This window comes from Hymenobacter plasmatis, from assembly GCF_020711255.1.
In the GTDB taxonomy this organism is placed as follows: Bacteria; Bacteroidota; Bacteroidia; order Cytophagales; family Hymenobacteraceae; genus Hymenobacter.
Window position 1 is genome coordinate 1 of record NZ_JAJFAW010000036.1, and the last position, 42,096, is coordinate 42,096.

Here is a 42,096-nt window from a genome sequence, read left to right on the forward strand (position 1 = left end):
GTGCACGTGAGCCCGGGCCGCGGCCCGGCCCCGCTCGACGCGGCCCTGCTGGCCGTCGGGCGCACCGGCCTGTTCGGCCCGCTGACGGGCAGCGACGTGTACGAGGTGCTGGAGGAGGCGCCGGCCGCGGGCGTGCTGCGGGCCTGCGCCGAGCTCGGGGCCGAGCTGCTGGTCGTGCCGGCCCGGCCGCACACGCTGCTCGGCGGCGTGTTCCACCGCTCCGTCACGGCCGAGCTGCTCCGCCGCTGCCCCATCCCCGTCCTCGTCCTGCCCACCATGCCCTAAGCCGAGCGGCGTGCCTTCCGAAATGGCTCAATTAAGCCTCGATACCATTTTGCCCAGCCACGCGGCCGAATAGCCCGGGAGCAACCCGCTGCCGGGCTATTCGGCCGCGTGCTATTATGTGCTATTAATTATCCACTCAATCTTTATTGCTCTATTGTTATGAATCCTAATGAAATAACCACCACCACTGCGCCCTCGCTTGCCGAGCGCCTGGCGCAAGTGCTCAGCCATTCCGTCCGGACCGAAGCCGTGTATGGCAATCCCGTGGAGCGAAACGGCGTCACGGTCATTCCCGTGGCCCGGGCCTATTATGGCTTTGGCGGGGGCAGCGGCACCAATGCCAAATCCGAAGCCGGTACGGGCGGGGGCGGCGGCGCTACCATCAACCCCGTGGGTTATATTGAAATGAAAGACGGGCGCACGAATTTCCGGCCAATCCGCAGCTCGGTGGTGCCGCTGGTGGCCGTGAGCGGCCTGGTAGCTTACATGCTGATGCGCAGCATGCCGCGGATGCGGGCGAGGCGGCGGATTGATAACGCCAACTGGGTAGGCGATGTAAGCGAGTAACCGTTTGAAGCGCTGTTGGTTGAGCTGACTAGGTTTGGCCAGCAGCGCCTCGGGTTGTTTAGCTCAATTTCAGCCTCACAAATCCAGGGGGCCGGCCGGATGCCGGGTGCGGTTTTCGCGCTCAAATACCTTCATCAATACCAGGAAGTAGGAGAGGAGCAGGGGGCCGAGCACCAGCCCCATGATGCCAAAAATCTCCACGCCCAGCACCACGCCGGCCAGGGTCACCAGCGGGTGAATATCGCCGATGCGCTTGGCCAGTACCATGCGCAGGAGGTTGTCGATGTTCATGACGATGATGACGCCGACGAGCAGAATGCCCACGCCCTGGCTGATGGCGCCCTGCGTAAACTTGAACAGCGCGGCCGGCCCCCACACCAGCGGCGTGCCCAGCACCGGCACGAAGGCCATAAAAAAGGCCACCACGCCCCAAAAAACGGCATCGGGCACGCTGAAAATCCAGAGGGTGAGGCCGGTGAGCACTGCCTGCACCAGCGATATCACGGCTTGGCCGATTACGTTGGCGTTTACGTTGTTGCGCAGCGATTCGCCCAGCTCGTCCACCGTGCCGTCGCGGAAGGGCAGGTAGCGGCGCAGGCTCCGCAAAAACCGCTCTTCCTCCATGAACATGAAGTACAGGGTGAACAGCATCAGCCCAATTACCACCGTGAAGTCCAGCAGGCCGGTGGCCAGCACCGGCAGCTGCCGGCTGAGCCAGGCCACGCCCTGCTGCACGAGGCTGCGGATGCTTTGCTCGTTGGTGAAGGTGTAGCCCGTGCGGCGCTCGATGGCGTGCAGCAGGCCCATTATCTGGCTGGTATCCTGGGCGTAGTGCCGAACGCGGTTCACGAGCAGCAGCGTGAGCGCCGTGAAGGGCAGGATGATGACCACCAGCGCAAATGTGAGCAGGGCCAGCGTCACGAGCTGGCGGTTCCAGCCGCGGCGGTGCACCAGGGCCTCAAACCAAGGCCGCAGCACCACAAACAGAATGCCGGCCCCCAAAAAGCCCGTTACGTAGCCGCCCAGCCCAAACAGAATCAAGCCTGCCAGCCCCAGCAGGCACGAAAGCAGCAGCAGGTGCTGCTGCTGGGGCGAGTAAATGTTTTCGGACATATAGGGGGGCGAAAGGGCAGGAAAGGGGCTGGGGTGGCTACTGCTTAGCGGCTTGGGCTTGTTTGTCGGGAGTGGGCTGCTTTTCGGCGGCTTGCTGCTGCTTGGCTTGCTTCCTCTTTTGGCGGCGGAAGTAGCCGCGCAGCAAGAAGTTATGCTGCAGCGCCTCCATGCTCTGGCTGAAGCCGGCCGTGCCCTGGGCCACGTTTTCCACGCTTTGCTTGAGCTGCCGGCTCACCGTAGAATCGGTCAGCAGGGTATTGAGCGGGCCCTTGGGGTTGCTTACCTGCCGCTTCAGGCTGGCCACGGTGCTGGCCAGGGTGTCGGAGGTCTTGGCCAGCTGGCGGGTGGCGTGGTGCATCTGGCCGGCAAAGGCCGTGTCGGTGAACAGGTACCCCGCCGCGCCGCGCCCCTGCCGGACGCCCCGCGTCAGCAGCTGCACGTCACGGGCCGAGGCCTGCAACAGGTCGGTGGTGGCGGCCACGTGGCTCATGCTGTGGCTGAAATTCCGGGCCAGCTGCTCGTCCTCGAGCAGGCTCCAGAGGGCTTTGCTGCGGTTGAGCCGGCGGGTCATCGCGCGCAAATCTTTGGTGATGCCCACCAGGTTTTTATTCGACACGTTGAGCGTGCCCAGCATGGCGTCGATACCCAGCGGGGATTTGGTGCGCAGGATGTCGCCGGCCACTACGGGCGGGGCCGGTTCGGGCGAGGCGTTCAGGTTGATGATGGTGTTGCCCACCAGGCCGTCGGTGCCGATGGAAGCAATGGCGTTTTTCTTCACATAGGGGCGCACATCGCGGTTCAGGTCCATGGCCACGCGCACGGTGCTGTCGTTGAGAATGCGGATGCGGCGCACGGTGCCCACGTTGATGCCGGCCAGGCGCACGTTGTTGCCGGTGAGTAGGCCCGACACGTTGCGGAAGTCGGCCTGCACCTGCAGCGACGAGCTGAACAGATTCTGCTTGCGCCCGAGCAGAAAGAGCGTGATGACCAAGCAGGCCAGCCCAACCAGCACAAACAAGCCCAGGCGGATATTATTAGCGGTGGTGGATTCGGTCATGGCCAAGGAAAATGAGGGCGAGCAAAGCCGGCAGCCGGCATGGCTCAGGCAAAAAACTCGTGGATTTTGGGGTCGTCGCGCTGCTCCAGCTCGTCGTAGGTGCCCTCGGCGTAGCAGCGGCCGTCTACCAGCAGGGCCACCCGGTCGGCGGTGAGGCGCACGCAGTTCATGTCGTGCGAGATTATCAGCGAAGAGGTGTTGTACTTGTGCTGCACTTCCCGGATAAGCTGGTCGATTTCGCGGGCCGTAATGGGGTCGAGGCCGGTGGTGGGCTCGTCGTAGAGAATGATTTCGGGCCGCAGGATGAGCGTGCGGGCCAGCGCGATGCGCTTGCGCATGCCGCCTGAAAGCTCCACGGGCATCATATTGGCGGTGTTGGCCAGCCCCACGTCGTCGAGGGCCTGGCACACCAGCTTTTCTTCTTCTTCGGCGCTGTGCTCCAGCCAGTGCCGCCGCAGCGGAAACAGCAGGTTTTCGCGCACCGTCATCGAGTCGTAGAGCGCATTGCTTTGGAACAGAAAGCCCACCCGGGCCCGCAGCTGGTCCATGGCCACGTGGTCCAGCGAGGCCACGTCCTGGCCCAGCACCGTGATGGTGCCTTCATCGTAGGGCAGCAGCCCAATAATGCACTTGATGAGCACGGACTTGCCCGAGCCGGACTTGCCGAGCACCACCACGTTTTCGCCCCGGCCCAGCGTGAGCGAGAAGTCGCGCAGCACGTGGTTGTCGCCGAAGGATTTGCTCACGTGGTCCACCGTCATCACCACTTCGCCGGGCTTGCCGGGCGCGGGCGGGGCGGGAGCGGGCTGCAGGGTAGGTTCTGGGGTCATAACCTGGGCAGTTAATTCAGGCCGAGCAGGCCGGTGATTTGCACGGCCAGCAAGTCGAGTATGAAGATAACCAAGGATGAGACCACTACCGCAGAGTTGGCCGCCTGACCCACGCCCTCGGTGCCTTTTTCAGAGTTATAGCCTTTGTAGCAGCCAATTACGCCGATGGCGAAGCCAAAGAAGAAGGTTTTGATGACGGCCGGCACCACATCGCCAAAGGCCAGACCCGTGAGGATGTTGTTGGTGAACAAGGCCATGGTGGTCACGCCTTTGAGGTTGATGCCGAGGTAGGAGGCGAAGAGGGCAATGGCATCGGCCATCACGGTGAGCACCGGCAGCATGAGCGTGGTGGCAATTACGCGCGTGGCCACCAGGTACTTAAAGGGGTTGGTGCCCGATACCTCCATGGCGTCAATCTGCTCGGTTACGCGCATGGAGCCCAGCTCGGCTCCAATGCTGGAGCCGATTTTGCCCGCAAAAATCAGGGCCGTGATGATGGGCCCCATCTCCCGGATGATGGTGAGCCCCACCATGGTCGGAATCCAGGATTCGGCCCCAAACTGGGCCATGGTGGGCCGGCTTTGCAGCGTGAGCACCATGCCCATAATAAAGCCGGTGATGCCCACCAGCGGCAGCGACTGGTAGCCAATAATGTAGCATTGCCGCAGCAGCTCCTGGATTTCGTAGCGCGGCCGGAACCCTTCGCTGAAAAAGCGACCCGCAAAGCGCGTCATCGCGCCGGTTTCGTCAAGCAGAGCAGTGTTACTCATGGGAAGAAAAAGAACTTGGGGGCCGGGCAGCGGAACGCTAAGACGCCACCTGGCCCACGTATTGGGTGGTGGCCTCCGCTTCGGAGGCCGTTAATTCCTGGGTGGGCAGTAGCAGCATGGGCACCGGGCACTCGTGGGCCACGTGCGCAATCACGCCGCAGTTGAACACGCTGCACACAAACGTGCGGGGCCGGGCAAAGAGAATGACGAGGTCGGCCTGCAAATCCAGGGCGGCCTGCACGAGGCCCAAGCTGGGCGGCTCGCGCTTCACCTTGTAGGTAGTGTAGCTGAGGGCCGGCAACAGCTCGGTGTGGCGCACCGCCGCTTGGGCCCGCGCCTGGCCGTTGTCGTCGGGGCCATCAGGGCCGTCGGGCGGGGCAACGTGCACCACGCAGTAGGTGGCGGGCCAACTGCGCAGCAGCGGCCCCAGCGCCTGGGAAGCGGCATTGAGCCGGAAGCCTTCGCCGTCGGCCGCCACGGCTACCATGGCGGGCAGGCCGGGGTTCTGCGCGGCGCATTCGGGCACCAGCAGCACGGGCAGGCCGGAGTCGCGCAGTACCGGCAGGGCCTGGTCGAGCAGCAGGGCGTCGAGCAGGTCGTGCTCCTCGTACAGGGCCATCACCAGGAGCTGCGGCTGCCGCTCGCTTATGAGCTCCCCCAGCACGTCGTGCAGGCTGCCGCGGCAGGCCGAAGTGGTGGCCGGGACCGGCAGCGTGCGCGCCAGTTCGGCGAGGGCCGCGTCGGCTTCCAGCTTTTCTTGGGTGTAGAAGTCTTCCGGAATCACCACCATGCCCATCTCTGGCGTGAATACGGGCTCCTGCTCCAGGTACAGCAAATGGAGCTGGCCGCCCACCGGAGCAGCGAGCAGCGCGGCCAGGTGCGCGGCCCGGTGGGCGGCCGGCGACAAATCCGTGAGCACGATAAAAGTCGGTTTCATAACGTAGGCGGAAAAAGCAAGTACACCAAGGGGTGCGGCTGGAAATACGCTTATGATTGCCTAATTTAATCAATTGAGCAATAATGGTTTTGCTGATTTTGCGCTCCCCTAATGCGGTGGTCCAAATTGAGCTAAAAGTTGATTGTCGACGGAGGTGGCGCCGCCTTCGTAGGCACTCAGGGCGGCATTTTCGCGGTCCAGCTCGGTGGCCACGGTGCCGGTGAGGGTGGCTACGCCTTTTTCCACGCGCACCTCCACCTCCTGGGTGTGCAGGTGAGCCGACCAGTTGAGCTGCTGCTGAATGCGGTGCTCGATGTCGGCATCGGAAGGCGAGCCGAACGTGGCGGCCTCGCCGCTGGCAATCAGGCTGCCGTAGTGGTCGCGGTCGGTGGTGGCGGTGGAGAGAATGCCTAGGCGATTTTCAATGGCCACAATGCCTTCGATGTTGGAAGCCACTTCCTCGGCGTGCGTTTTCTCGAAATGCGAATCCACCTTGCCGCGCAGAATAACCCGGCGATTGATAACGGCGACTTCCAGCGGCGCCTGCTTCAGGTAAGGGTCGCGCAGGAATGCGTCCTTGATGCTTTGCTGCAGCTTGGGGTCTTCCACGTGGATGTTGGGCCGCACATGCAGGGCGTTGTGCACGTGCCGTACGCCCACCACGCCGCGGGCGTCGTTTTCGGCGGCCCGCCGGCCGGCCAGGCTGCTCACCAGGCCCGAAAGCGTGACCCGGCCGCCGCTCACCTTCACGTCCACCTTGTCGGCGTGCAGGCGCGGGTTGTAGCCCAGGCGGGTCTCGATGGCCTGCTGAATGTCTTCGTCGGGCTTGGCGGTGTACTTGTCCTGGTGCAGGTCGTGGCAGCTCGCGTCGTGCGCCACCGCCAGGTCCTTGGCCTCGACCCGCAAGGCGCCCGCCATCCAGGCCGTGGTAATGGCCCGCCGGCGCTCGGCCGCGCTGCCCACCTTGCCGCGCAGCTCCACCACGCCATTGTCCTGGGTGTTCACCTGAATCATGGCGTGCCAGATGCGGTGGTCCCAGGCCAGCAGGTGCTCAATGGCGGCCGTGAGCTCGGCAGCGGACTTGTCCGGGTGCCGCTCGCCAGATGGGTAGCTCAGCCGGTCTTCCACGTCGCACACGCCGCGCACGCCCTTGGCCACGCGCAGCACCTGCTGTTTTTCGGCCCAGGAGCGCACCTGGCCCAGCAGCATGACTTTGCCATCGCGCGCCGTGCAGCTGATTTCGGACTGGTGGGCGACGGCATTGCGCAGCAGGGCTTCCTCCACGTCGCGGCGCAGGGCGGCATCGGGCACGTCGCTGCCGCACACAGAGAGGGAGTTCGCCACGTCGCACACGCCACGCACGGTACTCGCAATTTCCTCGGCGCGCTCGCGCATGTGCATGCAGTCGACGTGGCCCGTGAGCATGACCGTGCCCTCGTGCGTGGCCACATCGATGAGGTGGGAGGCGACTCCCTGCTTGCTGGCCAGCAAAAATTCCACAGCGGCCGAAATGTCGCTGTCAGACAGGGCCTTTTCTGTTTCCAAGTGGGTTTCTTGCGAGTTCATTGCCTTGGGAATTGTCAGACAATTAGTTACGGCAGGGCCTTAAGGCCCACGCTTTACACCGACACCGCCTTTTGGCTCTCAGCGGGCTCTCGCTCCTGGGGCGGCGGGCCGGCCAGGGCCTGCTCGGCCGCCACCATGTTGGCCATGCCGTTGAGCAGGGCGTCGGCGGTGAAGGAGATGCTGCTGATGCCCTGCTCCACCAGGAAGCGGGCAAATTCCGGGTAGTCGCTCGGGGCCTGGCCGCACAGCCCAATGGGCCGGCCGCAGGCTCTGGCCGTGCTGATGACCTGCGCCAGCAGCCGCGTGACGGCCTCGTTGCGCTCGTCGAACAAGCCGCTCACGATGGCCGAGTCCCGGTCGAGCCCCAGGGTGAGCTGCGTGAGGTCGTTGGAGCCAATGGAGAAGCCATCGAACACCTCGGCAAACTCCTGGGCCAGGATGACGTTGCTGGGAATTTCGGCCATTACGTAGACTTCCAGTCCCTGCTCGCCGCGCTTCAGGCCAAACTCGTCCATCAGGGCCACCACCTGCTGGCCCTCGGCCACGGTGCGGCAGAAGGGCACCATCACCTTCACGTTGGTCAGGCCCATGCTCAGGCGCACGCGCTTCAGGGCCTCGCACTCCAGCCGGAAGCCCTCGCGGTACTGCGGGCTGTAGTAGCGGGAGGCCCCCCGGAAGCCCAGCATGGGGTTTTCCTCGTCGGGCTCAAACTGGCGCCCCCCAATCAGGTTGGCGTACTCGTTGGTTTTGAAGTCGCTCAGCCGCACTATCACCTCGCGCGGGTAAAAGGCCGCCGCCACAAACCCAATGGCCTGCGAGAGCTGGTCGATGAAGTACTCGGGCTTGGTGTCGTAGCGGGCGGTGAGCGCCGTGATGGTTTCGCGGGCTTTCTGGTCGGTGAGCTGGTCGAAGGCCACCAGCGCCATGGGGTGAATGCGGATGGCGTTGTTGATGACGAACTCCATGCGCATCAGCCCCACGCCCTGGCTGGGGTAGCGCGCCAGGTGCAGCGCCCGGTCGGGGTCGGCGAGGATGAGCAGGGGCTTGGTATGCGGCACGGCCACATGCTCCAGGTCGATGTCGGTCACCTTCCAGGGCAGCGCACCGTCGTAAATCTGACCTTCGTCGCCCTCGGCGCACGACACGGTGATGAGCTGCCCGTCCTGGATTTTTTCGGTGGCATCGAGCGTGCCCACCACGGCCGAGAGGCCCAGCTCCCGCGCCACAATGGCTGCGTGGCTGGTGCGCCCGCCCTTGTTGGTTACTATTACGGCGGCTTTGCGCAGCACCGTGTTCCAGTCGGGGCTGGTGATGTCGGTGACGAGGATGTCGCCCTGCTGCAGGCGGTGGCCGTCGGCGGGCGAGCCGAGGATGCGGGCCACGCCGGTGGCAATCTGGTTGCCCACGGCCTTGCCCTTGGCCAGCACCTTGCCTTTCTGGGTGAGGTGGTACTCGTGCAGGAGCAGGGTGCGGCGGCCGTGGTGAATGGTTTCGGGCCGGGCCTGCACGATGTACAGCTCGTTGTTCAGCCCGTCTTTGGCCCATTCGATGTCCATGGGCATGCCGTAGTGCTCCTCAATGCGCAGGCACCACAGCCCCAGCAGCTCGGCTTCGGCATTGGTGAGCACAAAGGTTTCGCGGCGCTCCTGCGGGGTGTCGGTATTCTTAATGCCCGCCACTTGGGTGTCAGACTGCGCATAGTGCATGGTCTTTGCCTTGTCGCCGAGCTTGCGGGTCACCAGCGCCCGTTTGCCTTGGCGCAGCGCGGGCTTGAAGAGGTAGAACTCGTCGGGGTTCACGGCACCTTGCACCACGTTTTCGCCCAGGCCCCAGCTGCCGGTCACGTATATCAGGTTCTCGTGTCCGGTTTCGGGCTCGATGGTGAAGGCCACGCCAGCCGAAGCCAGGTCCGAGCGTACCATTGTTTGCACGCCCACCGACAGGGCCACCTGCAAGTGGTTGAAGCCGTTCTGGATGCGGTACTTGATGGCCCGGTCGTTGAACAGCGACACCAGGCACTCCTGGCAGGCGTGCAGCACGGCCTCCGCGCCGCGCACGTTTAGGAAGGAGTCGTGCTGGCCGGCAAAGCTGGCGGTGGGCAGGTCCTCGGCCGTGGCGCTGCTGCGCACGGCCACCTGAATTTCGTGGGTGTATTCATGGCACAATTGCCAGTAGGCATCGGCCACTTCGTCGGCCACTACCTGGGGCAGGCTGGCGGCGCGCAGCATGGCCCGCGCCTGGGTGCCTACTTCGTGCAGATTGCTGAATTCCTGCTCGTCCACGGTGGCAAGCAGGGCCGTGAGGGGCTCGCGCAGGTGGTTTTCGTCCAAGAACAGCCAGTACGCGGCCGCCGTGGTGGCAAACCCATCGGGCACGTTGATGCCCTGCGCGCTCAAGCGGTTGAACAGCTCTCCCAGAGAGGCATTTTTTCCGCCAACCAGGGCCACCTTGTCATTGGACAGTTCGCGGAAGAATAGGGTGTAGGCTCCTCGTGACATGGCTGGATGAGTTAAGTTGGATTAGCGCCAATGCGCAAGCATCATTTGCGGGTTGAGCTGCATTATTGAGCTGGCATGATGAGCACGGGCAGGGCACTGTGCAGCAACACCTTGGCCGTGACACTCTGGTGGAAAAGCTGGCTCAGGAAGCTTCGGGGCCGGGCAATGAGCACCACCAGGTCGTAGTCGCCGGGCTGAACGGCGGCCAGAATGCCTTCGGCGGGGTTAGAATTCACCACCATGAGGCTTTGCATGGGCGGCAGGCCTTCGGCCAGGCCCGCGCGCCGCACCGACTCCAGCGCCAACGGGGCAAAATCCTCGCTGTTGGCTTCGGACTGCACATGTAGCACCGTGATTTCGGCCCTTAGGGTTTTGAACATGGCCTGGATGGGGCTGCTGAACTTGCCCAGGGCAAACGGCTCTCCGTCTTCGGCCAGCAACACCCGGCGGGGCGGGGCGGTGCTCACCACGCTGTGGGGCACCACCAGCATGGGGTAGGGAGCTATCCGCAGGATGTCGAGGCAGGTGGTGTGCACCAGCTCGTCGGGCTCGTCGGAATAGTCGGGCCGCCCGAGTACAATTAGGGTGGGGTGGTGGCGCGCGGCGGCGTCGGAGGCGGCCACGGCCACCCGGCCGTGGCCCACTTCGGCCACCACGGGCACCGCCAGGCCGCGGGTTACACTGTTGAGGGCTAGTCCAATGGCTTCCTTGCTCAGATTCGAGAGCCGGCCGGTGAACAGTTCCGGGTCGAGGATGGAATCGCGCCGCACATGCAATAGCACCAGGCGCGCACCCAGCGGCTCGGCTAAGTTGGTGGCGTAGTCGAGGGCGCGGTTGGCGGCCTGGAAAAAGTCCGTCAGGACCAGCAGCGAGGGAGTCATACGGGATGCCGTGAGGGTTTGCATGCAGCCGCAATTTCTACTACTCCGAGGCCAGCCCCCATGCGAAAAATCAAAGTTTCAATTGATTTCTATCATGCCGTTGGCTTCCCCAATTGGCCCACCTTTGCCACGCTGAAGGCCTTGGCAGTTCGCGGGCCATTGTTGCTTTTTTCCGCTCAGATTTCAGCCCAATTTCCATGCTGCCGCCCCATGTCCGCCGCACGGTGCGAAAGCCCCTACGCTACGGTTGCTGCCCAGCTCATATGTTGCGTTAACTATGGCATCATGAAGCGCTTACTTCATTATAATGTCTGAACGCCTGCTTTCCCCCACCTTCATCAGCAGCTGCTCCGGGCAGGAGTTTCCGGTGAGCGAGCGGGTGAGCGGCCGCACGCTGCGGCCGGCGTTGCTCCAGCTCATTCAGCAGGACAATCCCAAATTCACGGCGGATGGTTCGCTGGCGATGTCGGAGCTCAACCAGTACCGCCGCAAGTACATTCAGAGCTACCTGCTGCGCGAAGTGGGTGAGCTCAACGACCTCGAGCAAACCGTGCTCGACCACCTGCAGAACGACCACACCATCACCGATAAGCTCGAAGAAGAGCAGGTGCCCCTCACGCTGGGGCAGCGCCTGGCCGACCGTATAGCGGCCTTTGGCGGCAGCTGGACCTTTATCAGCATATTCTTTGGAGTGCTCCTGTTTTGGATTGTGTGCAACACCCTGGTGCTGGCCCACCGGGCGTTCGACCCTTACCCGTTCATTCTGCTCAACCTTATCCTCTCGTGCATTGCGGCCCTGCAGGCCCCGGTAATCATGATGAGCCAAAACCGGCAGGAAGACAAAGACCGCCAGCGGGCCAAGAAAGACTACATGATTAACCTGAAGTCGGAGCTGGAGATTCGCATGCTGCACGAAAAGCTGGACCACCTGATTATGCACCAGCAGCAGGACTTATTGGAAATCCAACGTATTCAGGTAGAAATGATGAACGACATCATGGCCCGGATTGAGAAAAACCGCATACCCGCCTAAAACACCCCCAATTTCCCTTTTCTATGCAGATTACTGTATTCAGCGCCTACGCTCACGAGCAACCTTACTTGACCCGCGCCGCGCAGGGCCAGCACGAGCTGCACTTCGTGGTCGCGCCGCTGGGCCTCGATACGGTGGCCCAAGCGCAAGGCAGCCAGGCCGTGGCCATCTTCGCCAACGACGATGCCTCGGCGCCGGTGCTCGAGCGCCTCGCGGCGATGGGGGTGCGCGGGGTGGCCGTGCGCGCCGCCGGCCACGACCAGGTAGACCTGGCCGCGGCCCACCGGCTGGGCCTGCGGGTGGCCAATGCCCCCGATTACTCGCCCTATGCCGTGGCCGAACACGCTGTAACGCTGATGCTGGCCCTCAACCGCCGGCTGCGGCAGGCCGACCAGCAGCTGCGGACCTACGACTTCCGGCTGAGCAACCTTGTGGGCTTCGACATGCACGGCAAAACGGTGGGAATCATCGGGTGCGGGCGCATTGGGGGCGTGTTGGCCCGCATTCTGCACGGCTTCGGCTGCCGCCCGCTGGCCTACGACGTCAAGACCAACGACGAGCTGCGCCAGCGCTACGACTTGAGCTATGTGCCGCTGGAACAGCTCTGTGCCGAATCCGACATCATCAGCGTGCATGCGCCCCTGAACGAGCACACCCGCCACCTCATCGATGCCGACTTGCTGGCGAAGATGAAGCCGGGCGCCATGCTCATCAACACCGGGCGGGGTGCCGTTATCGACACCGAGGCCACCCTGGCCGCGCTCCAATCGGGCCACCTGGGCTACCTGGGTATCGACGTGTACGAGCACGAAAAAGGGCTGTACTTCAATGACCACACGCTCTCGCCCAGGGCCGACCAGCTGTTTGCCGCCCTGCTTGCCCACCCCAATGCCCTCATTACCGGCCACCAGGCCTTCCTGACCCGGGAAGCACTGAGCAACATTGCCGACGCCACCATGGCTTCCGTCACGAGGTGGGAGCACAACGAGCCTTCCACCTGCGAGCTGGTGTAGGCCGTTGGCCCAGCTCAATCAGCTCAATTTTCTTTCTTTACTTCCCTTCTTTACCCATGCAAATCGATTCCGCCACTGCCACCATTTCCCCCGCTCGTACCACTGTAGCGGCCTCCATGCGCCGGTTTCAGGACTGGTTGTGCCAGCAGCTTGAAACCGCCGACGGTAGCGCCACTTTCACCGAAGATGCGTGGGCGCACGAAGGCGGCGGAGGCGGCCGCACCCGCGTCATCGCCAATGGCGCCGTGCTGGAGAAAGGCGGGGTGAACTTCTCGGCCGTGTGGGGCCGGATGAGCGAGGCCGCGGCCCGCCAGCTGCTCATGCCCGACCCCAGCTACTTTGCCACCGGCGTATCGGTGGTGCAGCACCCGCGCAGCCCCATGGTGCCCATCTCGCACATGAACATCCGCTACTTCGAAGCCGGCAACGGCGAGGCCTGGTTTGGCGGCGGGCTCGACCTGACCCCGATTTACGTGGATGAGGCGCAGGCGCGCTGGTTTCACGAGCAGATTCGGGCCGTGTGCGACGACCACAACCCCGCGTACTACGCCCGGTTTAAGGCCTGGGCCGACGAGTACTTTTACCTGCCCCACCGGCAGGAAACGCGCGGCGTGGGCGGCATCTTCTTCGACCGCCTCACGGTGGGGAAAGACGGCGACTTCGACGAGCTGCTGCCCTTTGTGCAGGCCGTGGGCGAGGTGTACGGCCGCACCTACACCGCCCTCATGCAGGAAAACCGCGACCGGCCCTACGCCGCCCGCGAAAAGCAGTGGCAGCAAGTGCGCCGCGGCCGCTACGCCGAGTTCAACCTGGCCATTGACCGCGGCACCCGCTTCGGCCTCGAAACCGGCGGCCGCACCGAATCCATCCTGATGAGCCTGCCGCCGCAAGCCGAATGGCACTACAACCTGGTGCCGGAAGCCGGCTCGCCGGAGGCCGCTACCCAGGCCTGGCTCCGCAAAGACGTAGCGTGGGCCGTGTAATTCAGCTCAATTTGTAGCCGCACCGGTCGGTGAACACCAAAAAAGCGCAGACTGTAAAGTCTGCGCTTTTTTGCTTCTAAGTACTCACGAACAATTAAGCGTTTAGAAAAAGGCCGTCATGCAGAGTGCAGCGAAGCATCTTTACCGCGCCTCTTGTCATGCTGAGCAGAGCGAAGCATCTTATTAGGTAAGCACGGTTCGTTCAGCCGTGATAAGATGCTTCCTTCGTCAGCATGACAGACGATTGGATTACTACTGAGGTAAAGATGCTTTGCTGCGCTCTGCATGACCGTTCGGTTACGTGTGCACGACAACGACTACTTAGCGAAAGGCTCGGAGTTATTGAGTCATCCTTCCAGCGCAAAAAGCTCCGTGAGCACGGCCACCAATTGGTCGGCTTCGCCGCGCTGGCAGGCGGCTTTGAGCTGTAGTACCGGCAGCTTCAGGAATTTCTGCGTCAGGGCTTTGGTCGCGTCGTCGAGGCGGCGGGATTCTTCGCCGCTGATGTTTTTGCCAAAGCGGCCCAGTTCCTGCTGCCGCATTTGCTCCAGCGAATTCTTGAGCTGCTGAATGGCCGGTGACACGCGCAGGTCGCGGCTCCAGCTGGCCAGGGTGTCGAGGCTTTCGGCAATGATGGCGCGCACCTGCGGCACTGCGGCCATGCGGCGGGCCAGGGCCTCGGAGGCTTTGCTCTGGATGGCATCAATGTTATACACCAGCACGCCGGGTACGCTTTCGGCTGCTTCCTCGATGCTGCGCGGCACCGATAAGTCGATGAAGAACTTCGGGCTCAGAATGGCCAGGCCCGATACCAGCTCGTGCGTGAAAAACGGGGTGGGCATATTCAGCGAGGAGATGACCACATCGGCCGCTTCCAGGCCGGTGGCCAGGTCGGCAAAGTCGAGCACTTGCAGGCCGCACTCGGCTGATATGGCCAGGGCAGTGGAGGCCGTGCGGTTGCAGACGGTGACTTCGGCGAAGTGCTTGCTTTTGGCAAAATGCCGGCAGATATCGGCCCCAATCTCGCCCAGGCCCACAATGAGCACCCGCGGCAGGGGCACGTCGGCAGTCAGCTCCTGCACCAGCTCCAGGGTGGCGTAGGAGGTAGAAGCGGCGCCGTCGCGGAAGGAGGTTTCCTGCTGCACGCGCTTGTTGGCGGCAAGCACCGTGTGCAGCAGCCGGTGCAGAAACGGCCCGGCAGCCTGCGCCTCTGCCGACCGCTGATAGGCCTTCTTCACTTGGTTGCTAATCTGCATGTCGCCCACTACCTGGGCATCGAGGCCAAGGGCCACTTCAAACAGGTGTTGCACGGCAGCCGGGGCCGAATTAAGCACCGTGAAATAGGCGGAGTAGCGAGCGGCATCGGCCACGCCAGTCACCTGCGCCAGGGCCCCGAGAATGGCCGTGCTTTCCTCATCCTCGGCCGAGTAGTACACCTCCGTGCGGTTGCAGGTGCTGAGCACCAGCACGTCCGTCAGAAAAAGCTCGTGCTGGAGCACGTTCAGCAGCTGGCCGCAAGCGGCCTCGTTGAGGGCCAGCAGCTCCCGAATGGCCACGGGAGCTTTCTTATAAGTAAGACTAACGGCCTTGAAGGGGTGGGTCATAAGAACAAGCAGGAGGCAGGCAGATGCAATCCGGCTGGGCACGTAGCGCAACGCGGGAAGCTCTGCAAAATCGGTGGGCTGAGGTAAGGTATTTACAGCCTCAAAATTCCGCCAGCGCACCAGCTCATCTCATGAGTAGCCTCAAGCGCCCGCTTGATTGTTATCATCCTTCCATGGTAATATCCGAACCGGCCATTATTGGACTGCTCCTCTGTTTGGCTCGAACCCTAGGTGCGGCAGTTTACCGGTTTATGGCCTTCATGGCGTTGTACACCACTTTTATCTCGTGCTGGCCTTTGTAGACGGCGGGTGGGCTCAGGTCAAGCTTCAGCAATTGATAAACCGCCATTTGGGCCGAGCGCACGGAGTATTCCACGGTGAACACGGCATCGTCGGGGATTTCGGTGAACTGGCCCATGAAGGCAAAGTTGGTCGAGCCTTCGGGCACCACCTGGGGCCGGTCGCCGGGCGCGCGGGTCAGGAAAGGGCTGGTGATGTAGGGCAGCATGCACGGAATGCAGTTGGCAGCCTCCACGATGGCCGGCAGCTGGGCCGAAAACTGCAGGTGGCTGACCAGCTCGGTGAGGATTTCCTCGCCGGTGCACTCGCTCATTTTCTTCTTCACGTAGTTGCCCACCCGGTCCGGGTACAGCCCAAAGCCCCAGAACACGGTGACGTCGGCCGGCTGGTTGAGGAAGTGGGGCTGGTAGGGTAGGGCCACCGACAGCATCCAGCTCGAATCGACGAGCGAAACCAGGGCCCCGGTTCCGGCCCGGTTGCCGGAGAATTGAGCCATCAAATCGAAGAACAGCGTGCCTTTGCTCGTTACCGTAAACGACTCCCAGGTAGATTCCTCGCTGCGCCCATCGAACACGTGGGGCCGCCCGAAATCTGGGTATTTGCGGGCCAGCTTGCGCCACAAGGCCCAGGAGCCGTCCACCTTGGCGGGGTTGAGCCGCGGGGCCGTCGTCATGGAGCCCAGCGTGGAGTTGGCGGCCATCGAGCCGTTGGTCATCAGCACCAGGTCGTGGGGCTGCACGGTCTGGGTTTCGGGCAGGTTGTGGCGAGTGTAGCGAATGGCAATGGCCGTTTTGGTGTCCACCAGCGGGTTAAATTCGATGTCCGTTACCTGGCAGCCCATGCGGAAGTCCACGCCCTGCCCGCGCAGCCAGGTCATCATGGGCAGCACCACCGAGTCATACTGGTTGTAGGGTGTGCGGTCGGCGCCGGCCAGGGTGCCCAGGCGCGGAAACTCGTGCAGGAAGCGCAGCAGGTAGCGCTTGAACTCGACGAGGCTGTGCCAGGGCTGGAAGGAAAACATGGTGGACCACATGTACCAGAAGTTGGTCCGGAAAAAGCCCGGCTTGAACCACTCGTTAATGCGCTTGGTGCCGAGCTGCTCTTCCGGCATGCCCATGAGCTCCACCAGCTCCACGCGGTCGGGCTCGGTGAAGCCCAGGCTGGTGGCATCGAGAATGTAGCCGCCGCTATTCACCAGACGGGCCTGGGCCGAGGACCGTATCTGCCGGTCAAATTCGGTGATGTCGTCGTAGGCCGACTTGCCCTTGTGCTCCAGCGAGGGAATGCTCGAAAGCACGTCGTAGGTGCAGAAATACGAAAAGTTGAGCATGCGGCCGCCGCGCAGCACGTAGCCTTTCTCGGCCTGCCCGGCGGCGTCGAGGCTGCCGCCCAGTACTTCTGATTCTTCGAAAATGTGGATGTTGGGGCCCGGCACTTTGCCGTCGCGAATGAGGAAGACGGCGGCCGCAAAGGAGGCAATGCCCCCGCCCACAAGGTAGGCCTGGATGGCACCCGGGGGAGTAAACTTGACCATGACTAAGGTGCAGAAAAGAGGAGGGTAGCGCCACCCGGCCCAGGCCTTGAAACCGGGCCCTAGGTGGCCGGCCGCAAGTTCAGGTGGTTGTTCACTTCGACGGCGCCGCAGGCGTGGGCTTCGGCGGCCGCCTGGCGGCGCTCAAGGGCCGAGTCGACGGTGCCGGTGAGCGTGACGCGGCCATCGTGCACGCTCACGCTGATGTCCTGGTCGTGCAGCTGCGCCGACCAGTAGAAGTGGGTGCGAATTCGGTCCTTCAGCACGTCGTCGGGCTCGAGATGGCCCAGCGACTCGGGCGCCGTTATCACGGTGTCGGATGGGAGCGGGGGCTCCGGCAAATCATCTTCACCGTCGTGGAGCACCACATGGTTCACCACCTCCGCCACGTGGTTTACGCCGGCCACTATTTCTGCTGCCCGCTCCTGCTCGAAGTGCGACCCCACGGTGCCGTAGAGGTCCACTTTGCCTTCGCTCACGGTCAGGGTGAAGGGGTAGCGGCTCAAGTAGACGTCGTTGGCCAGGGCCACCTGGGCGTGCTCCTGAATGATGGAATCGGGGGAGGGGTGCAGGTGCTGCACCTGCAGCAGGTTGTGCACGGTGCCCACGCCCACCACATTGGCGGCGTCCTGCCCCGCGGCGTCGCGGGCGCGCAGGTTGCCGATGGTGCCCAGCAGCGTGGCCACGCCATTGTGCACGTGCACTTCCAGCGGCTGCTCGTCCACGCGCGGGTCAAAGCGCAGCGCATCCAGGATGGCCTGCGTGACATCGGCATCGGCCTTGGGCTGGTTTTTCTCGCTGCGCAACTCTTTGTCCAGGGCCCAGCTCGCTACTTGCAGCTCACTGGCGTCTACTCGGGTTGCGCCAGCCACGTAGGCGGTGGCCACGGCCTGGTCGTGCTCGGCGGCGGTGCCCACCGTGCCGGAGAGGTGCACCTCGCCTTTGGTGGTGCGCACGTGCACCAGGTCGCTCTTCACGCGGATGTCCCATTCCAGCAGCTCCTGGATGAGGGCGGTGATGTCCTGGTCCGATTTCGGCAGGCTGGCCCCGCGCACGGTGAGGCGGTTGTTGAGCTGGCGCACGCCCGGCACGCCCTTGAGCACTTGCAGCACCAGCTGCTCTTCGGCCCAGGACTGCAGCGTGCCTTCCACCATCACCTGGCCGTCGTGGGTGTGGCAGCACACTTTGTAGCCGCGCGTGGCCGGGTCCTGCATCAGGGCAATTTCTACCCGGCACAGCAGCTCGGCGTTGGGCAAGTCGGCGGTGTGCACGCTGATTTCATTAATCACGCCCCGCACCCCGCGCACGGCTTTGGCCAAATCCTCGGCCCGCTGGCGCGAGAGCAGGCTGTCGGTGAGCCCGGTCAGTTCCACAATGCCTTCCCGGCAAGTGACTTCCAGCAGGTTGGCCTGCACGCCTTTCTTTAGCTTGAAAAGCCGCTCAACGGCCTGCATGATATCGCTGTCGGCCAGCCGTTCTTCCACAGCCAGGGGAGCAGGTTGCGTACGCATGGGAAGGGGGAAGTAAAGCGAGCAGATAGGGCCAGAAATACCGAGTGCCTGGCCGTGGCCCAAAGAGAAAGCCTGCTTGAGCCGAATAGGAATTTATCCTAGCTAAGCTGTTGACTGACAGGGTTATTTATCGTCTGTCAAATGAGCTTATTTACTACTTCAAAGGTGAGATTTTCGGGCTTTTCAATTAATGACACCAATCACACAGACGCTTGATTTCTGTCATGGCAGCAGAATCAACAAAAGCCCAACTTCGACTTTTCATTGCAGGTGCCAGGCGAACCACGCTTATCCAAAATGTTGGGCTAACTGCAGCACAAGCCCCTATTCAAATTTGCCATGGACCCCATGAATACCGTTACGGAGGTGTTAAACCATTTGAAAAGCAAAGGCTACACCGTCGATTTCAATCTCGCCGAAGGCTACCTGGTAGACCCGAACAACGACCTGCGGGTGCACCCCGATGATTTCGAAGTAGACCATCATTACCGCTTCGAAGGCATTTCGGACCCCGACGACGAAGCCATTGTGTATGCTATTTCCTCGCCCAAGCACGGCGTAAAGGGCACATTGGTGAATGGCTACGGAATTTACAGCGAGGAAACGGCCGATGCCATGGTCCGGACCTTGGCAGAAAAAGCCCAGCGAAGCGCCATGCAAAGCCGCGAAACCGCAACGGCCGAAAAGGTCAACGTTGCCACGCCGCAACGCCCCGAAGGCACGCGCTACCTGGATGCGCCCATGGTGACGATGGACCTGCTGGCCCTGCGCAAACAGATAAAGGAGGAGCCGGCCTGGCACACCAGCGACCGCAACTCCATTACGCTGCTCAAAAGCGAAGGCCTGCGCATCCTGCTCCTCGCCCTGCAGCCCGGCGCGCAGCTCAAGGAGCACACGGCCCCCGGCCCCATTTCCGTGCAGGTGGTGGAGGGGCACGTCACCTTCCACACCGAGCAGCAAACCGCCGAGCTAACCGAGGGCCAGATGGTGTCGCTGCACGCCGGCATTCCGCACAGCGTCACGGCCCGGGAAGAATCAGTTTTTCTGCTCACCATTGCGACGCCACTCGGCAAGAACCGGTAGTCGACACGCCTTTAAACTTCGCTCATTAGCTATGGAACTCACTGCCCCACAAGCCCGCGACAGTTTTTCCCGGTGGTTCTTCATGGCCACCCTGATTATCCTGGCTGCCTTGATGATTGGAATGGGCTAAATCAGCTCAACTTAGTAGCTGGTTATTTCCCCATCTGGCCATTCTGAGCCCGAAAAACAGGCTCTCCGTTTCGGGGTGATTTATCTATAACATCGCAGCGGCGGCTACGTGGTTTTGCGGTAGTTCAGGATGGCCCAGGTGTTGAGCACGACGGCGAAAATGGCCTCGTAACCCAATTGGCACGATACCTCCGCCAGGCCGCTGCCTTTCAGGATAATCAGGCGGACTACTTCGATGAAGTGGGTGAGGGGGATGAGGTTCGCCAGGACGCGGGCCCAGGCGGGCATGCTGTCGAGGGAGGTGAACAGGCCGCTCATCAAAGTGAAAATCATGATGAAAAAGAAGGCCACGAACATGGCCTGCAGCTGGTTCTCGCTGTACGTGGAAATCAAGAGGCCAAAGCCCAAAATCGCCACCAGATACACCGCGGCAAACAGGTAGAGCGTGCCCAGGCTGCCCACCGGCACGATGCCGTAGACCCCGCGGGCAATGAGCAGCCCGATGGTGAACACCAGCAGTCCCAGCAGCCAGAAGGGAATCATCTTGCCCAGGATGAACTGCCATTTTTTGATGGGCGACACGTTGAGCTGCTCGATGGTGCCGAGCTCCTTTTCCCGCACAATGTTCAGAGCCGAGAGGAATCCGCCCACCAGCGTGAGCAGCAGCACCAGGATGGCTGGCACCATAAACACGTAATAGCGCCCCAGCGGATTGTACCAGTTGATAGCGGCCACGTCGATAACACTTGTGCCGCGCGCCGGCCCGGGGCCAAGCCACTGCAGGCGCACGTCGCTGTTGTAGTCGGAAATGATGCGGGTGAGGTAGGCACCGCCCAGCGCGGCGCGGGTGCCATTGATGGCATCGACGGCCACGGCCACCTGCTGGGTGCCTTCGCGCACGAGGTTGCGCTCGAAGCCGCGCGGGATTTCCAGCACGATGTCGGCCTGGCTTTCTTCGATAAGGTGCAGGGCCTCCGGATAGGAGGGGCTGGCCCCCACCAGCCGGAAGTAGCCCGAGGACGTGATTTTGCGCGTCAGCTCGCGGGAGTAGCTGCTGTGGTCGTGGTCGACGAGGGCCAGGTTGATGTTCTTAACATCGTAGTTGGCAGCCTGGGGCAGGATGAGCAGCTGCACGGTGGGCATCAGGAAAATCAGGGCCAGGATGCTCCGGTCGCGGAACATCTGGCGGAACTCCTTGCGCAGCAGAAACAGCAGGATTCTCATGCCAGCCGGATGTTAAAGTTGCGCAGGCTGATGCCCAGCAGGGCCACCGACATGCCCAACAGAATGAGGGTTTCCCGCCACACAGCCCCAAAGCCCAGCCCCTTCAGCATCACGGCTTTCACCACGAGGTAGTACCAGTGCGAGGGCAGCAGGTTGGGGATGAGGCGCAGCGGGCCGGGCAGGTTCTCAAGGGGAAACATGAAGCCCGTGAACAGCAGCGTGGGCAGCATCATACCCATCATCGAGACCAGCATGGCCACTTGCTGCGAGGCCGTGACGTTGGAAATCAGCAGCCCCAGCGACAGGCAGGCGACGATAAATACCGTGCTCACGCCGTAGAGCAGCATCACGCTGCCGCGAATCTCCACGTCCAGCACAAACACCGACAGCAACAGAATCAGGGTGAAATCGAGCAGGGAAAGCACCAGGTAAGGCACGGCCTTGGCGATGAGCACCAGCAGCGGGCGGAAGGGCGACACCAGCAGAACTTCCATGGTGCCCCGCTCTTTTTCGCGCACAATGGACACGGACGTGAGCGTGGTGCAGACTATCATGAGCACCAGCGCCAGCACGCCCGGAATGAAATTCAGCGAGCCGTTCATTTCGGGGTTGTAGAGCAGGCGCGTTTCGGGCACAATCTGGAAGGGCAGAGCCCCGGCGGCCTGGTTGAGCTGGCGCTGGTAGTCGCCCACGATGGCCGTGAGGTAGGTGGTAATGGTAGAGGCCGTGTTGGGGTCGGAGCCATCGGCCACGATTTGCAGCTGGCCCCGCCCGGTGTGCCCCAGGTCGGCGCTGAAATTGGCCGGAAACACCAGCGCCGCCTTGATTTTGCCCTGCCGGAAAGCGGTTTCCATGGCGGCGTAGCTCAGCGGCGCCTGCTGCAGGTGGAAATAGCGGCTGGCCTGCAGCTTGCCGATAATGTGCTGCGTGGCCTGGTCGTGGGCAAAGTCTACCACGGCCAGGTTGATGTTCTTCACCTCGCTGCTCAGGGCAAAGCCGAAAAGCAGAATCTGCGCCGTGGGCAAGCCAAAGAGAATGAGCAAGGTGCGCCGGTCCCGGAAGACGTGGTAAAACTCCTTGCGAATGAAGACGAGCAGCTGTTTCATGGTTTTAATAAGGGCTTCCGGCTGAGCGTTGCTAGGCGATTCGTTTGGGATAGTGACTCAATCGTCTGTCATGCAGAGCGCAGCGAAGCATCTTATCAGGTTCGCACGACTCTTCCGGACGTGATAAGATGCTTCGCTGCGCTCTGCATGACAGATGGCGTGGTAGAGATGCTTCGACAAGCTCAGCATGACGTTCTTCTTTATTGTGACAAGCCCTATTCTCCCCGCTGCGCGCCGCGCGCCAATTGGTAAAACACGTCGTCCATGGAGTCGGTGTGGAACTGCTGCTTCAGGTTGGCGGGCGAGTCCAGCGCTTCCACGCGGCCGTCGACCATGATGCAGACGCGCGAGCAGTACTCGGCCTCGTCCATGTAGTGGGTGGTCACGAAAGCGGTGATGCCCCGGTCGGCCGCGGCGTAGATGAGCTCCCAAAACTGCCGGCGCGTGACGGGGTCCACGCCGCCGGTGGGCTCGTCGAGAAACACGATTTTGGGGTCGTGGAGGATGGCCACCGAGAAGGCCAGCTTCTGCTTCCAGCCCAACGGCAGGCCGCGGACCAGCTTTTTGGCTTCGCTTTGCAGGCCTAGCGTCGTCACCAGCTCCTCGCTTTTGGTGCGCAGCTGCTGGTTGGTAAGGCCGTAGATTCCGCCGAAAAACTCGATGTTTTCCAGCACCGTCAGGTCTTCGTAGAGCGAGAACTTCTGGCTCATGTAGCCGATGTTCTGCTTGATTTGCTCCTGCTGCCGGTACACGTCGAACCCGGCCACCGTGGCCTGGCCCGAAGTAGGGTAGGAGAGGCCGCAGAGCATGCGCATGGCCGTGGTTTTGCCCGCGCCGTTGGCCCCCAGAAAGCCGAATATTTCGCCCGGCGCGACCTCAAACGAAATCCTGTCCACAGCCCGGAAGCCGTCGAAATGCTTGCTCAGCTCGTGGGAGCTGATGGCCGGAGCGGGGTTAGTTTCCATGCGCAGCGGTGGAGTTGGCCGTCATCAGCTCAATAAACCGGTCTTCGATGGTGGGCGCAATGGGCTTTACCACAATGCCCGTATGCTGCCGGGCGCGGAGGTAGTCGCGCAGCGCCGCATCGTTATTGGGCTGATTTTGCCGGAAAGCCACGTGCACAAACTCCCCAAAGGCGTAGCTGCTGAGCACCGGCGTGTAGGCCCGCAGGTCGTGGAGCAGGGAGTGCACCGCATCGGTTTTCACGGCGAAAAGCGGGTGTGGGTAAGCCCGGACGATGTTGTCTGGCGTGTCGATGGACAGGATTTTGCCGCCCTGCAGCAGCGCAATCCGCTCGCAAAGGGTGGCTTCGTCCATGTAAGGCGTCGAAACCAGGATGGTGATGCCCTGCTGCCGGAGCTGCCCAAGCATGGCCCAGAATTCCTTGCGCGACACCGCATCCACGCCCGTGGTGGGCTCGTCCAGAAACAGCACCGTGGGCTTGTGAATCAGGGCGCAGCACAAGGCCAGCTTCTGCTTCATGCCGCCCGAGAGCTTGCCCGCCCGCCGGTCCCGAAACGGCTCAATTTGTTCGTAGATGTCCTTAATCAGCGCGTAATTGGCCGCGATGGTCGTGTCGAACAGCGTGGCGAAGAAGTTCAGGTTTTCCTGCACTGTGAGGTCCTGGTAGAGCGAGAATCGGCCCGGCATGTAGCCCACCGTGTTGCGAATGGCCTGGTAATCGGTGCGCACGTCGTGCCCGCCCACCGTGGCCGTTCCCGAGTCGGCGAGCAGCAGGGTGGTCAGGATGCGAAAAATGCTGGTTTTGCCCGCCCCGTCCGGCCCAATTAGCCCAAACAGCTCGCCCGGCTTCACCGCAAACGACACGTCCTCGACGGCCCGCACGGTGCCCTTCTCGTAGGTCTTGGTGATGTGCTCCAGCGTGACAGCGTCCATGATTCCAGCCGGTTAGTGAGTAGTGGCGTGGCCCGGCAGCAGTACCTCGCCGTACATCCCGATTTTCAGGTAGCCGTCGTTTTTCACCCGGATGTTGGCTGCGTACACCAGGTTGGCGCGCTCGTCCTGGGTCTGAATGGTCTTGGGCGTAAACTCGGACTTGCTCGAAATCCAGGTGATGGTGCCGGGGTAGTTTTTGAAACCGTTCGCGCCATTGTCGATGCGCACGGTCACGGGCTGGCCCAACTTCACCAGTGGCAGTTGCGTGCCGGTGAAATAAGCGCGCAGCGTGAGCGTATCGGTGTTGGCGATGCGGTAGAGCGGCTTGCCCACCGTGGCCATCTCGCCGGCAAAGGCATACTTGGTGAGCACGGTGCCCGTCACGGGGTTTACAATCTGGCCTTTGCGCACCTGCTCCTCAAACTGCGCGGCGGTTTTGCTCAGGGCGGCGCGGTGGCTGAGCACGGCGCGGTTCTGGGTGGCCGTGTTGCTTTCCGCCACCCGGATTTGTTGGCGCGTGACGGCCAGCTGGGCCTCGGCCTGGGTGATTTGGGCGTTGAGGTCGTCGAGCTGCTTTTGCGTGGCGGCATCGGCCCGGATAAGGTTTTGGGTGCGGGTGCGCTCGCGCAGCAGCTGCTGCAGCTGGGCCTGCTGCACGGCCAGCTGCCGGCGCGTGAGCTCCACCTGCGGGGCAGCGCTGGCGGTCTGCTCGCGCAGGGCGGCCACGGTTGCCTGGGCCTGCTCTTGCTGCAGCCGGGCGGTGGTCACGTCGAGCTGGCCCACGGTGGCGCCGGCTTTCAGCACCTCGCCTTCCTGCACGGGGAAGGAAAGAATCTGGCCGTTTTGCTGCGCCGAGACGATGATTTCATCGGCCTCGAAATTGCCGGACGCATCAAAGTCGGGCCCGTGCTTTTGGCAGCCGGCCTGGAGGGCCAGCACGGTGGCCACCAGCGAAAGGGAGGTGATGAAATTCATGCAGCTAAGGGGCGGGCTAATTGCCGGAAGTGGTCTGGTAAGCGTACTGCGCCTGCAGCAGCTGAATCTGGTGCAGCACCTGGGCCTGGCGGGCCGCGTCTTCGGCATTCACCTTCGTGATGTACTCGTGCGAGGTGATGACGCCGTTTTGCAGCTGGGCCTGGGCGGAAGTCTTCACGGAGGCCCGCAGCGCCACCAGCTGCTCGTCCTGGGCCAGCAGCTCCTGGTAGCGCTGCACGTCGGCGCGCTGCTGGCTCAGGGCCAGGGTGGTGTTGAATAGGAAGGTTTCGCGCTGCAGGTCCACGTTTTGGCGGCTCAGGCCGAGGAGCTGCACGTCGTGCCGGCGGGTGGTGTAGAGGCTGCTCGGGTTCCAGCTCAGGCGCACGCCGCCGAGCCAGAAAAAGCCGAAGTCGTTGCTGATGAAGTTGAACGTGGGCCGGCCGTAGTTCTGCTGAAAGAAAGCGCCGACCCGGGGCTGGAAGGCAGCGCGCAGCAGGTTTTCCTGCGCATCGTAGGTGCGCCTCTGCGCCTCGTACAAACTCAGCTCGGGGCGATTGACCGACTGGGTAAGGCCCACAGGGGCGGGAGGGACTAGCGGCGTTTGCTCGTCCAGGGTTTGGTTGATGAAAAGCCCGAGCATGGCCAGGTACGCCCGGCGGGTGGCGCGCAGCTGGGTCAGGCTTTGGTCCACGCCCAGCAGCTCGGCCTTCAGCTCGTTGAGGCTGCTGCGGAAGGCTACACCGTTCGCCAGCTGGGCCTCGGTTTTCTGCACGCCGCTTTGCAGGTCGGCCCGGCGCAAGGCCGTCTGCTTGAGCTGCGCATCCACCAGCAGCACCCCGAAAAACAGTTGGTTGACCCGCTCGCGCAGGGCGTAGAGGCTAACATCCAGGTTCTTCGCCTGCACGTCGGCTTCGGCCCGGCGCGCCTGCTGGGCGTAGCGGATGCTGCCTCCGTCGTACAGCACCTGGTCGAGTTGCCCGGTCACTTTGTATTGGTCCTTGCTGATGGTGGGCAGCGCGGCGGCCAGCGGAGACCCGGCGGGCAGCTCCTTGGCAAAATTGATGGTTTCGCTCTGGTACGTGGCCTGGCCGGAGAAACTGAGCTGCGGCAGGTAGCCCTTGGCGGCGTTGGCCACCGAGTAGTCGCGGGTTTTCTCTATCAGCTCGCGTTGCTTAGTCAGCGGATAGTTATGCTGTGCCCGCGCCTGGCAGTCGGCCAACGTCAGCGCCGGCCCGCCCGACTGCGCCCAGCTGGCGCCGGTCAGGGCCAGCCATCCAATAAGTGCCACTGTTTTTTTCATGAGCGAACAAAGGGTTGAAAGCGCACTTTAAAAAACCATTTAACTAACCGGCAAAAGGCTACGCCGACTGCAACAGGGTCTCAAACCACTGCGGCAGCAGGCGCTTGCGCTCCTGCATGAGGGCCGTAAATCCGGCATCGTCCTGCTCGGCGGCCAGCTGCAGCACCGGCCGCGCCACAAACGGAAACACGGCCATACCCAGCAAGCTCATCAGCAGGTGTAAGGGGTTGGTTGAGCTGTGCCGGGCGCCCAGCTCCTCCCGCAACTGCTGGGCAAAGCGGGAGTGGAGCAGCACCTTTTGAGCACCCATAATGCCCGCCAGCTTCGCCGGATTGGCCTTCAGCTCACTGAAAATAAAGACGGGCAGCTCGGGCTGGGCCAGCAGCAAGTCGACGTAGAAAGCAGCAATCAGCTCCACTTTTTCGCGCAGGGAAGTGGCTTCGGCCAGCATGATGCGCTGCAGCTCGCCGGCAAACTGCTGGAGCTTTTCCAGCATCACCAGGTCAAACAGCTTCTCCTTGCTGCGGAAGTAGTAGTTGAGCAGGGCAATGTTGAGGCCCGCTTCCTGGGCAATGTCCTTCACCCGCGTAGCCGCATAGCCTTTCTGCAAAAACACTTTGCGCGCCGCTTCCTTGATGCGTTCCTCGGTGCTCGTATCCAGCGCGTCAGAGGCAGGTTTTTTCATGGCAGAAACTGTCTGGTACTGAGTCGATGAAGGCTAGCTGGATTTAGGCTCAAGCTGTGAGCCTCATTCGCAAAGTTAGCCCAATTACACGAGATTTAAAATTATGTTTTAAACAAACGTTTAATAAATGGCAATGGTTTTAAATCCCCCTCTTTTGGGTGATTTAATTGCTTCACAAGCGAGAAAGCAGAAAACCGGGAGGGCCCTAGCTCAGGGCCGGCGTACGGACCAAGCAGGGACAGGACTAAGCGCCACACTATTCACAGAAGCAACCGAAGTTGTCCGGGAAGCAGCAAGAAGCGCTGGACGCGTGGCGCTTTAGCGGCTCAGGTAAGCCTGAACGTCAGCGGGCAGCGTGCCGACGGCCAGGATGGCATTGCGCAGCTGGGTTTCGGAGCAGTGCATAACCTGGCACCAATAGTTCACGGCGATGGTAGACTGCAGGTTGATGCGGGTGAGGTCGACGGTGGCGGGCGGTTGCAAGGGCAAAAGGAAAAATTGGGGTGAAAAAGGAGAGGCAGCTTGTGCCGAACTTCTTGTCCGCAGAGACTCCCGCTAATGTAAGGGCATCTAAGCGCATGAAGTTCCGCTTGTGCTACGCGGGCCTTTCACCAAGCTAGGCAATTTTCTTCCAAATCGCGCCGAGCCGGAGGCCAGGAAAATACCAGCCCAATCGTAAGCTCCGCAGTGCCAGCCGCAAACGGTCAAATTGCGAATATCTAGTGCTATATGCCGAAATTTGCGCCATGGGGTATTTATCCAAAGGCAATTTTTTTCGAGAGATTCTGCCCAAGGCGGCCATCCTGGCGGCGCTGGTGGGGCTGCTCACGGTGCTGGAAAAGTGTGGGGTCATCCATCGCTGGTAATAAAACAAGCGGGGGCTGGCTTATAGCGGGGTGCTTTCGGGCTCCGGCAGCATCTGGGCCACGTGCAGGCTCCGCAGCATGGCGCTTTTCTTGTGCTGGTGGCCTTGCATGCGTCGGAAAATGCCATCCAGGGTTTCGACGGCCTGCACCACCCGCGGCCCTTTGTTGAGCATGACGCATTCGGCGCGGTTGCCCATGGCCGCATCCGTGATTTCGGCCCGCGAGGGCAGGCCGCCGCTGGCCAGGCTTTCCAGCACCTGCGTAGCCCAGATGACCGGCACATGCGCCGCTTCGCACAGCCACAGGATTTCTTCCTGCACCTCGGCCAGGCGCTCGAAGCCGCACTCCACGGCCAGGTCCCCGCGCGCAATCATCACCCCAAAGCTGGGGGCGCGCATTGCGGTGAGCAAAATGGCCGGTAGCTGCTCGAACCCGCGCTGGGTTTCTACTTTGATAATGAAGGGAATGGGACGCTCCGTTAGTTGGGCCAGCCGCTGCTGGAGCTGCTCCACATCTTGTGGCCGGCTGGCAAAGGACAGGCCGACCATGTCCGCGTGCTGGGCAATGAAAGCCAGGTCCTCCTGGTCTTTTGGAGTCAAGGCAGGCAGGGGCAGCAGGCTGTCGGGCAGGTTGATGCCTTTGTCGTTGCGCAGTTTCTCGCCCTTTACCCGTGCCTGGGTGATGCGCACGTGCAATGCATCTGGCTCAACCTGCTCCACCACGCCTCCAATCTTGCCATCGTCGAACCAGACCCGCTCGCCCAGCTTTACATGGTCGAGCAGTTCCGGCATGGTGCAGCCGATAACCGCCTGGGTGCCGGTTGAGTCCAGCGCCCCGGGGTGCCGGTTGAGCTGCAGCACATCGCCAGGGCGCAGGAGCATAAATGCTTCGAGCCGAGGAATCCGCTGCAGCATTGCTTCTCCGGCAGGGCTCAAAAAAAGGGTGTCGGGGGCCAGGTAGGCAGTTTTGCGCAGCTCCGCCCAACAGCCCTGCTCACTGGTGCTCAGCACGCGCAGCTTACGTTTGCGGCCGCGCCTGTCCCGGAACCGAACGGTGTCGTCGGGGTGCAAGCCCCGTAGCCACGCCGCCGGCAGCGCCAGACTGAACAGCGTGCTAGCGGAATTGGTGGGGGCCGGTTGGGGCTGCTCCTGCGGCGTCAGCCACACATAGGCGGGCATCAGTACCCGGCCAAAATCGTCGCGTAGGGGGTTGATTCGCAAGATGGAAGGGCCCGGTGGCAGGCCGGCGGTGCGGAGCTTGGCACCGGCCAGGTCCATGCTGATTCGGCAGGTCCTGCCCAATTCCTGCTCGGCGCGGCGCAGGTGCTCAATCATCTTTTGCCAGGCGGCCACGTTGTCGTGCGCGCAGTTGATGCGCGCGCAGTCCATGCCCTGGCGCAGCAGGTCCCGGACCAGGGCGTAGTCGGCAGCTGCCTCGCTGGGCAAGGTAACCATGATGCGAACGCCGCGGCTGGCCGGAACGGGGCCTAGTACGGCGTCGCTGTGTTGAGCCAGTAGCCCCGCCCCGCTGGCGAAAGCCGGAGCGTCCTCGTTGGGGAGCAGCGGGTTGGGCGTGCCCGGGTAGGCCAGCTCGTGCAAAACGGCCAGTACCGCCTCGACGCTGGCCAGGGCGTGTGCCTCGGCACGGCCCAATGAGGAGAGGCCGAGCACAGCCAAGCGGCTCTGCAGGGGGCGCAGGTCGCGGCGGCGCAGCGCCAGGTAGTGCAGGAGGTTGAAGGCGCTGGCGCGAAAGACCGGGCTAACGGCTGCCACGCGGCTGCCGGCCTGCGCGGCCACCTGCAGCATTTCCTGGCGCAATGCCGTTAGCTCGGCCAGCAGTTCGGCAATTTCCGCAGCGTACAGGGTGGCTAACGAGGATGAGGTAGGTTCGTCGGACATAACGAAGTGCGTTTGGAGCCACCAGCAGTTGTCATCGGCTGGCCCTTATTTCTAAGGTCGCGATTTCACACGCCGCTTCAAAGCACAACGATGGGTGTCGATGCGTTAAAATCCAGGCTACCCGTTCTAGTGCTGTCTCACCAACAAGGAGATGGAGAGGGGGCGAAATGATTCGGTGGGCTCGTTACTCAGTGAGCCATAACGACTGAGAATGGGGCAATTTCGCCGCAGTTATTCCGTGGTTTTGCCGTCAAATTTGGCTTCGCTCTTCGTGGCTTCCGCCTTGGTTGCCCGCACGATGCCGTCTTGGTGCTGGGGCGGCGCATAGATGGTGTAGAGCTTCAGGGGTTTGGTGGCATCGGTGTTGATGACGTTGTGCACCGAACCGGCCGGGGCAATCACGACATCCCCGTCCGTAACGGCGTAGTCGTGCCCATTGATGACGCATTTGCCCTTGCCGCTTTCAAACCGGAAAAACTGGTCGGATTTGGCGTGGGTTTCGCTGCCAATTTCCTCGCCCGGCTTCAGGCTCATGAGCACCAGCTGGAGCTGGCGGCCCGTGTAGAGCACTTTGCGAAAGTTATTGTTGGCGCGCGTATCCCGCTCGATGTTGCTTGTAAATCCTTTCATTACGCCCGGATTCCGGCGAGTTGAGCTAACGTTTATAACGTTGCTACCGGTTTCCGGTGGAATTGCGCCGGCCTCGATGGTTTTGTCATTGCCGGAATCAGTCGTACACCCTGACAAGAGCGCCAGAACGAGGGCAGAGAGTTTCACGAATGCTTTCATGGGCTTGGGCTTTTCGGGTGATACACCTGAATCAGGACCACTGGCATCGCCTGCGGGAAGGCGCTTTCGCATTATTGGGCCGGAAACTCACCGCGCCGTAATACCGGCCAAGGCCGCATCAGGATTATTGCAAATATGCGGGTCCTGTTAGCCCCTGTCCTTTGCATATAATCATGGTTGTTAATGACTTTCGTCAACACGCATTGCCGTCAAGGTTGAAAGGCATGTGATATTGTAGGGGAGCTGCGGCGCTTGAGCGGTGGAATGAAACCTAAGAAGCTACTTGATAGGGAGAGCATAAAAAATCCCCGGCGATGCGGCATAAGCCGTATTTCCGGGGATACTGTCAAGTTCGCGCCATGCCTGACTGAAGCGGTCAGCGGCTCCAGCCCGTGCTCGGCACACCACCGCCCGAAGCGTATCAAGTCACCGCGTCGGCTTTGGCGGTATTCTCCCTTGCCGCTCAAGCCCGCTTCAACGTATCGGTCGTTTGCTCGACTATGGCGCTGAAGGCAGCCGTAGTATTAGCTAGTAGGTAAGCTCACGCTGCGCCAGCCGCGGCCGCTGGTTGGCGGACGTGCGCAGGTGGTCGGCGCTCCAGCTAAAATCCATTGACCCATCGGCATTGGGTATCACAAACACCGGGTCGTCCACCGCAAAGTTTGCCGACACGGCAAAAACCGCCATCACGCCAGAGCCAAGGTGCATGCACACAAAGCCCAGCGCAATTTGCCAGAAAGCGACGGGCAGCACCTGTGCCGGCACCACCAGCAGGTAGAATAGATAGTAGGCCTTGCTCACAAAGGCCGACACCCAGCGCACCAGCGGGTGTTGGGCCCACACGCGGTCCGACGATTCAAGTTTCTCGCGCTGATAGTACTGGAAATGGCGAAACAGCGCCCAAAACAGGAGGAAGAATGGATAGAGCAGCCGCAAGTACCGGCGCTGATACAGCTGCCCCGCCCGGGTGGTGGTAAAGGGGGTCACGTACACCAGCGTATAGTCCGAAACCTCGTTGGGCTCTTCCTGCGGGCTGGGGTGGGCTGGGGTGGGCTCGGGGGGCTTGGTTTTATAGCGGTAGCCGTTGCTGTCGAGCAGGTGCTTGTAGTGCGTTAGAAAGGACTTCACCCAAGGTCGCGTTGAGAACAGAATCCCGCGGGCGGCGTCCTGCACAATGCTGATGGCAGCCCGCAACAAGAAAGCGCCCATCAAAAACCACATCAGCAGAAACATGCCCAGCGGCATTGCCACGAGCAGGAGAATGCCGTAGGTGGCGCCAAAAAGGACGGTGAACAACACCGTTTTTCCGACGGCCAAAGGAGTGGTATACTTGCTCAGGCCCTGCTGTTCAAAGTATGCATTCAGACGGTGCTCAAGAGATTGACACAACCTCCGCACCGGGTCGGGCTGAAATTGGGTTGTGTTCATGGTGGTGGTGGCTAAAGGTGGTCAATGTTGCCCAGTACCGGCGTGTACCACCCGGGTAAGATGATGCAGCACGGCTGCCGTGAGCTGCAAGTGCGAGTAAAACGCAGAATAAACCACGAACCGCTCGAGCTGACAGACAGGCTTTGCACGGCACCAGAAAGTTAATTTCTGAATAGGCTGAACCCTAATTGAGGCCTAAGACCCTTTTTTTTAATTTCCGCTACTCCTGCTCCATTTCGTCGACTGCCCTCTTTTGTTAGGCAGCTGGTGCAAACTGGTAGAGGTTACTTGGTTTTTACCTCAATTTTTACTAACTTATTCAAATATTATTGCAATTTCCGCCCAGCGGGCTATCCATGAAGCAGCCCCATGCACAGGTGCGATTTTTCCAGCACATCAAAGCCCAGTTGCTCCCGCATCAGTCGTTGGTGGAGGAAGTAGCCGACCTCCTGGGGCTCAGTACCGATAGTGCCTACCGGCGCATTCGGGGCGAAAAATGCATGGACTTGAACGAGGTGCAAAAAGTTGGGCTGCACTTTCGGGTTTCCATCGACCAGTTTTTGTTTCCCCAAACCGAGGCCATCCTCTTCACGGGGCGGCAGCCGCTGCAGGAAGCACCCTCCCTCGAGCATTGGCTGCAGGATATGGAGCTACAGCTCCAGCTGATTAATGGCTATGCCGATGCGCACATCTACTTTATCGTTAAGGATATACCGGTTTTCTACCATTTCCAGTTTCCGGAGCTCACGGAGTTCAAGTTCTACTTCTGGATGAAATCCATCCTTCACGACGACAAGCTGCGCGGGGTAAAATTCAAAATCGGAGATGCGCGTTACCGCCCCCTGCACGAGGCCTGCCAACGCCTGGTGGGGCTCTACAACCGCGTTGCGACCACCGAAATCTGGAATGCGGAGAGCCTGAACAGTACCCTGCGCCAAATCAACTTTTACAAGGAGTTTGAGGCCTTCGACTCCGAAGACGACCTGCACGTGCTGTACTCCAAACTAGGCGAGCTGCTCAATTATCTGGAAGCCCAGGCCGAGGGCGGCACCAAGTTTACCGTCGGCCAGGAGCCCCGCCCCACTGGCCCAGCCTACCAGCTGTTTATCAACGAATTGATACTGGGCGACAACACCTTTGCGGCAGAATTGGGCAAGGGCCGCATCACTTTTCTCAACCACAGCGTGCTCTACTTCGTGGGCACCCGCGACGAAGGCTTCAACAACTTCATGTTTGCCAATCTCGACAACCTGATGAAGAAGTCCACCCTCATCAGCGGGAGTGGCGAAAAGGAACGAACTCAGTTTTTCAACACCCTCCGCCACCAGCTGCACGCCCAAACCCTGGCCCTTCGCTAGCCGCCGGCCCTGCGCCTAAACGCCCTTCGAGCATGGACTATTTACAGCTAGTACCGGCAGCTTGGCGTCTTCGGTTTCCTGATGCGACCGAGAAAGAGTTTATTGATTACTACAACGTTACCACCATCAATGCCATCCGAATATCCTTGGCGGTGGGTGTCATCCTCTACGCCGCGTTTGGGCTGCTGGACTTGAATTCCCTCCCCATCACGACTTCTACGGCCTGGTTTTACCGCTTCAGTGTGGGTTGCCCGGCCATCTTTATTGCCCTGATTTTTAGCTACATCACGCCCCTGCGGGCTCTTTTGCAAGTGGTGATGACCGTGATGTGCATTGTGGCGGGCCTGGCGCTGGTGCTCATCGTGCGGCAAAGCCAGCCCACCGAGCTGGCCTACGACCATTACTATGTGGGGGTGATAATCATCATGATGTTTACGGGCTCGTGGGTGAGGCTGCGGTTTTGGCATGCCTTGGCGGCCCACACCATCATCATTGGCGCTTACTTCATCCTCGTTTCGCATGCCCGCTACCTGGCCGTCGACCGCCATCTGATTGTTAACAACACCGTTTTTCTGCTGGCCGCCTACTTTGTGGCTTCCTTAACGTGCTACATTTTTGAGGTTGACAGCCGCATCGGGTTTCTGCAGTGGAAAACCATCGAAGCCGAAAAAAATACCTCCAACCTGCAGCGCGAAGAACTGTCGCTGCAAGCCCAGCAGCTCGCCGAAACCATTGGCATACTGAAGGATACGCAGGCCCAGCTGGTGCAGCGCGAAAAAATGGCAGCCCTGGGCGAGCTCACGGCCGGGGTGGCCCACGAAATCCAGAACCCCTTAAACTTCGTCAAGAACTTTGCCGAGGTGAGCCGGGAGATGCTGGAGGAGATGCAGCAGTCGCTGGCCAACGAGCACCTGACCGACCCCGGCGCCGCCACGGTGCTGACGCTGTTGCGCGACCTGGGCAACATGCAACAGAAGATAGGCCAGCACAGCCAGCGGGCCGATGCCATCGTGAAAGGCATGCTGGAGCATTCGCGCAGCACCGGCGGCAACCGCCAGCCCACCAACCTCAACCGCCTGGCCGAGGAAGCCCTGCGCCTGAGCTACCACAACCGCCAAATTCAGGAACCGGCCTTCACGGCCAACCTCGCCACCGATTTTGACCCGCACGTGGGCATGGTCTCCGTGGCCTCCACCGACATTCAGCGCGTGCTGCTCAACCTGTTCGGCAATGCGTTCTACTCGGTGTCGCACAAAAAGCAGCGGCTGGGCGCGGCCTTCACGCCCCAGGTGAAGGTGGCCACCAAGCGCCGGGGCAAAGGCGTCGAAATCCGGGTGCGCGACAATGGCACCGGCATGAGCAAAGAGGTGCTCCAGAAGCTGTTTCAGCCCTTTTTTACCACCAAGCCGCCGGGCGAGGGCACCGGCTTGGGGCTGTCGATTAGCCATGATATTATCACCAGCGGCCACGGGGGAACCATCACGGCAACTTCGCAGAGCGGCGAGTATGCGGAGTTTTGCATTACGCTGCCGGCCATGTAGTTACGGCCCCGGCGCAAGGGGCAAGCAGTGGCCATGAGATAGGGATGAGCAAAATCAAGGGGCCGCATGATAGTGGTCAAGGCAATTGATGGGCTGAAAAAGCATTTTTGTCAAGTTCTGATTCTAACTCCTTCACCGGCCGAGCCAGCGGTTCTGGCATTACCTTCTTCGTCACTCGTCATGGTTGCTATTCCGTTTTGGCTGGCGCTGCTGCCCTTGGCGCTCATGTACCTGGCCGTGGCCTCGCTGGCCATGCTCGGGACCCGGGTGCGCAGCACCGCCCACCTGCACGGCCGCATGGCCTGATACCGCCCGGGCAGCCATGCCCGGGGCTACGAAGCTGCTGCTGGCGGGCAGCGGCCCACATTCTAATTGCTTGTATCATGATGACTACGCTCCCTTCTTCGGAGGCCCGGGAAGAACGCCTGGCCGACGCCGACATCATGGCGGCTGTGGAGCTGCTTTTGCTCAAAAAAGGGGTGTGTTCGAGCCTGCTCCATACCCAGTGCCAGGCGGGCATTGTTGAGCTGGTGGGCTTCACCGACAGCCTGCTTTCGCGCGAGCGCGCCGTGGCCATTGCCAAAGCCGTGCGTGGCGTGCGCGGCGTTATTGCCGACATTGGCATTCGCACGCCCGATGTGCCCGACGCCGAACTCAAGCAGCGGGCGGAGCAGGCCCTGCAGCTGGACCCGGCCGCAGGCGACTACCCGGTGCAGTGCTATGCCCACAACGGCCACGTGCGGCTGGAAGGCACCGTGAAAACCTGGGCCGAATCGCAGCTGGTGCTGCGCGTGCTCACCGGCGTGCCCGGGGTGCGGCAAGTAGACAACCACCTCACCGTGCAGGATGGCGGCGTGAAAATCTCCGACGAAGACATTACCAAGCAAGTGCGCGAGCTCCTGGCCTGGGACATCCGCGTGAAAAGCCCTCTGGTCGACATTCGCACCGAGCAGGGCGTGGTGCACCTCTCCGGCACGGTGGGCACGGCCGCCGAGCACGAGCAGGCGGTGGCTACGGCCCACATGGCCGGCGCCCGGCGCGTCGACGCCCGCGACCTGGTAGTATCCTACTGGGCCCTCGACAAGGAGCTGCGGCGGCAGAAGTTTGCGCCCAAGGCCGACGAAGCCGTGGCCGAGGCCGTGCGCGACACCCTGCGGCTTGACCCGCGGGTGCAGGCCTTCGAGCCCCAGGTGCACGTGCGCGATGGCGTGGTGACGCTGCTGGGCACCGTGGGCAACCTGCGGGCCCGCCACGCCGCCGAACAAGACGCCGCCAACGTGGTGGGCGTGTGGGGCGTGAACGACTTACTGCAGGTGCGGGGGCAGTTTCCCTCGCCCGATGGCCGCATTCAGCAGCAGATTAAGGATGCCCTGGCCTCCGATTCGTTTTTAAGCCAGTACAACTTCACGGTGAACGTGTACAACGGCAAGGCCCAGCTCTACGGCACCGTCGCGTCGCACTTTGAGCTGGAGCGGGCGCAGGAAATCGTGGCCAGTTCCAGCGGTGTGGTGGAGCTGGTCAACTGCGTGGAGCTGGCGGCCACCAATGAGGAACCAGCCGAGCCGGCTGCGGCAGCAACGGAAACGGACGATGCTCCGGTGCTTACGGCTTCGGTGCCGGTGCCCGACCATGTGCTGGCGCAGCGCCTGCGCCACCGCTATTACTGGTCGGCGCTGCTCCACGACCAAGACATCAAAATTGCGGTACGCGAAGGCCGGGTAACCCTCACCGGTACCGTGGAAACGTGGCTGGAGCGCCGCCGCGCCGCGGCCGAAGCCCTGGAGTGCGGCGCCCGCGACGTCAACAACCACCTCCACCTGATGGCCAGCCCAACCGGGTCCGCGCCAGCCGCCTAACCCCAGCAAGCCAACAGGTTATGCGGGCCCTTTTTAATCTTACATGTAGCTTTTTATTACTCCCATGACACCTGCAATCGTAGTACTGACCGATTTTTTTGCTCTTGCCAACCGGGCCCTTTCTTATGCGGCCGGGTTGGCCGTGCCGCTGAAGGCGCACCTGGTGTTGCTGCACGTCCGGCACGACGGCCTGCTTTCGCCCGAAGAATATTCGCACAAAGCTGCCCAGCGCGACGAACAGCAACTGCAGCAGGAGCTTAGCAAGCTGGCCAGCAGCCAGCCCGTGCCTGCCGAAGTAGAGATATCGGAAGACTTCCTGCCCGAGGCCGTGGCGGAGGCCGTGCGCCACCATCAGCCCCAGCTGCTGGTGCTGGGGCGCCCTGGCACGGCGGTGGCGCCCATGGAAGTTGTGACTGGCGCCGCCATGGATTTGCTGCGGGCCGTGCCCTATCCGCTCCTCATTGTGCCCACCGTGGGCTGGGGCGACTTTCCGCCGCGCAAGCTGGTGCTGGCCGTCGATGGCGACGAGTTTAGCCTGTATGATAACAAGGACGTTATAGCCCAACTGCTGTCGGCGCTAAACGCGACGCTGACGGTTCTGTACGTTACCAATCAGAAAGACCCGGGGGCAGCGGCCGGGCACCGCATTCGGCACGCCATTCACAAAAGTGGCCTCGAAGAACTCACGCAGGGGCGGGCCCCGCACATGGTGTACCACACCCACGCCAAGGACGGGATTTTGCTGGGCGCCGCCGAGCTCAATGCCGACCTGCTGGTGGTGGTGGCCCGCCGCCACAGCTTGTTGGGCAGCCTGTTTCACCGCAGCGTCACGGCTCAACTTATCAGCGAAAGCGCCATTCCGCTCTTGCTGCTGCCGGCACAGGATTAACAAAATTGAGCAGGCGCTGCCCGCCGCATCCGGGCCGGCTTGCTGCTCTGGCTTTGAGCCCCGGAGTGGGGGACATTCGGTTCGCTTTTAGCTCAATTGCTTAACTCCACGCTTTACTCTGCTTACCATGAGCCTCTCACTGATTGTATTGACCAGTTTCTATCCGGCGGCGCAACAGGCAGTTGCCTATGCCGATGCGTTGGGCTGTGCCGTGGGAGGCCAAGTGGTGTTGCTGCATGCCAATCGGGTCACCATTCTAGACCAATACGCATTCGCCGGGGAAGGCTGGCGGCGGCAGGAACTGGAGCGCGACGAAGAGGTGGAGGTCCTTCTGACCAAGCAGGCTGCCCAGCTCCGGTCGCCATCCACGGTAGAGATGGCCACCGACCTGATGCCCGAACTGGCCGAGGACCTGATTTCCCGCTACCACCCGGCCCTTTTCATAATCGGCCGCCCGGACCCCAACGCGGCCGGCCCCGAGCGGCTCACGCCCATTGTGCTGGATATTCTGCGGGCCGCGCACATGCCCGTGCTGCTGGTGCCGCACGGCACACCCGCGGCCGACCCACCCCAGCGGGTGCTGGTGGCGGCCGACGGGGAGGCTTTTGGCGTGGCCGGGCCGGCGGCGGGCGTCCAGCAGCTGCTCAGCAGCCTGGGGGCCCGCGTGACGGTGGCCCACGTGTCGCCGCTGGAAGACGACGATGCTTGTGCCCGCGCCTTGAAAGCCGTGCAGGAAAGCGGCCTCATCACCGGGCTAGTGGATGCGGAGCTGCAGGGCTTTCAGTTTCAGCATCCCATCAGCGGCATATTGGAGGCCATCAGAAGCACGCAGGCCGACCTGGTAGTGGTGCTGGCGCGCCCCCGCAGCTACCTCGGCGAGCTGTTTCATAAAAGCGTGACCGCGCAGCTGATGCACCAAAGCCCGGTGCCCGTGCTGGTGGTGCCTGCGGCCCAACCGCACGGTGCCGATGGCAAGGCGCCGCTGCCGCAAGACAAATACACCGTGCCCTGGCCCGGAATATCCTAGCCCGCCAGATGCCTGCGGGGCAGGCCAAGCTCAGCGGGTGGTACCATCCGGCAACCTCAGCGCGAAGCAGTTCTATCCAAAAGGCATAGCTTACATTCGGCTTATGGCTTGATAATGAAGATGCTATGGATTTAAAGCTGCGCACCCGGTGTTTCCAGGGCATGCTGCTTTCACATCGCCCGTCCTATTATGGCTGCCCAAGTTGAAACTCCAGCTGCTACCGAATCCCTGCGTGCTACGGGCCTCACCGAAGCCGAAGCACGGGAGCGACTACAGCAATACGGGCCCAATTCGGTAGAAGCCGCCCCGCCCGAAAGTTGGGCTATAATCCTGCTGCGCCAATTCCGCAGCGTGATTGTGGTGGTGCTGGGCGGGGCGGCGCTGTTCTCCTTTATTTTTCACGACTACGCCGAGGCCTATGCCATCCTGGCCGTCATTTTCATCAATGCTGGCATTGGGTTTGGGCTCGAATGGAACGCCCAGGCGTCCATGACGGCCTTGCGACGCATGGGCCTCACCACGGCGCGGGTAATGCGCGAAGGCCAGGTGCGGGCCGTTCCCGCCGACCAGCTCACCATCGGCGACGTGCTGCTGGTGGAGGCCGGGGAAGTGGTGGCCGCCGACGCCGACCTCTTCCATGCCCAGCAGCTGCAGGTGAACGAGTCGGCCCTGACCGGCGAATCCATGCCGGTGGAAAAAAGCCTGGCAGGCGCCCCGCCCGATGCCTCACTGGCCGAGCAGCCGCAGCGCCTTTTCAAGGGCACGGCCGTGGTCAATGGCACGGGCCGCGCCGTGGTGACGCAGGTGGGCAGCGGCACCCAGCTGGGCGCCATTACCCAAATGGTGCAGCAGGCCGAGCGCGCGGCCACGCCCCTCGAAGCCAAGCTCAATCACCTGGCTCGCCAGCTGGTTTTTATCACCATTGGGCTGGCGGCTTTGTTTGTGATAATAGGGCTGTTTGAAGGCAAATCAGCTTACATGTTGCTGAAAACGGCCATTGTGCTTGCCGTGGCCGCCATTCCCGAAGGCCTCTCCATAGTGGCCACGCTGGCCCTGGCGTATGGCATGCTGCGGCTGGCCAAGCGCAATGTGCTGGTGAAGCGGCTGGCCGCGGTGGAAACCCTGGGCGGCACCGACGTCATCTTTACCGATAAAACCGGCACCCTCACCCAGAACCAGATGGCGGTTGATACCGTCTGGCTGCCCGAAACGCGCCTGCATTTTCCCGTCGATGCCGGGCATGCGGCCCTGGCGGGGGAGTCGTACCAGCTGCTGCTGCGGGTAGCCGTGCTGTGCAACAACGCGTCGTACTCGCCCACCCAGGCGGAGACCGCCCTGGGCGACCCGCTGGAAGTGGCGCTGTTGGCCCTGGCCCACGAGGGCGGCTTCGACGTGCCCGGCGTGCTGGGCACCGCCGACCGCCTGGCCGAGCGCCCCTTCAACTCCGAAACGCGCCTCATGGCCACCCTGCACCGGCACGTGGGCGGCCAGGTCTGGGTGGCGGTGAAGGGCGCTGCCGAAGAAGTGCTCCAGCACTGCACCCATCAGCACACCACCGAGGGTGCCCAGCCCTTATCGGAGCCGCAGCGGGCCGAATGGCTCCAGCACGCCGAGCAAATGGCCCAAAGCGGCCTGCGCGTTTTGGCCCTGGCCTACCGGGTACTGCCCTATGAAGACGAAAAAGAATGGGCCGAAGAGCTGACCTGGTTGGGTCTTGTGGCCTTTCTCGACCCGCCCCGCCCCGAGGTGATACCCGCCCTCAATGCCTGCCAGCGGGCCGGCATCCTCGTCCTGATGGCAACCGGCGACCACCCCGCCACCGCCCTCACCGTGGCCCGGCAGGTGCACATGGTGGCCGGTGAAGATGCCGCGGTACTAACGGGGGCCGAGCTGCGGGATTTGCTGGCAAACACCAACGAGGCCGACCAACGGTTTTGGCAAGCCCGCGTGTTTGCCCGCGTGAGCCCGGCCCAGAAGCTGGACCTGATTCGCCTGTACCAGGAGCGCGGCCACGTGGTGGCCATGACCGGCGACGGCGTGAACGACGCGCCCGCCCTGAAAAAAGCCGATATCGGCGTGGCCATGGGCAAGCGCGGTACGCAGGTAGCCAGCGAAGCGGCGGCCCTGGTGCTGCGCGACGATTCTTTCGCTTCCATAGTGGCCGCCGTGGAGCAGGGCCGCATCATTTTCTCAAATATCCGCCGCTTTGTGCTGTACCTGGTGTCGTGCAACCTGAGCGAAATCCTGGTGGTCACGGCCACCAGTTTGCTGGCCACTGGTTCGGGGCTGCTGCCGCTGCAAATCCTGTTTTTAAACCTGCTCACCGACGTGTTTCCGGCGCTGGCTCTGGGGGTAGGGGAGGGCAGTCCTACCGTGATGAACCATCGGCCCCGCCACCCGCAAGGCCCGGTAATGCGGCCCGGCGACTGGCGCCTGGCCGTAGCTTACGCCGCCCTGATGACGGCCGCCCTGCTCACTAGCGACCACCTCGCTCGCCACCAATACGGCCTCACCGACGAAGAGGCCAACGCGGTGCTGTTCTACGGCCTGGGCGCTACCCAGCTCCTGCACGTGTTCAACATGGTGAGCATCGGCACTCCGGTGCGGCAAAACGACGTGCTTCGCAACCGCTACGTGTGGCTGGCCCTGGCCCTCTGCACCGGCCTGCTGCTGCTGAGTTATTATCAACCGCTCTTTCATCGGCTATTAGACATCCAGCCGCTCACCCTCACGGCCCTGCTGCTGATTCTCATTCCGGCCGTAGCCGTCCTGATATTGGGCCACTTACTGGGCTTGCTCCTGAGTAAATGGCGCAAAAAAACATCTGCTAACGAAGGAGCCGAACACCAATCCCCGCCGGCCCAAAGCGGCAGGGGTTGAGCTAAATTCTGCGGGAGAATAGGAGGGGTAGCAGTGTGCTGCCCTGCCATTTGCGGGAGCTGTGGTGCCCATGCCAGAGAAGTTGAGCCACGGAGCTGCCACCCGAGCCATTGCCCTAACATACATCAACTCCCGGCTTGATAATCGTCATGGTATCAAGCGCTTGTTTTAGCGAATTTAGGGTAGTGTTTACTGGTTGCGTTGCTGCCTCTATCCTGGAAGCTCCGGCAGCATGCATTGCATTGGCCAGCGCCAGCTCTGGTTTCCAATGACGGCCTAGTTACCCCTTTCTATGGAACCTGCTTTTGTCGTGCTGTCCGATTTGTCGTCTTCCTCCGAAGCGGCATTGATGTATACTGCCCAATGGGCCAAACACATAAATGGGCGCGTGGTGTTGCTGCACGTCTATCTGGACCCACTTCTGGAACCGGAAATTTCCATGGTGCCTGCCACGGTGCGGGTAGCCAGCCGCCAGGAGATAATGGCGAGCATGGCAAAGCGCACCCAGCAGTTGGGGGTTCCCGCCCTAATCGAGCTTTCCGACGATTCGCTTGAAACCGCGGTCCAGACCATGATTTCGCGGTACCACCCGCTGCTGCTGGCGGCGGGCCGGGAAGCGCCGCACACGGCCCTGGACCGGCTGGTGGCCAACCTGGCCCTGCCCGCGCTGCGCCAGGCCCGCTACCC

At 62.0% G+C, this 42,096-nt stretch carries 36 protein-coding genes; 14 read left to right on the top strand and 22 right to left on the bottom strand.

The window, feature by feature from the left end:
• Both LJ738_RS19775 and LJ738_RS19780 read left to right on the top strand, forming a co-directional pair.
• Nucleotides 1–285: universal stress protein (locus LJ738_RS19775; RefSeq protein WP_227788080.1), on the top strand; the 285-nt coding region annotated here is incomplete at its 5' end.
• 159 nt (nt 286–444) lie between these two features.
• Nucleotides 445–852, top strand: coding sequence for a spore germination protein GerW family protein (locus tag LJ738_RS19780; protein WP_227788081.1), 408 nt, complete (start codon nt 445–447; stop codon nt 850–852).
• A 75-nt stretch (nt 853–927) separates the two neighbouring features.
• On the opposite strand, the gene LJ738_RS19785 is transcribed toward LJ738_RS19780, so the two are convergent.
• The 8 genes from LJ738_RS19785 to LJ738_RS19820 form a co-directional block, all read right to left on the bottom strand.
• Nucleotides 928–1,965 carry an AI-2E family transporter gene (locus LJ738_RS19785; protein ID WP_227788082.1) on the bottom strand — a complete coding sequence of 346 codons (1,038 nt, stop codon included), beginning with the start codon at nt 1,963–1,965 and terminating at the stop codon, nt 928–930.
• Between the two features lie 37 nt (nt 1,966–2,002).
• Nucleotides 2,003–3,022 carry an MlaD family protein gene (locus LJ738_RS19790; protein ID WP_227788083.1) on the bottom strand — a complete coding sequence of 340 codons (1,020 nt, stop codon included), beginning with the start codon at nt 3,020–3,022 and terminating at the stop codon, nt 2,003–2,005.
• 44 nt (nt 3,023–3,066) lie between these two features.
• Nucleotides 3,067–3,852, bottom strand: coding sequence for an ABC transporter ATP-binding protein (locus LJ738_RS19795; protein ID WP_410779929.1), 786 nt, complete (start codon nt 3,850–3,852; stop codon nt 3,067–3,069).
• A gap of 11 nt (nt 3,853–3,863) precedes the next feature.
• Nucleotides 3,864–4,622, bottom strand: coding sequence for an MlaE family ABC transporter permease (locus tag LJ738_RS19800; RefSeq protein ID WP_227788084.1), 759 nt, complete (start codon nt 4,620–4,622; stop codon nt 3,864–3,866).
• Between the two features lie 37 nt (nt 4,623–4,659).
• Nucleotides 4,660–5,559 (bottom strand): universal stress protein, encoded by a 900-nt coding sequence (locus LJ738_RS19805; RefSeq protein WP_227788085.1) that lies wholly within the window; start codon nt 5,557–5,559, stop codon nt 4,660–4,662.
• A 108-nt stretch (nt 5,560–5,667) separates the two neighbouring features.
• Nucleotides 5,668–7,125, bottom strand: coding sequence for a BON domain-containing protein (locus tag LJ738_RS19810; protein ID WP_227788086.1), 1,458 nt, complete (start codon nt 7,123–7,125; stop codon nt 5,668–5,670).
• A 53-nt stretch (nt 7,126–7,178) separates the two neighbouring features.
• Complete coding sequence (gene ppsA, locus LJ738_RS19815) at nt 7,179–9,623, bottom strand: phosphoenolpyruvate synthase (RefSeq protein WP_227788087.1); 2,445 nt, start codon at nt 9,621–9,623, stop codon at nt 7,179–7,181.
• 62 nt (nt 9,624–9,685) lie between these two features.
• Entirely contained in the window at nt 9,686–10,504 is an 819-nt protein-coding gene (locus tag LJ738_RS19820; RefSeq protein ID WP_227788088.1) for a universal stress protein, read from the bottom strand.
• 307 nt (nt 10,505–10,811) lie between these two features.
• Between LJ738_RS19820 and LJ738_RS19825 the strand changes: the two genes are divergently transcribed.
• Genes LJ738_RS19825 through hemF form a run of 3 tightly spaced genes read left to right on the top strand, consistent with a single transcriptional unit; the run spans nt 10,812 to nt 13,533 of the window.
• Nucleotides 10,812–11,537, top strand: a complete 726-nt coding sequence (locus LJ738_RS19825) for a DUF1003 domain-containing protein (protein ID WP_227788089.1) — start codon at nt 10,812–10,814, stop codon at nt 11,535–11,537.
• A 23-nt stretch (nt 11,538–11,560) separates the two neighbouring features.
• Nucleotides 11,561–12,550 carry a 2-hydroxyacid dehydrogenase gene (locus tag LJ738_RS19830; RefSeq protein ID WP_227788090.1) on the top strand — a complete coding sequence of 330 codons (990 nt, stop codon included), beginning with the start codon at nt 11,561–11,563 and terminating at the stop codon, nt 12,548–12,550.
• A gap of 56 nt (nt 12,551–12,606) precedes the next feature.
• A complete protein-coding gene (hemF, locus tag LJ738_RS19835; RefSeq protein WP_227788091.1) occupies nt 12,607–13,533 on the top strand; it encodes an oxygen-dependent coproporphyrinogen oxidase in 927 nt (308 codons plus the stop codon).
• A 347-nt stretch (nt 13,534–13,880) separates the two neighbouring features.
• Here hemF and hemA read toward each other — a convergent pair whose 3' ends face one another.
• The 3 genes from hemA to LJ738_RS19850 all read right to left on the bottom strand — a co-directional run bounded on the left by hemA (nt 13,881) and on the right by LJ738_RS19850 (nt 18,479).
• Nucleotides 13,881–15,137 (bottom strand): glutamyl-tRNA reductase, encoded by a 1,257-nt coding sequence (hemA, locus tag LJ738_RS19840; RefSeq protein ID WP_227788092.1) that lies wholly within the window; start codon nt 15,135–15,137, stop codon nt 13,881–13,883.
• A gap of 241 nt (nt 15,138–15,378) precedes the next feature.
• Nucleotides 15,379–16,971, bottom strand: a complete 1,593-nt coding sequence (locus tag LJ738_RS19845; RefSeq protein ID WP_227788093.1) for an oleate hydratase — start codon at nt 16,969–16,971, stop codon at nt 15,379–15,381.
• A gap of 59 nt (nt 16,972–17,030) precedes the next feature.
• A complete protein-coding gene (locus tag LJ738_RS19850; RefSeq protein WP_227788094.1) occupies nt 17,031–18,479 on the bottom strand; it encodes a BON domain-containing protein in 1,449 nt (482 codons plus the stop codon).
• A gap of 348 nt (nt 18,480–18,827) precedes the next feature.
• Between LJ738_RS19850 and LJ738_RS19855 the strand changes: the two genes are divergently transcribed.
• Nucleotides 18,828–19,562 carry a cupin domain-containing protein gene (locus tag LJ738_RS19855; protein ID WP_227788095.1) on the top strand — a complete coding sequence of 245 codons (735 nt, stop codon included), beginning with the start codon at nt 18,828–18,830 and terminating at the stop codon, nt 19,560–19,562.
• A 234-nt stretch (nt 19,563–19,796) separates the two neighbouring features.
• On the opposite strand, the gene LJ738_RS19860 is transcribed toward LJ738_RS19855, so the two are convergent.
• The 11 genes from LJ738_RS19860 to LJ738_RS19910 all read right to left on the bottom strand — a co-directional run bounded on the left by LJ738_RS19860 (nt 19,797) and on the right by LJ738_RS19910 (nt 31,747).
• Nucleotides 19,797–20,915 (bottom strand): ABC transporter permease, encoded by a 1,119-nt coding sequence (locus tag LJ738_RS19860; RefSeq protein ID WP_227788096.1) that lies wholly within the window; start codon nt 20,913–20,915, stop codon nt 19,797–19,799.
• Nucleotides 20,912–22,021, bottom strand: a complete 1,110-nt coding sequence (locus tag LJ738_RS19865) for an ABC transporter permease (RefSeq protein ID WP_227788097.1) — start codon at nt 22,019–22,021, stop codon at nt 20,912–20,914. The genes LJ738_RS19860 and LJ738_RS19865 overlap by 4 nt, the downstream gene beginning before the upstream one ends.
• A 215-nt stretch (nt 22,022–22,236) precedes the next feature.
• Complete coding sequence (locus tag LJ738_RS19870; RefSeq protein WP_227788098.1) at nt 22,237–22,986, bottom strand: ABC transporter ATP-binding protein; 750 nt, start codon at nt 22,984–22,986, stop codon at nt 22,237–22,239.
• Entirely contained in the window at nt 22,976–23,917 is a 942-nt protein-coding gene (locus LJ738_RS19875; protein WP_227788099.1) for an ABC transporter ATP-binding protein, read from the bottom strand. Before LJ738_RS19875 ends, LJ738_RS19870 begins: the two co-directional genes overlap by 11 nt.
• A 12-nt stretch (nt 23,918–23,929) precedes the next feature.
• Nucleotides 23,930–24,892: an HlyD family secretion protein gene (locus tag LJ738_RS19880; RefSeq protein ID WP_227788100.1), complete on the bottom strand. Its 963-nt coding sequence runs from the start codon at nt 24,890–24,892 to the stop codon at nt 23,930–23,932.
• A 16-nt stretch (nt 24,893–24,908) separates the two neighbouring features.
• Entirely contained in the window at nt 24,909–26,192 is a 1,284-nt protein-coding gene (locus LJ738_RS19885) for a TolC family protein (protein WP_227788101.1), read from the bottom strand.
• A 58-nt stretch (nt 26,193–26,250) separates the two neighbouring features.
• A complete protein-coding gene (locus LJ738_RS19890; RefSeq protein WP_227788102.1) occupies nt 26,251–26,877 on the bottom strand; it encodes a TetR/AcrR family transcriptional regulator in 627 nt (208 codons plus the stop codon).
• Nucleotides 26,878–27,195: 318 nt separating this feature from the next.
• Nucleotides 27,196–27,366 (bottom strand): DUF3606 domain-containing protein, encoded by a 171-nt coding sequence (locus tag LJ738_RS19895; protein WP_157781152.1) that lies wholly within the window; start codon nt 27,364–27,366, stop codon nt 27,196–27,198.
• Nucleotides 27,367–27,763: 397 nt separating this feature from the next.
• On the bottom strand, nt 27,764–29,641 hold the full coding sequence (locus tag LJ738_RS19900; RefSeq protein WP_227788103.1) for a pyruvate kinase: 1,878 nt from the start codon (nt 29,639–29,641) through the stop codon (nt 27,764–27,766).
• Nucleotides 29,642–29,872: 231 nt separating this feature from the next.
• The gene (locus tag LJ738_RS19905) at nt 29,873–30,271 is read right to left on the bottom strand and encodes a cupin domain-containing protein (protein ID WP_227788104.1); all 399 of its coding nucleotides are present in this window, start codon (nt 30,269–30,271) and stop codon (nt 29,873–29,875) included.
• Nucleotides 30,272–30,958: 687 nt separating this feature from the next.
• Nucleotides 30,959–31,747: a hypothetical protein gene (locus LJ738_RS19910; RefSeq protein WP_227788105.1), complete on the bottom strand. Its 789-nt coding sequence runs from the start codon at nt 31,745–31,747 to the stop codon at nt 30,959–30,961.
• A 467-nt stretch (nt 31,748–32,214) separates the two neighbouring features.
• Here LJ738_RS19910 and LJ738_RS19915 point away from each other — a divergent pair, with 467 nt between their 5' ends.
• The 8 genes from LJ738_RS19915 to LJ738_RS19945 form a co-directional block, all read left to right on the top strand.
• Complete coding sequence (locus tag LJ738_RS19915; protein ID WP_227788106.1) at nt 32,215–33,216, top strand: helix-turn-helix domain-containing protein; 1,002 nt, start codon at nt 32,215–32,217, stop codon at nt 33,214–33,216.
• Nucleotides 33,217–33,248: 32 nt separating this feature from the next.
• On the top strand, nt 33,249–34,757 hold the full coding sequence (locus tag LJ738_RS19920) for a sensor histidine kinase (protein ID WP_227788107.1): 1,509 nt from the start codon (nt 33,249–33,251) through the stop codon (nt 34,755–34,757).
• Between the two features lie 180 nt (nt 34,758–34,937).
• Nucleotides 34,938–35,063, top strand: a complete 126-nt coding sequence (locus LJ738_RS21380) for a hypothetical protein (RefSeq protein ID WP_262907760.1) — start codon at nt 34,938–34,940, stop codon at nt 35,061–35,063.
• 77 nt (nt 35,064–35,140) lie between these two features.
• Nucleotides 35,141–36,613 (top strand): BON domain-containing protein, encoded by a 1,473-nt coding sequence (locus LJ738_RS19925; RefSeq protein WP_227788108.1) that lies wholly within the window; start codon nt 35,141–35,143, stop codon nt 36,611–36,613.
• 64 nt (nt 36,614–36,677) lie between these two features.
• Nucleotides 36,678–37,502 carry a universal stress protein gene (locus tag LJ738_RS19930; RefSeq protein ID WP_227788109.1) on the top strand — a complete coding sequence of 275 codons (825 nt, stop codon included), beginning with the start codon at nt 36,678–36,680 and terminating at the stop codon, nt 37,500–37,502.
• A gap of 127 nt (nt 37,503–37,629) precedes the next feature.
• Nucleotides 37,630–38,529: a universal stress protein gene (locus LJ738_RS19935; protein ID WP_227788110.1), complete on the top strand. Its 900-nt coding sequence runs from the start codon at nt 37,630–37,632 to the stop codon at nt 38,527–38,529.
• A 189-nt stretch (nt 38,530–38,718) separates the two neighbouring features.
• Complete coding sequence (locus tag LJ738_RS19940; protein WP_227788111.1) at nt 38,719–41,409, top strand: cation-translocating P-type ATPase; 2,691 nt, start codon at nt 38,719–38,721, stop codon at nt 41,407–41,409.
• Nucleotides 41,410–41,701: 292 nt separating this feature from the next.
• On the top strand, nt 41,702–42,096 hold a 395-nt coding region (locus LJ738_RS19945; RefSeq protein WP_227788112.1), incomplete at its 3' end, for a hypothetical protein.

Bases quoted from the DNA above. Each gene is read 5' to 3' on its own strand.
- LJ738_RS19780 (WP_227788081.1), top strand. From the start codon at position 445: ATGAATCCTAATGAAATAACCACCACCACTGCGCCCTCGCTTGCCGAG.
- LJ738_RS19785 (WP_227788082.1), bottom strand. From the start codon at position 1,965: ATGTCCGAAAACATTTACTCGCCCCAGCAGCAGCACCTGCTGCTGCTT.
- LJ738_RS19790 (WP_227788083.1), bottom strand. From the start codon at position 3,022: ATGACCGAATCCACCACCGCTAATAATATCCGCCTGGGCTTGTTTGTG.
- LJ738_RS19795 (WP_410779929.1), bottom strand. From the start codon at position 3,852: ATGACCCCAGAACCTACCCTGCAGCCCGCTCCCGCCCCGCCCGCGCCC.
- LJ738_RS19800 (WP_227788084.1), bottom strand. From the start codon at position 4,622: ATGAGTAACACTGCTCTGCTTGACGAAACCGGCGCGATGACGCGCTTT.
- LJ738_RS19805 (WP_227788085.1), bottom strand. From the start codon at position 5,559: ATGAAACCGACTTTTATCGTGCTCACGGATTTGTCGCCGGCCGCCCAC.
- LJ738_RS19810 (WP_227788086.1), bottom strand. From the start codon at position 7,125: ATGAACTCGCAAGAAACCCACTTGGAAACAGAAAAGGCCCTGTCTGAC.
- ppsA (WP_227788087.1), bottom strand. From the start codon at position 9,623: ATGTCACGAGGAGCCTACACCCTATTCTTCCGCGAACTGTCCAATGAC.
- LJ738_RS19820 (WP_227788088.1), bottom strand. From the start codon at position 10,504: ATGACTCCCTCGCTGCTGGTCCTGACGGACTTTTTCCAGGCCGCCAAC.
- LJ738_RS19825 (WP_227788089.1), top strand. From the start codon at position 10,812: ATGTCTGAACGCCTGCTTTCCCCCACCTTCATCAGCAGCTGCTCCGGG.
- LJ738_RS19830 (WP_227788090.1), top strand. From the start codon at position 11,561: ATGCAGATTACTGTATTCAGCGCCTACGCTCACGAGCAACCTTACTTG.
- hemF (WP_227788091.1), top strand. From the start codon at position 12,607: ATGCAAATCGATTCCGCCACTGCCACCATTTCCCCCGCTCGTACCACT.
- hemA (WP_227788092.1), bottom strand. From the start codon at position 15,137: ATGACCCACCCCTTCAAGGCCGTTAGTCTTACTTATAAGAAAGCTCCC.
- LJ738_RS19845 (WP_227788093.1), bottom strand. From the start codon at position 16,971: ATGGTCAAGTTTACTCCCCCGGGTGCCATCCAGGCCTACCTTGTGGGC.
- LJ738_RS19850 (WP_227788094.1), bottom strand. From the start codon at position 18,479: ATGCGTACGCAACCTGCTCCCCTGGCTGTGGAAGAACGGCTGGCCGAC.
- LJ738_RS19855 (WP_227788095.1), top strand. From the start codon at position 18,828: ATGAATACCGTTACGGAGGTGTTAAACCATTTGAAAAGCAAAGGCTAC.
- LJ738_RS19860 (WP_227788096.1), bottom strand. From the start codon at position 20,915: ATGAGAATCCTGCTGTTTCTGCTGCGCAAGGAGTTCCGCCAGATGTTC.
- LJ738_RS19865 (WP_227788097.1), bottom strand. From the start codon at position 22,021: ATGAAACAGCTGCTCGTCTTCATTCGCAAGGAGTTTTACCACGTCTTC.
- LJ738_RS19870 (WP_227788098.1), bottom strand. From the start codon at position 22,986: ATGGAAACTAACCCCGCTCCGGCCATCAGCTCCCACGAGCTGAGCAAG.
- LJ738_RS19875 (WP_227788099.1), bottom strand. From the start codon at position 23,917: ATGGACGCTGTCACGCTGGAGCACATCACCAAGACCTACGAGAAGGGC.
- LJ738_RS19880 (WP_227788100.1), bottom strand. From the start codon at position 24,892: ATGAATTTCATCACCTCCCTTTCGCTGGTGGCCACCGTGCTGGCCCTC.
- LJ738_RS19885 (WP_227788101.1), bottom strand. From the start codon at position 26,192: ATGAAAAAAACAGTGGCACTTATTGGATGGCTGGCCCTGACCGGCGCC.
- LJ738_RS19890 (WP_227788102.1), bottom strand. From the start codon at position 26,877: ATGAAAAAACCTGCCTCTGACGCGCTGGATACGAGCACCGAGGAACGC.
- LJ738_RS19900 (WP_227788103.1), bottom strand. From the start codon at position 29,641: ATGTCCGACGAACCTACCTCATCCTCGTTAGCCACCCTGTACGCTGCG.
- LJ738_RS19905 (WP_227788104.1), bottom strand. From the start codon at position 30,271: ATGAAAGGATTTACAAGCAACATCGAGCGGGATACGCGCGCCAACAAT.
- LJ738_RS19915 (WP_227788106.1), top strand. From the start codon at position 32,215: ATGAAGCAGCCCCATGCACAGGTGCGATTTTTCCAGCACATCAAAGCC.
- LJ738_RS19920 (WP_227788107.1), top strand. From the start codon at position 33,249: ATGGACTATTTACAGCTAGTACCGGCAGCTTGGCGTCTTCGGTTTCCT.
- LJ738_RS21380 (WP_262907760.1), top strand. From the start codon at position 34,938: ATGGTTGCTATTCCGTTTTGGCTGGCGCTGCTGCCCTTGGCGCTCATG.
- LJ738_RS19925 (WP_227788108.1), top strand. From the start codon at position 35,141: ATGATGACTACGCTCCCTTCTTCGGAGGCCCGGGAAGAACGCCTGGCC.
- LJ738_RS19930 (WP_227788109.1), top strand. From the start codon at position 36,678: ATGACACCTGCAATCGTAGTACTGACCGATTTTTTTGCTCTTGCCAAC.
- LJ738_RS19935 (WP_227788110.1), top strand. From the start codon at position 37,630: ATGAGCCTCTCACTGATTGTATTGACCAGTTTCTATCCGGCGGCGCAA.
- LJ738_RS19940 (WP_227788111.1), top strand. From the start codon at position 38,719: ATGGCTGCCCAAGTTGAAACTCCAGCTGCTACCGAATCCCTGCGTGCT.